This window comes from Sphingobacterium sp. GQ94 (assembly GCF_059758715.1).
In genome coordinates this window covers 173,015-230,685 of the sequence record NZ_JCAXEC010000005.1, presented here as the reverse complement: position 1 = coordinate 230,685, position 57,671 = coordinate 173,015, and the positions used below count along the sequence as shown (strand labels likewise).

The 57,671-nt window shown below is 36.0% G+C and carries 38 protein-coding genes and 1 tRNA gene (1 of these 39 cut by a window edge); 14 read left to right on the top strand and 25 right to left on the bottom strand.

From position 1 onward, the window contains the following. A protein-coding gene (gene priA / locus AC6CHH_RS07295) for a replication restart helicase PriA (RefSeq protein WP_498281302.1) crosses the window boundary here: on the bottom strand, positions 1–2,137 show its 5' portion. 344 nt of this gene lie to the left of the window's left edge; the window shows 2,137 of its 2,481 coding nt (coding positions 1–2,137); the start codon lies at positions 2,135–2,137; its stop codon lies off the left edge, out of view. Positions 2,138–2,297: 160 nt separating this feature from the next. Beyond that, positions 2,298–2,846 carry a DUF423 domain-containing protein gene (locus AC6CHH_RS07290; RefSeq protein ID WP_498281300.1) on the bottom strand — a complete coding sequence of 183 codons (549 nt, stop codon included), beginning with the start codon at positions 2,844–2,846 and terminating at the stop codon, positions 2,298–2,300. On the opposite strand from AC6CHH_RS07290, the gene AC6CHH_RS07285 reads away from it, so the two are divergent. From AC6CHH_RS07285 to AC6CHH_RS07265, 5 genes are all read left to right on the top strand, one after another. Next, positions 2,821–5,466, top strand: a complete 2,646-nt coding sequence (locus AC6CHH_RS07285) for a hypothetical protein (RefSeq protein ID WP_498281298.1) — start codon at positions 2,821–2,823, stop codon at positions 5,464–5,466. The genes AC6CHH_RS07290 and AC6CHH_RS07285 overlap by 26 nt on opposite strands. A gap of 118 nt (positions 5,467–5,584) precedes the next feature. Continuing rightward, the gene (locus AC6CHH_RS07280; RefSeq protein WP_498281296.1) at positions 5,585–6,592 is read left to right on the top strand and encodes a DHH family phosphoesterase; all 1,008 of its coding nucleotides are present in this window, start codon (positions 5,585–5,587) and stop codon (positions 6,590–6,592) included. A gap of 26 nt (positions 6,593–6,618) precedes the next feature. Beyond that, the gene (locus AC6CHH_RS07275; protein WP_498281293.1) at positions 6,619–7,605 is read left to right on the top strand and encodes an FKBP-type peptidyl-prolyl cis-trans isomerase; all 987 of its coding nucleotides are present in this window, start codon (positions 6,619–6,621) and stop codon (positions 7,603–7,605) included. Between the two features lie 109 nt (positions 7,606–7,714). After that, positions 7,715–8,509, top strand: a complete 795-nt coding sequence (locus AC6CHH_RS07270; protein WP_498281291.1) for a TatD family hydrolase — start codon at positions 7,715–7,717, stop codon at positions 8,507–8,509. 3 nt (positions 8,510–8,512) lie between these two features. Beyond that, complete coding sequence (locus AC6CHH_RS07265) at positions 8,513–9,535, top strand: type I asparaginase (RefSeq protein ID WP_498281289.1); 1,023 nt, start codon at positions 8,513–8,515, stop codon at positions 9,533–9,535. On the opposite strand, the gene AC6CHH_RS07260 is transcribed toward AC6CHH_RS07265, so the two are convergent. The 10 genes from AC6CHH_RS07260 to AC6CHH_RS07215 form a co-directional block, all read right to left on the bottom strand. After that, the gene (locus tag AC6CHH_RS07260) at positions 9,522–10,823 is read right to left on the bottom strand and encodes a bifunctional folylpolyglutamate synthase/dihydrofolate synthase (protein ID WP_498281287.1); all 1,302 of its coding nucleotides are present in this window, start codon (positions 10,821–10,823) and stop codon (positions 9,522–9,524) included. The two genes, AC6CHH_RS07265 and AC6CHH_RS07260, sit on opposite strands and share 14 nt — an antisense overlap. Positions 10,824–10,834: 11 nt before the next feature. Continuing rightward, positions 10,835–11,656 carry an energy transducer TonB gene (locus tag AC6CHH_RS07255; RefSeq protein WP_498281285.1) on the bottom strand — a complete coding sequence of 274 codons (822 nt, stop codon included), beginning with the start codon at positions 11,654–11,656 and terminating at the stop codon, positions 10,835–10,837. 58 nt (positions 11,657–11,714) lie between these two features. Then, entirely contained in the window at positions 11,715–12,122 is a 408-nt protein-coding gene (locus AC6CHH_RS07250) for an ExbD/TolR family protein (RefSeq protein WP_498281283.1), read from the bottom strand. Positions 12,123–12,155: 33 nt separating this feature from the next. Continuing rightward, the gene (locus AC6CHH_RS07245) at positions 12,156–12,854 is read right to left on the bottom strand and encodes a MotA/TolQ/ExbB proton channel family protein (RefSeq protein WP_498281281.1); all 699 of its coding nucleotides are present in this window, start codon (positions 12,852–12,854) and stop codon (positions 12,156–12,158) included. A 35-nt stretch (positions 12,855–12,889) separates the two neighbouring features. Then, a complete protein-coding gene (locus AC6CHH_RS07240) occupies positions 12,890–13,924 on the bottom strand; it encodes an HU domain-containing protein (RefSeq protein ID WP_498281279.1) in 1,035 nt (344 codons plus the stop codon). Positions 13,925–13,961: 37 nt separating this feature from the next. Next, the gene (locus AC6CHH_RS07235) at positions 13,962–15,677 is read right to left on the bottom strand and encodes a TonB-dependent receptor (RefSeq protein WP_498281277.1); all 1,716 of its coding nucleotides are present in this window, start codon (positions 15,675–15,677) and stop codon (positions 13,962–13,964) included. An 11-nt stretch (positions 15,678–15,688) separates the two neighbouring features. After that, positions 15,689–18,718, bottom strand: a complete 3,030-nt coding sequence (locus tag AC6CHH_RS07230) for a tetratricopeptide repeat protein (protein ID WP_498281275.1) — start codon at positions 18,716–18,718, stop codon at positions 15,689–15,691. A 345-nt stretch (positions 18,719–19,063) separates the two neighbouring features. Beyond that, the gene (locus AC6CHH_RS07225; RefSeq protein WP_498281273.1) at positions 19,064–19,999 is read right to left on the bottom strand and encodes an aspartate carbamoyltransferase catalytic subunit; all 936 of its coding nucleotides are present in this window, start codon (positions 19,997–19,999) and stop codon (positions 19,064–19,066) included. A 22-nt stretch (positions 20,000–20,021) separates the two neighbouring features. Beyond that, positions 20,022–20,567 (bottom strand): bifunctional pyr operon transcriptional regulator/uracil phosphoribosyltransferase PyrR, encoded by a 546-nt coding sequence (pyrR, locus tag AC6CHH_RS07220; protein ID WP_498281271.1) that lies wholly within the window; start codon positions 20,565–20,567, stop codon positions 20,022–20,024. A gap of 120 nt (positions 20,568–20,687) precedes the next feature. Beyond that, positions 20,688–23,708 carry a glycosyltransferase family 117 protein gene (locus AC6CHH_RS07215; protein ID WP_498281269.1) on the bottom strand — a complete coding sequence of 1,007 codons (3,021 nt, stop codon included), beginning with the start codon at positions 23,706–23,708 and terminating at the stop codon, positions 20,688–20,690. A gap of 260 nt (positions 23,709–23,968) precedes the next feature. Between AC6CHH_RS07215 and AC6CHH_RS07210 the strand changes: the two genes are divergently transcribed. From AC6CHH_RS07210 to pth, 4 genes are all read left to right on the top strand, one after another. Continuing rightward, positions 23,969–24,039: transfer RNA gene (locus tag AC6CHH_RS07210), tRNA-Gln, on the top strand. Positions 24,040–24,389: 350 nt separating this feature from the next. After that, the gene (locus AC6CHH_RS07205; RefSeq protein ID WP_498281267.1) at positions 24,390–25,346 is read left to right on the top strand and encodes a ribose-phosphate pyrophosphokinase; all 957 of its coding nucleotides are present in this window, start codon (positions 24,390–24,392) and stop codon (positions 25,344–25,346) included. Positions 25,347–25,510: 164 nt separating this feature from the next. After that, on the top strand, positions 25,511–26,107 hold the full coding sequence (locus AC6CHH_RS07200; RefSeq protein ID WP_498281265.1) for a 50S ribosomal protein L25/general stress protein Ctc: 597 nt from the start codon (positions 25,511–25,513) through the stop codon (positions 26,105–26,107). Between the two features lie 318 nt (positions 26,108–26,425). Beyond that, entirely contained in the window at positions 26,426–26,989 is a 564-nt protein-coding gene (gene pth, locus AC6CHH_RS07195) for an aminoacyl-tRNA hydrolase (protein WP_498281263.1), read from the top strand. A 96-nt stretch (positions 26,990–27,085) separates the two neighbouring features. Here pth and AC6CHH_RS07190 read toward each other — a convergent pair whose 3' ends face one another. Together AC6CHH_RS07190 and AC6CHH_RS07185 are read right to left on the bottom strand one after the other, a co-directional pair. Continuing rightward, positions 27,086–28,705, bottom strand: coding sequence for a M56 family metallopeptidase (locus AC6CHH_RS07190; RefSeq protein WP_498281261.1), 1,620 nt, complete (start codon positions 28,703–28,705; stop codon positions 27,086–27,088). 5 nt (positions 28,706–28,710) lie between these two features. Further along, entirely contained in the window at positions 28,711–29,070 is a 360-nt protein-coding gene (locus AC6CHH_RS07185; protein ID WP_498281259.1) for a BlaI/MecI/CopY family transcriptional regulator, read from the bottom strand. A gap of 307 nt (positions 29,071–29,377) precedes the next feature. Between AC6CHH_RS07185 and AC6CHH_RS07180 the strand changes: the two genes are divergently transcribed. Then, positions 29,378–30,664 (top strand): citrate synthase, encoded by a 1,287-nt coding sequence (locus tag AC6CHH_RS07180; RefSeq protein WP_498281257.1) that lies wholly within the window; start codon positions 29,378–29,380, stop codon positions 30,662–30,664. A gap of 438 nt (positions 30,665–31,102) precedes the next feature. Here the strand turns inward: AC6CHH_RS07180 and AC6CHH_RS07175 are convergent, their stop codons facing one another. Further along, the gene (locus AC6CHH_RS07175; RefSeq protein ID WP_498281255.1) at positions 31,103–31,564 is read right to left on the bottom strand and encodes a T9SS type A sorting domain-containing protein; all 462 of its coding nucleotides are present in this window, start codon (positions 31,562–31,564) and stop codon (positions 31,103–31,105) included. 201 nt (positions 31,565–31,765) lie between these two features. Between AC6CHH_RS07175 and AC6CHH_RS07170 the strand changes: the two genes are divergently transcribed. Further along, entirely contained in the window at positions 31,766–33,706 is a 1,941-nt protein-coding gene (locus tag AC6CHH_RS07170) for a KUP/HAK/KT family potassium transporter (RefSeq protein WP_498281253.1), read from the top strand. Positions 33,707–33,768: 62 nt separating this feature from the next. On the opposite strand, the gene AC6CHH_RS07165 is transcribed toward AC6CHH_RS07170, so the two are convergent. Both AC6CHH_RS07165 and AC6CHH_RS07160 read right to left on the bottom strand, forming a co-directional pair. Next, entirely contained in the window at positions 33,769–35,457 is a 1,689-nt protein-coding gene (locus AC6CHH_RS07165) for an amino acid permease (RefSeq protein ID WP_498281251.1), read from the bottom strand. Between the two features lie 42 nt (positions 35,458–35,499). Next, positions 35,500–36,222: a hypothetical protein gene (locus AC6CHH_RS07160; RefSeq protein ID WP_498281249.1), complete on the bottom strand. Its 723-nt coding sequence runs from the start codon at positions 36,220–36,222 to the stop codon at positions 35,500–35,502. A gap of 52 nt (positions 36,223–36,274) precedes the next feature. Here AC6CHH_RS07160 and tyrS point away from each other — a divergent pair, with 52 nt between their 5' ends. Next, positions 36,275–37,555, top strand: a complete 1,281-nt coding sequence (tyrS, locus tag AC6CHH_RS07155; protein ID WP_498281247.1) for a tyrosine--tRNA ligase — start codon at positions 36,275–36,277, stop codon at positions 37,553–37,555. A gap of 82 nt (positions 37,556–37,637) precedes the next feature. Here the strand turns inward: tyrS and AC6CHH_RS07150 are convergent, their stop codons facing one another. After that, a complete protein-coding gene (locus AC6CHH_RS07150; RefSeq protein ID WP_498281245.1) occupies positions 37,638–38,357 on the bottom strand; it encodes a DUF4397 domain-containing protein in 720 nt (239 codons plus the stop codon). A 141-nt stretch (positions 38,358–38,498) separates the two neighbouring features. On the opposite strand from AC6CHH_RS07150, the gene AC6CHH_RS07145 reads away from it, so the two are divergent. Then, positions 38,499–41,111 carry an FtsK/SpoIIIE family DNA translocase gene (locus tag AC6CHH_RS07145; protein ID WP_498281243.1) on the top strand — a complete coding sequence of 871 codons (2,613 nt, stop codon included), beginning with the start codon at positions 38,499–38,501 and terminating at the stop codon, positions 41,109–41,111. Positions 41,112–41,113: 2 nt separating this feature from the next. Continuing rightward, entirely contained in the window at positions 41,114–41,755 is a 642-nt protein-coding gene (gene lolA1, locus AC6CHH_RS07140) for an outer membrane lipoprotein periplasmic chaperone LolA1 (RefSeq protein WP_498281241.1), read from the top strand. 86 nt (positions 41,756–41,841) lie between these two features. Here lolA1 and AC6CHH_RS07135 read toward each other — a convergent pair whose 3' ends face one another. The 7 genes from AC6CHH_RS07135 to AC6CHH_RS07105 all read right to left on the bottom strand — a co-directional run bounded on the left by AC6CHH_RS07135 (position 41,842) and on the right by AC6CHH_RS07105 (position 57,466). Next, a complete protein-coding gene (locus tag AC6CHH_RS07135) occupies positions 41,842–43,587 on the bottom strand; it encodes a hypothetical protein (RefSeq protein ID WP_498281239.1) in 1,746 nt (581 codons plus the stop codon). A gap of 89 nt (positions 43,588–43,676) precedes the next feature. Continuing rightward, on the bottom strand, positions 43,677–45,500 hold the full coding sequence (locus AC6CHH_RS07130) for a glycoside hydrolase family 71/99 protein (RefSeq protein WP_498281237.1): 1,824 nt from the start codon (positions 45,498–45,500) through the stop codon (positions 43,677–43,679). Between the two features lie 35 nt (positions 45,501–45,535). Further along, positions 45,536–47,011, bottom strand: coding sequence for a hypothetical protein (locus AC6CHH_RS07125; protein ID WP_498281235.1), 1,476 nt, complete (start codon positions 47,009–47,011; stop codon positions 45,536–45,538). Between the two features lie 93 nt (positions 47,012–47,104). Next, positions 47,105–49,384, bottom strand: coding sequence for a RagB/SusD family nutrient uptake outer membrane protein (locus AC6CHH_RS07120; RefSeq protein ID WP_498281233.1), 2,280 nt, complete (start codon positions 49,382–49,384; stop codon positions 47,105–47,107). Between the two features lie 10 nt (positions 49,385–49,394). Then, the gene (locus AC6CHH_RS07115; RefSeq protein ID WP_498281231.1) at positions 49,395–52,466 is read right to left on the bottom strand and encodes a SusC/RagA family TonB-linked outer membrane protein; all 3,072 of its coding nucleotides are present in this window, start codon (positions 52,464–52,466) and stop codon (positions 49,395–49,397) included. Positions 52,467–52,486: 20 nt separating this feature from the next. Beyond that, positions 52,487–54,310 (bottom strand): RagB/SusD family nutrient uptake outer membrane protein, encoded by a 1,824-nt coding sequence (locus AC6CHH_RS07110; RefSeq protein ID WP_498281228.1) that lies wholly within the window; start codon positions 54,308–54,310, stop codon positions 52,487–52,489. Positions 54,311–54,331: 21 nt separating this feature from the next. Beyond that, positions 54,332–57,466 carry a SusC/RagA family TonB-linked outer membrane protein gene (locus tag AC6CHH_RS07105; RefSeq protein ID WP_498281226.1) on the bottom strand — a complete coding sequence of 1,045 codons (3,135 nt, stop codon included), beginning with the start codon at positions 57,464–57,466 and terminating at the stop codon, positions 54,332–54,334. Positions 57,467–57,671 lie beyond the last annotated feature (205 nt).

Below are 57,671 nucleotides of genomic sequence, written 5' to 3'. Positions count from 1 at the left end.
TATCGTTATAATCATAATTTCTCACCTGTGACAAAATCCTGTGATTCGGCGTATAGGTTTGTATAATAACCTTTCCTTGAGTCTGACGGCGTCCTGCCCTTCCTGAAACCTGAGAAAACAAAGAAAATGCTCTTTCGTATGCTCTAAAATCGGGGTAATTTATCATCCCATCTGCATTGAGTATTCCAATCACACTCACATTTCCAAAGTCCAGTCCTTTTGCAACCATTTGAGTCCCGATTAGAACATCAAATTCATGGTTATCAAAGGCTGAAATCACACGATCAAATCCGTATTTACCTTTGGTAGAATCAAGATCAAGTCTTCCGATACGCAGCTCTGGTAATTGAATTTCCAACTCTTCTTCTACCCTTTCTGTTCCAAATCCTTTACTCTGCATATTAGGCATTCCACAGGCTTGACAGGTTGAAATCATTTCTTCTGAGAAACCACAATAATGACAATGAAGCAAATTACTGGTTTTGTGGTAGGTTAAGCTTACATCACAGTTAATACATTTAGCGACAACCCCGCAAGTCCCACATTGCAAAAATGGAGTATGTCCCCTCCTATTTTGGAATAAAATGACTTGTTCTTTTTTATCTACAGCTTCCTGAATTATTTTCAAAAGAGTTCCGCTGAAATAAGAAAACATATCCTCCTTTCTTGCCGCTTGAGCAATATCGACAATTTGAATATCAGGGAGTTGAGCCTCGCCATATCTTTCAAACAATTCAACCAAGCCATATTTCCCGGCTTTCGCATTAAAATAGCTTTCAACTGATGGGGTTGCAGAACCCAATAATATTTTAGCCTTATATTTATGTCCAAGGTATATGGCAGTATCACGCGCATGATATCGAGGAGCTGGATCATATTGTTTAAATGAGGTTTCATGTTCTTCATCAACGATGATTAAGCCCAATTCATCGAATGGTAAAAACACCGATGATCTAGCGCCTACAACTATTTTGTATTCACCTTTTGCAACCTTTTGCCATACTTCGGCCCTTTCATTATCGTTAAATTTAGAATGATACACTCCGAGCTTATCTCCAAAATGCAATTTTAATCTTTCGGTAATTTGAGCCGTGAGCGCTATTTCGGGTAATAAATATAATGCAGATTTGCCCCTGTCAATTATTTCTTCTATTAGCCGGATGTAAATTTGGGTTTTACCTGAAGAAGTAATGCCATGCAACAAAACAACCTCCTTTTGTTCATAGATAGTGTTTATCTGATCATATGCTATTTTTTGAGCTTTACTTAAGGTAAAATCAGCGGTTATCAAAACATCAGCTCCATCTAATCTACTAATCACCTTTTCTTGTACTTCAAAAACATTTTTCTCTATCAACGATTTAATAGCACTTGAACCACAGCCCGATGCTTCTATAACGTCGAGTTTACTTACATCGGTTTTTACCTTTAATAATTGCATCAATGCTATAAAAGCATCTTGCTGTTTGGGAGCACGATTCAAAGAGTCGAGTAAGATTTTTTTCTCATCTGGTCTATCGTATTCTGGTGATATTTTTAAAAACGCCTTTGTTTTTGGTTTATACCTCTGCTTAATTTCTTCAGAAATTAGAATGAATCCATTATCATATAAGCTCTTCAATAAGGGGAAAACGGATTTTTGTCCTAAAATCTTAATAACATCATTTACCGTTAAGACGCCCACTAAATCTAAAGCCTCAACAACCATATATCCTTTGTCTGAGAGCGTTGATCGATCTAAATTTGGATCTTCCGAAGAAACAATTTTGGTCTCAGAAGCCATTTTTAGAGCAGCGGGTAATGCGGCTTGCATAACTTCACCTAAATAACAAATGTAGTATTCTGAAATCCAGTCCCAAAGATCCAATTGTGATTGATTTACAATCGGATCGGTGTCTACTACATCTAAAATATATTTTGCTTCGTACTTTTGAGGAGATTGAGTGACAATTGATTTAACAATCGCAGAATAAATCTTGTTTTTTCCAAATTGAACGATGACTCTAATGCCTATTGCAATTTTATCGCTTAATTCAAATGGAACTCTATATGTATATAATTTTGCAATAGCTAATGGTAAAACAACTTCCACAAAATAAGTTGAACGACTTGATGGCCGTAATTCTGGTTGAGACATATAATAAAAATAACATTTTGAATTGAGATAGCTAATAACTAGTCAATTTGATCATTAAGTCCATAATAGAAAGTCTAAATCCTATTATTTAAAGTTATCATACAATAATGAATCCACGAAATAAACGGTATCTGTAGATCATTCTAGCCATCTTTTTACATTATGCTCTATGCTTTATCGCAGCTATAAATAATGAAATCCAACCGATGACAAAACAAAACCCACCAATTGGAGTAATTGGGCCAATGATTGATATATTATCAATATCTAATAAATTTCTTATGCTTAGTAAATATAAAGAACCTGAAAACAACAGAATTCCTAAAGTAAATGTAATATAAGAAACCTTAATAGATTGACTTTTTGCTCTCGAGAAGGTCGACAGAAATAATAAACCAAGTGTATGATAAAAATGATACTGATTTGCGGTTTTCCAAGTTTCTAACTGCGAAACAGAAATTTTACCTTCTAAACCGTGAGCACCGAAGGCTCCAAGGATTACAGCTAACAACCCCAAAAATGAAGCAGTTAGGATAATTTGTTTATTCATAAAAATAGCTAAAATAATCGCTCGCGAATTTTCGTTTATAAATGTATAAAATAACTTCCTAAAAAACACCTCAATTTTTACAATTTTGTCTATATTGAGTCTAATTTTCAAATAAAATGATCCTTTTTCAAGAATGAGAAATACCATAATTGTTGCCATTTTTTTATTTATTGCTGTTGTGATAGCATCGGTATTCTATTTTGGTGATCTAAACAAAGAACAACAAGAATCTGTTAGACCCATCAGTCATTTGCCGCAGGATACTTACCTCGTTACCTCCTTCATTAACGATGCAACGACAGACAATATTTTTAAAGATTTCGAGATATTCGAAGCAATAATTGGAAAAGGCAAACAATCAAGTTTTAGTTCCTTAAAGCAAAATATTCTACGCAATAAGAACATTTCACCTTACTTAGCTGGATCAGAAATTTTCATATCCTTTCACCCTAAAAAAAATGGAATAAACACATTAATAAGTATACCAAGTAATGAAAAGATTGAAAGTAATAAACTTACAGAATTACTTTCCAATTTAAAGCAAAAATATCATCTGAAAACTCAAGACACCGCCTCTGTAAAAATATTTAGTTTTACTCAACTGAAATCAGATTCTACCGATGATACACTTGAAGATTCAGTTTTTCATGTCATGTATAAATCAAATATTTTCTTCGCGAGTTATTCAAAGGAAATATTATTGAAAATAGCAGACAAAAACACAAAAAAACTTCAACATGATCAAATTGAATTTTTCAACAAACACAACAAAAAAAATACACCATTCACAGTTTATCTTCCTCATCAAAATCTCTCAAGCATCGTTTCAGAATTTAAAAGAAATAAGGCCGGAGATTTTCTGAAACAATTCGTTAATTTAAAGGGACAGACAGCTTGGAATATTAATTTTAAGCAGGATGCATTAATACTCTCAGGTGAGAGTGAGTTATCCGAAAATAACGAGCAGTTCATCAGTCTATTTGCAAATCAAAACAAAACGAACCAGCGATTATACAATTACTTTCCTTCAAATACTATGATGTTCATTGAATATTCCTTTAGTGACAAAAACCAATGGTATCAAGATCTTGAGAAATGGCAATCAACAAAAATTGAAAACAACCAGTTTCAGAAACTTAAAGAACAAATTAACACCGATCGCAAAGGTTTATTTGAAGAAATTAAATCTACCTTTGGAGGAAATTTTGCTGTAATTGAACAGAATAATTCTAATTACTTAGGATTTATTGAGATCTCAGATAGTACACTATTTAGTAAGATCATTCATGCAATTGCTGAAACTTCCACAGATAGTATATACCGTTTCAGATACAACAATATTCCATCACTTTATTTTGGTGAGGGGATGGAAGCATTTTCACGACCTTATTTTGTCAAAGTAGATGACTTGATAATTCTGGCAAACCATCAGTCCACAATTCAAACCTATCTAAACAATTGGAAATCTAGACAACTTTTGATTGGGACAGTAGGTTTTAAAAATTACGAACAAATTCAGGGCAATGAAGCAAATGTCACCTTCTTTATTAACACCAAAAACGCAAATAATTTTATAAATAACTCTATTCAAAGAAAGTATAGAGAAAATTTTAGGAATAAAGAAGATTACGGTTACCAAGATTTTTATTCTTGGTCTTTACAACTCTCTGGCAATAGTGGTAATTTTATAAGCAGATTATATGCTATTTATAAAAGCAAAAACAGATTAGGAGTCACCCCACAGTGGACTTATTCGATGAATAGTCGACTAATCAATGGTCCATATGTCTTTGAACAAAGTGACACTTCGCAACTAGTATTAGTTCAAGAACAAGATCATACCTTACATGCCATACATCCGAATGGAGCTAAATTATGGAGTGCATTACTTTCCGGTAGAATTGTAGGAAATATTCAACAATTACATGATCGATCATTAATTTTAGTAACCGACAGGAGGAGATTGTATCGGTTTGATACCAGTGGAAAAACATTAAAAGGGTTTTCAACCTCCATATCCAATGAACCTACGGCAGCACCAAGTATTGGTTTATGGAAAACTCATGAGATAATCTTTGTCCCAAGTAAAAACAAAATTTTAGCTTACGGTATGGAGGGAGGGCCACAAATGGGATGGGATGATATTCTAGTCGATGGTGAAATTCTAGGGCCTATCCAAATCGTTGATAGTCAAATAATCGTCTCAACGGATTCAGGAAAAATATACTTTTTTGACTTTCAAGGCAACAAAACAAGTGAAATTGATGTGCTCAGGGAAGGGAAACTGGTTGGACCTTTAGGTATTATCAAACTAGAAAATGAATCTGTAATCTATTGCACAGATGATGGTGGGAATGTATACCAAATCAAAGAAAATGGAAGCAGTAAAGTAGTATTTGAAGGTAATTGGAACGATAAATTCACCTCGAATTACTCTAATATTCATGGGACTAGTCTCCCTGAACTTATCATAACTGACGACTCAAATTTGCAAGTGTATCAACTAGGTGATTCCTTAAACATGATCTATGACTACACCTTTACGCATAATATCAGTAATGATCCTAGTTTTTTTAAAATAGGAGCTGATAAAAATCAAATGGGAATAGCAACAAAAGGGACAAATTTGATATACTTGTTTAAGGAGAATGGCTCGCTTGTAGATGGTTTCCCTGTTGAGTCATTGCCCTTATTTTATTATGGTAAAATCAATTACAATTCAGGCAATTATCTGATCACTTCAAAACGTGATTTTAAAATCTACAGTTATCCACATTAAGAAGTTAGTACTCAATACTTTTCAAGCATTTAAAAAATACTAAAAAGTTTAATATTCTCAATCGAAAAAGTTTTATTTGCCAACTTTTTTTCATTAGGTTTGCAGTCACAAAAAATGTATGTTACAAGGAGAAGAATACTTAGTAAAACTAACTAAACCTAAAAAGATTGTCATTACAACTCATCACAAACCAGATGGTGATGCGTTAGGTTCATCATTAGGTCTATACCATTGGCTTCAAAAAAAAGGACATAATGTTCATGTCGTCTTATCCTCAGACTTCCCTTCTTTTTTAGATTGGATGCCTGGTTTTGAAACGCTTGTGTACTATCCAAATGAACCGGATTATGCAAAAAGGTTAATTGATGAGGCAGAGATTATATTTTGTTTAGATTATAGTTCGTTATCTAGAACAAACATTTTAGAACCTATTATTCGAAAAGCGAGTGCTCAAAAATGGATGATTGATCACCATTTAGATCCGGAAGAGTTCGCAGATGTCGTTTATTGGGATTCAAATACTGCCGCTACTGCGCAATTAGTTTACACGTTTATTGCTGATCTATTTGAGGGCAAAGTTGAAATTGATGCAACCATAGCAACTTGTTTGTATACAGGCATCATGACAGATACAGGATCTTTTCGATTTAGATCCACCACCTCAGCAGTACACCATATTATTGCAAACTTGATTGATGCAGGTGCTAGAAATTGGGAAATTCATGAAAATATATACAATAGCTCTACCGAAAACAGATTGAAATTTTTGGGCTATAGTTTATTAAATCGTCTTGAGGTAATTCCAGAATATAATACCGCTTTCTTTTCCTTGACAAAAGAAGACCTGAAATTGTTTAATGTAAGCACAGGTGATACCGAAGGTCTAGTGAATTACGCGTTATCGATTAAAGGCATACGATTAGCGGGCCTATTTGTTGATAGAACTGAAATAATTAAATTATCTTTACGTTCTATTGGTGACATTCCATGCAATATAATATGTAAAACTTATTTTAATGGTGGAGGACACTTAAATGCTTCAGGAGGAAATTCTACCGAAGAATTAGAAAAAGTAGTGGAGAAATTCAAATCAATTTTACCAGTTTACAAAAATTATTTAACATAAAAAATCAAAACATTATAAATAGAAAAATGAAAAAATCGATTTTAGTATTAACAGCATTAACGGGCCTATTGTTTGCCTCATGCCAAAATTTCAAAAAAGGAGAAGGTGGTCTTGAATATAAGTTCTTTAAAGACAACGGTGGAGAAAAAGCGGTTGGAGGCGATGTTCTAGCAATGGATATTGTTGTTAAAACGGACCGTGACTCAATATTATTGAGTACTTACGACTTAGGATTACCACAAATCGCACCTATCATGCCAGATTCAATGATGCAAGGTGGATACCCTGGAGACAACAATACTATTTTAAAAATGTTGGGTGAAGGGGATAGTGCTACGTTCAAATTAGATCTTGATACCATGGCTGCTAAGACTGGTCAACCAAAACCTGAATTTGCTGATAAGTATATCCAATTTACAATTAAGGTTAAAAAGCTTTTCAAAAAGGGTAATTTAACTGACTCCGTTTTATTTGATCAAGTAAATCAATATTACCTTGCACAAATGGAAGGTTTGAAAAAATCAGAAGAAGGAAAAATTGCTTCTTATGTTGAGAAAAATAAATTACAACCTAAAAAAACAGCTTCAGGATTACAGTATGTAATCAATACAGAAGGTACTGGGGCTAATCCAGTGGTAGGTGATACGGTTGTTTTAAACTATACAGGAGCATTAACCAACGATAAGGTTTTTGACACGAACAATCCTGAATCTGCTAAGAAAAATGATATTTTTAATCCAATGAGACCATATGAACCATTACGTGTTCGTGTTGGACATACACCTGTAATCACGGGGTGGACTGAAGGTCTTCAATTACTAAAAAAAGGTAGTAAAGCTACTTTTATCATCCCTTCCGCTTTAGGGTATGGCGAACGTCAACAGAACAATTCTATTCCTCCATACGCACCATTAGTATTTGAGGTAGAAGTATTAGATATTATAGCTGGACCTAAAGGAGAAACTCCACAGGTTACCCCAGGAGTGGAACCAAACGTTCCTCCCGCTAAATAAATCAAGAGTTATTTTAAATAATCATAAAAAAACGCAGCTTTTATTAAAAAAGTTGCGTTTTTTTATTGCCTAGATATAGATTACCTAACAATATGTTAACTTTAACGCCATGGAAGAGAATTTCACGTTGAAAAGTTACCCGTTGACAGATACTCATACTCATATTTATTATCACGTAGGAACTCCAAACTTACGTGAACAAATGAACCTTTGTTTTGATCAAGGGATTACAAGACTATTTCTACCTAATGTAGATATATCCTCTATTGTACAAGTTATGCAAACTGCTCAGCAGTACCCACAGAACTGCTTTCCTATGTTAGGCCTACATCCGTGTAGTGTCAGCCAAAATTACAAAGAAGATTTACAGCAAATTAGAGCTCACATTGAAGGTTCAAAAATATATGCAATTGGAGAAATCGGAATCGATTTATATTGGGAAAAATCAAACCTTTCTTCGCAACAAGATGCTTTTAGAATTCAAATTCAATGGGCAAAAGATCTAAATCTTCCTATCGTAATACATTGCAGGGAGGCATTTGAAGAAACTTTCGAGATATTAGAAGAAATGAAAGACGAAAAATTATTTGGCATCTTTCATTGTTTTACTGGAAATCTGGAGCAAGCCAATAGAGCTATAAAACTTGGCTTCAAACTGGGTATTGGCGGAGTGGTTACATTTAAGAAAGCTGGACTCGACCATGTCGTAAAGGAAATTTCACTTGAACATATTGTGTTGGAAACGGATTCTCCTTTTTTGGCCCCAAGTCCATTCAGAGGAAAGGAAAATCAAAGTAGCTATCTTATTTATATTGCACAAAAGGTAGCAGATTTACATGAAGTTCCCCTTGAGAAAATCGCGGAAATAACCACTAAAAATTCAGAAAAAATATTTAAGATCTAACCAATGTATAATATTTTTATTATTTACACAGGCGGTACCATAGGCATGGTCAAAAATCCTGAAACCGGCACATTTATACCGTTCGATTTTGAATTAATTGAAAAAAACTTACCAGATCTGAGTAGGCTAAATTATAAGCTAACGGTTCATTCGTTTAAACCCATAATTGATTCATCTAATATGAATCCGACAATTTGGTTGAAAATGGCAGACATTATCAAACAGAATTACGATTTATATGACGGATTTGTTATCCTACATGGATCGGATACTATGGCTTTTTCAGCCTCAATTTTAAGTTTCCTATTAGAAGGGTTAAAAAAACCAGTCATTCTTTCAGGGTCGCAATTACCAATTGGAGAAATTCGAACAGATGCTCGCGAGAATCTCATGACCGCACTTGAAATCGCCTCAGCCAAGAGAAACTCTCGTTCGATCGTTCAAGAAGTTTGTATATTATTTGACAACAAATTATTTAGAGGTAATCGATCGTTCAAGTACAATTCTGATAAGTTTGAAGCATTTCGTTCGCCGAACTATCCCGTTCTTGCAGAGGCAGGTATTCATATACGATATAATGAAGATGTGTTGTTAGACAATACGGATAGTGAATTTATTTGTCACCATCAATTGGACAATCGCGTGGGTGTGTTAAAGCTATTCCCTGGGATCAGTAGTGAAACTATAGGAGCAGTACTAAATTCCAATGTGAGAAGTATAGTGATGGAAACATTTGGCAGTGGGAATACTATGACTGATCAATGGTTCTTAACACTTTTAAAAAACGCTATTGAAAAGGGTAAAAATATATTAGATATCTCCCAATGTAAGGTCGGATCGGTTGAACTTGGACGATATGAAACATCCCAATCTCTTAAAGAGATTGGAGTACTAAATGGTTATGACATGACATTTGAGACAGCGGTAACCAAACTAATGTATCTACAAGGAGAATTAAAGAGTCAATCTGAAGTAGCCTATTGGGTTCAACAGAGTATACGAGGAGAGTTAACTAAAAATGATTAGTCAACAACTCTGCAACGACAAATGTGCTTCCCCCTACAAAGATTAGATCACCCTTATCGTATTCGATTAGGGAAGATTTGAATGCGAAAGAGACGCTTTGATATGCTATGCCATGCAGATCGAATTGTTCAGCTAATTTCTTAAGGTCATCTGCTGGCATTGCTCTGGGCATCTTAGGTGCTACAAAATAGTATTTTGCATCTTTCGGCAACAAAGGTAATATATGAGATAAATCCTTATCTCGCATCGCTCCTATTATTATATGAAGTTTCTCATACTCCAAGGTGTCTAAATTTTGCACGATTGATTTAATCCCATCTTCGTTGTGTCCTGTATCGCATATAACCCATGGATCAAGCTGCAGGGTTTGCCACCTTCCCCGTAATCCAGTTGCGCTTTGGACGTGAGATAAGCCATAGTGGATATCTTCTTGAGTTATAGTATAACCTATTTCCTTTAACTTATCAATACATGTTAATACACCCAATACATTCTTTTGCTGATACGAACCCACTAAATCAACTTTCAAGGTAAATTCAGAGTGATTAACATGCTTAGTAATTTGCATATAAAGACCATCAGATTTTCTTTCTGCTTTTAGTACTTCATACTTATCAGCCGCAAATATTAATTCAGCATTCATTTGCTGAGCCTTATTTTGAAAAACAGAAACTAGCCCCTCTTGTTTTTCAGAAATCACAATTGGAATGCCTTCTTTTATTATGCCCGCCTTCTCTACTGCTATTTTTTCCAGAGTATCACCTAAAATATCCATATGATCAAATCCAATATTACTGATTAAGGAAAGTTCCGGACTGATAATGTTTGTACTATCTAAACGTCCCCCCAGTCCTACTTCAATAACAGCAATATCAACTTTTTCTTGGGCAAAATAATCAAATGCCATTGCGACCGTTACTTCAAAAAAAGAGGGTTGCAACGATTCAATCAGATCTAAGTTGTCATTAACAAAATGGATAACATGCTGTTCGGGAATCATTTGTCCATCTATTCGAATACGCTCTCGAAAATCAACCAAATGAGGGGAAGTATAAAGTGCAGTTTTAAGACCAGATGCAGCCAAAACAGAAGCTAACATATGTGATGATGAGCCTTTACCGTTTGTTCCCGCAATATGAATTGATTTGAATTTGTTTTGGGGATTTCCCAACGATTCACAAAGGATTAGGGCCTTATTTTGGTCAAATTGAATGGCCCGTGCGCCATCGCGAGTAAACATTGGTAATCGAGCAAATAAATACTCGATTACCTCTGCATAAGTTTTCATACGTTTAAAAATTATCTCACACTAAACCTAAAGGTAATCAATCCTGTTTGGGTGTTAGGAGCGTTTGTAAGTGCGTTCAATCGAGCTTTTTCTACTGCTCTAATGCATTTCTCAATCAATCTATAGTCAGCAATTGTTGTTCCTTTAGCTTGTCTAGCACGAACAATATTTCCCAGTTTGTCAACTGTAAATTCAATTTTAACAATACCAGTTTGTTGACCATTATCATCTATTTTTGGGGGTACTGTGAAACGCCGGTTATCTAAAGATAACATTGTATTTCCCGTTCCAGAACCACCTTCACCATAATTACTTGCTAGTGGATCTCCTAAATTGGATCCTTGATTTCCTGCCGTAGAACCCGTACCATCTCCTGTTCCTTTGGCATTATTCTTTTTCCCTTTATAAAGTGCGTTCGGATTAACAGCAGGGGTCGCGTCCTTTTTCTCTGCAGTAGATTGATCGGCGTTCGCTTTCACAGGTTTTTCGTTTTTAGGCACAACAGGGGCATCTTCAAGGTCCTGCGTTGCTACAACTTTATCAGCGACTTGTTGAGAAGGGGTAGGTACTGGAGTTGAGTTTGGATCTATTTTATCTGGTCTGACATTATTTGCGTTTTCATCCATTGAAGGTTCATCCACGCTCATATAATCCTCACCCATTCCTTCAGGCGAAGTACCATAATTCACGATAATTCCACCCATTCCGTATTCAGGAATATTCTGTCCAAAAACAATAAAAAAGCCAATGGCTACCAATACTGCCATAACGATAGATGAAATACCTAAAGCTTTGGGTAGATTGTTCTCTTCTTGATATTGATGATAATACATATTGTATATTCTTCTATTTAGACGGTTCGTTTATTAAAGGTTTAACCGATCTTAAATTTTAATCCTTTTTAGGCTCAGTTGCCAGGACAAGCTTAACTTTCAATCTATTGGCCACATCCATTACTGAAATCACATTTTGAATCGGCACTGTACTATCCGCATATAACATGATAGTAAGTTCTTCTCCTGTTGCCATATTAGATTGGATAAATGGCTCAAGGCCCTCAAGCGCAACAGGCTGTTTATCCACATGATAAACAAGATCACTTGTGATTGAAATCGTCATTGTCTTTTTTGCCACCGACTGTTCCCCAGCGCTTGATTTTGGCAAAAGCAGTTTTACAACCTGCGGGTTAGATACTGCAGATGCCAACAGGAAAAATAACATCAAAAAGAACATGATATCATTCAACGCAGCTGTATGTACTTCTGCAGCGGGTCTGTTTCTTCTATTGCGTAAATTCATTTTAAATTTCTATTCCAATTTATAGATTCAACTCTATAAACTTGGCTCATCCAATAAGTCTATAAATTCAATTGCATCTGTTTCAATACGTAAGATTAAACGCTCTACCATCATATTCAAAATATGATATCCAATATAAGCTAAAATACCTATGGTTAATCCCGAAGCAGAAGTAATCATTTTTACATAAAGCCCACCTGACACACTGCCAATGTCAATACCTCCAGCAATTTCAACCTCTCTAAAGATTTGAATTACACCAAAAATAGTTCCTACAAAGCCAAGCATTGGGGCAATACCAGCAATAATTCCAAGTATATTAATGTTTTTTTCAAGGCGAGACACCTCAAGTTTCCCTTGATTCTCAATAGCACCCTCAATATCCTTAATTGGTCGCCCAACGCGTGTTAAGCCCTTTTGCAACATTCTGGATAGCGCTGAATTGCTAGACCGACATACCGCTAAAGCGGAATCCAATTTACCTGAAAGGACGTTGCTTTTGACTTGGGATAATAATCCACCCTCTGCCTTACCTGCTTTGCGTATAGTAATATAGCGCTCAACAAAAATGACTAATCCTAAAAAGAATAAAAGTAAAATAGGAACCATTATCCAACCACCCTTCATCAGTAATTGTATAAGATTAAGATCTTCCTGAGGAGCTAAAGCTATCGCTTGTTCTTGAATTTGGTTCAATGTATCAACTACTGTTGGGTTCTGTACTAATGACATAATAAATTTTAATATTTTATGCTGTTTTAATTGAATTACTTATTCACTTTTTGATGCCAAGCATCTGAAACATAATGTTTCCTTACATATTTTAAAGCAGAGTCTGCCTCTGCTTTAGTTGTATATGAGTCCCAAATCACCTTCTTCTTGTTATTAGCAAGATTACTGGGTATTACTCTAACGGATTGCAAGCCTGCTTTATTAAAAGATTCCGCTTGCTCATAGGCTTGAGCCAATGTAGCATGTGTTCCAATGACAATTTGATAGGTATGATTCAATGGGATTAATGGACTATATACTTTTTTACCTATTGTATCAGAATTTCCAACCAATTCAATTTGTTTTTCCAAACTATCAGGTTTCAATGAATCAATAACCTCTTCTTGAATGACAACAGGTTTAGAAGTAGTGTCAAGCTCCGATGTCAATTCGATATTTCTCGACCGATTATAATAAAACAAACTTGCAATTATTACAATCGCCACTAAAGCAGCCCAAATATACCAAGAATTTTTGCCTGAAGATCGATCAGGATATTCTGTTTCAATTTGTTCAATAGCAACGGAATCAACATCTAAATCTTGTTCAGTATCTTGATTTTTTAGAGTTTCTCCACTGCTTGTTTGAATGGCGGCGTCATTTTCTTCATTAATATCCTTCCTGGATTCTTGTTCAAGACTTGTCATACGCTGAACTGGACCCATATTAAATCCACTAATATCCTCAGCTTTAAAGACCAAAGAATTTCCGTGCTTAATGAACTGCCCGAGATGATTCAAACTAACAGAACCCGTCTCCCTTATGGAGTCAAACAAAAAGGCTACTTCTTGTCCAACTAAAGCTTCAGCTTCTGCCCTATCTAGTTGATCGGTCTGTTGAACATAATCTAGAAAATCAAAACCTTCAACGGCTTTATTGTCAAATTCCAGATAGGTTAAAGGAGGAAGATAGATACCCTTATCATCATCATATACTGAAGAAGTATGAATACGTTTGAAAACACCTAGACCCGCTACGTATACTTCTTTCCTATTCTTTAATAGTTGATGAATATATTTTCCTAAATCCATTTATTCCTTTACAATTGCAAAGTTAAAGTTTGTAAGTTTAAAACGAGAAATTTATACCACCTAAAATATTAAATCCTAATTTAGGATAATATAAATAGCGTTGATACTCTGTATTAAACATATTATTTGCTTTTACAAAAATACCCAATTGCTTGGTTGCTTTATATTCAGCACCCGCACTTAAATCAAAAAAAGATGGAATTGTTTCTTTCGTATAATCATTAATAATAGTCGTTGGGTTTTCATATTGGTAGTCTCGAGCAAAAGTGTTTCCATGAAATAATGCTTCTGCATCAATGTATAATTTTTCAGAAATATTAAACCTTGCATTTGCCGTCAATCTCATTTTCGGCATATGCCATGCTTCATCTTGATTAACCATGGTATACTGATCAATATTTAATCGTCCACCCAAATTAACTAGGGCAGATAAACGCACATTAATTTCACCTTCCAAACCAATATGTTTTACAGCATCATCTCCAGAGCCATCATAAATAAGATCAAAATTAAAAGGGGTTAACTGATTATTGACAAACAGTGGCATTCCTTCTAATTTCTTATAAAATCCTTTTACTTTATAACCAAAAGTAGCGCCTGCATTTCCTTTAATACCACCATAAATATTCATTCGTTCAACAGTATTTTGAATGGTAGCATTTGGTCCTAAATACGGATTTAAACGTGTAAAATCTCTAAAAGATCCCTTTTCAACACCACCTGTCACTCCTCCAAAAATATAAAAATATTCTGGCACGATCGAAAAATCAATTTCTGCCTCAGGAAATATATTGAATCTTGAGCTATCACCAAATTCAGAAACTATATTAGCTCCTAAAGTAATGTTGTAGTTATTCCCTTTAAAGCGAATATATGGATTAACACGAGCAATAGAATTATTAAGCTTCCCATCTAGTGTGTTTACCCCAGCTAAAGCATTGTAATCCAAATCAACATTCGCTCCAATATTAAAAGCACTCATTCTTTTATTCAGGTAACCTGCTAATGAAATTGAACTTTCCTTTGCATCAAATTTATCTTTATAAGTGTAGGCATCAGCTTTAACGGAATAACTGAAAGCTTTATCGTCCTGAGGGTCATAATTACTCGTTAACTCCCCTGAAAAGTAAATATCATTAAACCGTTGTCCTTCCCTGGTTGGATTCAATGGTGAATTATCTAATGCCATTGGATTCCCATAGAAATTAGTTCCATACCCGTTATATCCAATCAGACCGTTGACCGTAAATAATGGTAATATCCTACGTCCAAATATTCCAACTTCTTGTCTTGAAAATTTTTGATCTTCTAAGTTACCTTTTTGACTTAAATGTTTAACAAAACCACCAAAACGAATATTTTCGTATTCTTCAACTGCAAAATACCCTTCCCCTAGTATGGTATTGAAATTTCCTACACCCAATTTTACATAATTGCTCCTATGATCTACAATTCTAGAGAACGGCGTTTCCATCACTTGTAATTCACTCAATCCTGTATTGATATCCAATTTCTTATCAGGAACATTACCATAGTTTAATTTTGGCATATATTCTCTTTTATTAGACATATCAGGGCTTCGACGAATTTTTACCGCGTCAGCAAGAATAGGTCTATAATCTCGAACTATATCAAAGGAATCCAATGTTACTGGACGATCTACAGTATCAATTCGTTGAGCATTAACACCTGTGCCCAGTCCCAATAACAAGGTTAATATGGTAGATTGTTTTATTATAGTATTCAACTTCATTTTTCCTATTCTTATTTTAATTTTTCCAATAGTTCTTTAGCCTCTTTCAAAATGCCATCGTCATTATTTTCATAATTTTCAATAACACTTTCTAATGTTGATTTGGCTTGGAATTTATCATCTTTTGCATTATATGAATTTGCAACGAGTATAAATCCTTTAGCAACCCAATAATCATAAGAAGAGAATGAATCGGATATGTCAAAGGCGGATTTTATTGCCCCATCATAATTTTTATTTTTAAATTGTTGTTCTGCAACTAAATATCTAGCCTCAGCACCCGTTTCAATTTTCGATTTCAACGCCGCCAAGTTCAATTCTTTCATTGCCTCAGAACCTTTACTTGTTTGTAGATAAGCTTTGGCTGCATATAAATGTGCTTTAGCAATATCTTCTTCCGAGGATTTCTCATATTTCTTCACAATATTGGCATAATTCAAGGTTTCAGCATAATCCCCAATATTGAAATATGAGACTAACAAATTATTGACTGCCCAACCATAATTAACTTTATATTCCGATGTTAATTCTAATTTTTTTAGAACTTGAACTGCTTCGTTATAAGCTTGATTACGTAAGTGCAACTTTGAAACGGATATGAGAGTACGTTCTGTATAAGCAGATGTCCAATCGTTCATAATGATATTGAAATCATGTAAAGCTTGTTCATCGTTCCCTAAATTTGCGTTGCTCTCCGCACGTATAAAACGGGCATGTTTTTCCTGAATTGGTTTAGGGAATTTATCGAAATAAGCGTTCACCGCCTCAACAGAACCTTGCCAATTACCACGATCAAACAAAGTACGTGCTACAGAAAAAGTATGAGCATCCTGTTCAGCGGTACTCAAATCCCCAATATTCGTACTAGTTGCATAACGAATATACCCCGTGGCATCTCCACGATCAAGGAATATGTTTTCAGTAGAAGCTAGAGCCTGTTTTGCCTCATCAGTTGTAGGATATTGATCCACAACTCTTTGGAATGTCGCCAGAGCAGCGTCGCTATCGTCCTTATTATATTGAACTAAACCAATTGTTACCAATGCTCGAGGAACATAAGAACTTCTAGGATACTTATCGACCATCTGCTGCAGACCAAGGATGGCCTCTTCATGTTGTCCCATTAAGAAATAAGTATAAGGCACCTCAAAAGCGACATCATCCGCATAATTTGATTTAGGGTATTTCTCCATCACGGAATGCAATGTTGAAATTTTACCTTGATTATTTCCTTGAAGCCCTAATAATATCCCTTTTTGGAAAAGCGCATAATCCTGACTTTGTGCTCCGATAGAAATTAAACGATCATAATACGAGGCTGCTTTAGCATAATTTTTGATTGCTAAATATGAGTCTGCTGCGCGAGCATAAGCATCATTACGCGTATTCTGATCAATTCCTTCCTTAGATCCTCCTGAAAGAAATCTCTCAAAATAATTCGCAGAAGTACTGTACTTATCTGATCTAAAAGCAGCATAAGCCAAAGCGTAATTTGCATAATGATAAACATCGGTATTCCGTGCGGCTGGCAATTGTAAAAATTTATTAAATGCCGCAACGGCTTCCTTGTATTTCCGAACTTCATACATTGCCTCTGCTTTCCAATAAGTCGCTAAGGCATATATTTGCTCATCATAACGATTTGCCTCAGAACGCATAAACATAGATATTCCATTTTCAAATGCACGTTCATTGTAATATTCTAAACCACGATAAAAGGTAACTTTTTGATAAGCTGCATTTGCTTCTTTACCTCTATTTTTCAAATCCTCTAACACATCGACTGCGGCCCTGTAGTTTTTAGTGCTCAATAAAACCTCAGCCAATAGCGTTTTAGCTTCTTCGTTGCGTTTAGAACGAGGGTACGTTTTGATATATTCTTGTACAGATTCTAATGCCACTTGGTGGAATTCTAAATCGTAAGATAATTTCGCGTAATTAAATAACCCTTCTTCTTTTAATTGAGGATCGAAGTCCAATTTAGATGCTCTAAAAAATGCATTCCTTGCACTTTGTTTATTACCCGTTTTCAAAAAGGCATCTCCCAGAGTAATCATGGCACTTTGAAAATAGGCATCAGGTTCTTCCAATTTTTCTAATTCAGAAATAGCCTTTTGATATTCACCTAACTTATAATTGATATAACCTATTTGGTAACTATCCTGATTATTTTGCGTTTTTTGTTGATCCTGCGATTGAAACCGGTCATAATAATCTTTAGATTTAGCTAAATCACCCTTGATAAAGTAGGTCGCAGCAATAATTCGAAGCATTTCTGTCTCACTTTCTTGTTGGGTGGATTCAAGTTTAGGAAGTGCATATGTAAGCACATCATCATAACGTTTATCAAGAAAATACAGCGCCGTTATATAATAGGGATAGCTATTCTCATACGTTTTTGAACCTTCCAAACGTTCGAATTCATTCAAAGCCGTTTTATATTCTTGATCCAAATAACTTAAATAGGCGTAATAATAAATAGATGCTTCTTGGAAGGGTCCCTTTTGATCTTTAAGGTCAGTGAACACGGGCTTAGAAGATGCATAATCTTTAGCCATAAACTTAGAATAAGCAAGTTTAAACCTATATTCTGTGTTTTCTGCACCAGCAAGATTCTTACTGTCTATTTTTTCAAACCATTCGATTGCTTTAGGATAATCTTTTTTTGCATAATAGGACTTACCGATTTGGAAATAAGCCGCTTTTGAATTTGCACTTGCAGGATAATCTCGAATATATTCTAAAAACCTACTTTCGGCATCAACTTCACCAAGTTCTAAAGCACAAACTGCCTGATAAAACCGAACATTTTCTTTCAACAAACTTAGTTCTTGTGTCTCATCTAATTGTAATGTAGACTTTGCTCTTAACTCTTCAACCTTATCAAATTGCGTTGAAGCAGAACTGAACTTTCCCCTTTCAAACAATTCTAGGCCATTTTTATAAGCTTTATTTACCTCTTGCCAAGCTGAATGTTGTGCCAATACCGGTGTACTTAATAAGCTTAAGGCTATACCTACTTGGTAAATTTTTTTATACATACGATCGAATACTCCTTTAAAATAAATCACTTTCAAAATACTGAATTTGTCATAAGAGTCTAGTCTTATAACACAATCCTCTTCAACTTACGAAATTAAGCCATTAGTTCAATGTTTTCCTCAAAAGTTGTCAACAACTGTTAATAACCATAGTACTTTAACTTATTTTAACATAATTCTTTTGACAACCATTTTCGCGAATAATTCCGCTGAACAAACATTATTAGTTCTGGCCAGAAGGGAACGAAAATCAGACTAATAATTTATTATATGAATAAAAAATAGCAATAAAAAAGTTCGACAAAATCATGTCGAACCCCATTGCAGTAAACTGATCCTTTGTAATTAACCTCGTTGACCAGCTAATAAGTAAAGAACTGCCATTCTAACGGCAACCCCATTTTCCACTTGGTCCAAAATTATAGCATGTTTGCTATCCGCTACATCCGAAGTTATTTCAACCCCTCGGTTAATAGGACCTGGATGCATAATGACAATTTCTTTATCTAAGGAATCCAAAATCTTTTTATTTAATCCATATAGCATAGAGTACTCTCTGAGCGAAGGAAAATAAGATATCTCTTGACGTTCTAGTTGTATCCTCAACATGTTGGCAACATCACACCAGTTTAATGCCTTTTTTAAGTCATGTTCCACAAGAACCCCCAATGAACTAATGTATTTAGGAATCAAAGTTGTGGGGCCACAAACCATTACCTGGGCTCCTTGTTTTTGAAGACATAAGATATTTGAAAGTGCTACACGTGAGTGAAGAATATCACCGATGATGGCCACCTTCTTACCCGCCACATCTCCTAATCTTTCACGTATGGAAAAAGAATCCAGTAAAGCCTGCGTTGGGTGCTCATGTGCTCCATCTCCTGCGTTAATAATCTGTGTATTCACATGTCGGCTTAAAAAAACTCCTGCCCCAGCATATGGATGTCGCATGACAATCATGTCCACTTTCATAGCTAGAATATTATTCACAGTGTCAATTAAAGTTTCTCCCTTACTCACAGAAGATGATGAAGCAGCAAAATTAATGGTGTCCGCTGAAAGTCTTTTTTCTGCCAATTCAAAAGACAAGCGTGTGCGTGTAGAATTCTCAAAGAAAACATTCGCTATGGTAATATCTCTTAACGAAGGGACCTTCTTTATTGGTCGGTTCAAAACCTCTTTAAAGTTAGCCGCAGTATCAAGGATAAGCTGAATATCGTTATTATTTAAATCCTTTATACCTAATAAGTGGCGAGTACTAAGTTTCTCTGATGCTGACATTTGTTAAACAATAAAACTATTCCTATTTTTTTTCGGTAATTAATACGATGCTATCATTATCATCTGCTTCCTTCCAGCTAACAATAACTTTCTGTGAATCAATAGAATCTACCTGGATACCGATGTAATCTGGTTGAATTGGAATCTGCCTTGAAAATCTTCTATCTACTAAAACCAATAACTCAATTCGATTTGCTCGACCAAATGCTTGTACGGCATCCATGGCAGACCGAATTGTTCTTCCAGTCCACAATACATCATCAACCAAGATGACATCTTTTCCTTCAACAATAAAATCTATCTCAGTACTATTGGCCAACAAAGGACTAGAACCCTTCATCCGAAAATCATCCCGATAAAAAGTAATATCTAACATGCCGTTAGGTACCTCTACTCCAATTAGTTCTTTAATTTCTTTAACTAACCTATTTGCTAAAAAGGTTCCCCTTGGTTGAATTCCAATGATTACTGCCTGACTAAAATCACCGTGATTTTCAATTAATTGTTGAGACAATCGCTTGAGCGTAATCTGAAACTTTGGTCCATCTAATAATTTCGATTGTTTCATTTATGGAGTTATTTAGGCAAACTTAAGGCATTTTTTTTAAAAATCGTAATGCATGTTTCTTTTCAAAGCATACAACGAACATAAAAAAAGCAGCTTTTTAAATAAGCTGCTTTTTTTCAATTAATTACTCCCTTGGAATAAACCTTGGTAGGTTCCATAAATTTTATTTACCTCATCGAGCAACTCCTTCTGATTAGAAGAAGTTAGTATTTGTTGATAATTTTGAATTGCTGCTAATCCAAATCTCATATTCCTAATTTCCAGATTGGGTTTTGATTCGGCTATAGCCATATAATAGGCCATATTCTCCCTTAAAAATTTTAAATTACGTTTCGTAATTTCGTTTGCTTTTTCGGTTTCGCCCACTTTATACATGGCATCAATTAAGCCTGTATAGCTAAATACTTCTGACATTAGATAGGCTTTTTTAGGTAAGTTTTCATAGGCATTATTCACTAAAATCTTGGCCTCTGCAGTTTTTCCCATTGTTAATAAATTTTGCGCAGTTTCTCCAAAAATTGTCCCAGCGTACATGCTGATATATCTATAAGAGTCCGGATCCAAATATTCAGAATGAGCTATATTCCCCCAGCTGAATTTAGTTATTATGTTATTAAAAGTGCCCTCAACATCCGTAATTGGTGCAGAAGTTTCTCCTTCAGAAGGTATTGCCACAGGCATTAAGCGCATTGTAAATCCCTCACCAACTAAATACTTATCCAGTCCAATAAAGTTTTCTTCGGGCGTTGTTGTCGTGAAATATACAGGTCGTTTCCAATTGTTATTCGCCAAAATAGCCAATATAGAAAGATCGGCACGGCTCACAATGTTACTGCTATATGTCCATTGCATTGTATCTACAATTGCATCTTCCCATTCTTTAGGAACAACCTTGTTTGCTAGAACGGCCTGCTTATCCACTACATATTGCATATTTTTGGTTGGTAAAACATTCGCCCAATCTCCGCTTTGTAATTGAACCTTATTTTGAGGATCATCTGATAACATGATCTCCATAAGATCCTGTATATCTACAAAACCAGGTACTTTGTAATCATTATAATAAATCACATCTCGAACACCATCCTTAATTTTTTCAGGATCAATATTTATAGGCAGGGCATCTGCATCATTAACTTTATGCATCATTTGTTTCATATACCAATCTGCACTTAATAAACTTAAGTTTACAACACGTACATCCGTACGGAACCCTTCAACCTCTTGTATGTACCATAAAGGATAAGTATCATTATCTCCATAACTAAAAAGTATAGCATTTGGTGCACAAGATTCTAAATAATTCCTAGCCATGTCTTTTGCTAAGAATTTTTCAGATCGATCATGGTCATCCCAGTTTTGACTCGCAAGCAATACTGGTCCGGAAAGAATAGAAAGTGTAGTGGCACCAATTGCTGCTGATTTAGCATTTATTTTTTTAGTTAATAAATCGCTTATCCAAATTACCCCAAGTCCAACCCAAATACAAAAGGCATAAAAAGATCCTGCAAATGCATAATCTCGTTCTCTAGGCTGCATTGGAGTTTGGTTGAGATATAAAACAATGGCCAAGCCTGTGAAAAAGAACAGAAGTGCAACGACGGATGCTTCTCTTTGTTGCTTTTTGAATTGCCATAAAGCCCCCAATATTCCTAGAATCAATGGTAAAAAGAAATAGGTATTCCTTGCTGGATTCTCAAGCTCTGAGCTAGGAAGATTGTTTTGTCCTCCCAAACGGATATTATCAATTGGTTTAATTCCCGAAATCCAATTGCCTTCAGTAAAGGAACCATGCCCTTGCTGATCGTTTTGTCTACCCACAAAGTTCCACATAAAATACCTACTGTACATGTGGCCAATTTGATAGCCGAAGAAAAATTTAATATTATCAACCATTGTCGGTTGATCGGCTGGTCCTAGATTTAAGAAATCGCGGTAAAAAGTTTCATGTTTGTCCGAATAAATCCGAGGAAACAATGTTGAACGGCTCCATTGATAATCGAATTTTTTCTTTGCTACAACATATTTATCAGCGTCTTTACGGTAAATATTTCCTGTTTCAAAGATATCGGTTGGTTTTGCATCAAAATACCGTCCTTTAAAAAGTGGTTCGTCTCCGTATTGTTCTCTATTCAAATAACTTAAAAATGAAAAAGCATTATCCGGATCACTATTATTTAAGGTTGGATTAGCTTTAGAACGAATTGAAATCATAGTAAAGGAACTGTATCCAAAAATAATAAAACACAGGCTTAAAAGGGCGATGTTTAGAATCGGTTTTAATTTTTTTCCAGAATACCAAATACCATAAACTAATGAGCCAATTAATAATACACCAAATACAGCTACACCCGTACCGAAGCCCATTCCAAGTGTATTCACGAAGAATAAATCAAAATATGCAGCGAATTTAACGATATATTGAATCACTCCCCAAAGAACTACCCCTAAAATCGCAACCCCAATTAATAAAGTTTTAATAACTCCTTTTGAGGTAACTTTAGGACTCCTTTTAAAATAAATAACCAATGCAATAGCGGGGATTACCAATAAGTTCAATAAATGCACACCTATAGAAAGTCCCATTACATATGCAATCAGTATTAGCCATCGATCAGCACCCGGTTCATCAGCCCTTATCTCCCATTTTAAGATTGCCCAAAATACAACAGCTGTACATAATGAAGACATAGCGTATACCTCAGATTCAACCGCTGAAAACCAAAAAGTATCCGAAAATGTATAAGCCAAAGCCCCAACAAGTCCAGCGCCAAAGATGTTTATCATTGCTGTTTTTGGGATTTCAATACCGTTTGAAACCTTTGCATATGTTTTGCGGGCTAAAGCAGTTATTGTCCAGAACAAAAATGTAATGGTTAATCCACTACAAACCGCGGAGCCAACATTCATCCAATAGGCTATTCGAGAATTATCACCGAATGCAAAATTTGAAAACAAATTTTGGATCATTAAAAATAAGGGAGCTCCTGGCTGATGCACAATTTGCATCTTATAAGCTGAAGCGATAAATTCACCAGTATCCCACCAGCTGGTCGTTTTCTCTAAGGTCAATATGTAAGTCAAGGTGGCGATAATTCCACACACCCAACCTAACAGATTATTGATTTTGTTATAGTTCATACTTAATAATAGAAAGTTTTCTAAAAATCTGCTTCGAAAATAAGGATTCCGATTTATAAATAAACAAATTGTTTCCATTAAATAAGAAAAACATCGCTCAATTCACTTAATGGTACTAAACACAATTTAAACGAAAAAAAATATTCAATTGAAAATCAGTATATTTAATAAATTTCCTAAATATTTATTTGTAGATAAGAAAAACCGGTGTATATTTGCATCGTCAAAAGGGAATAACCTTGACGACAATCATAAAAGATTGCCCAATAGTATAATGGTAGTACGACAGTTTTTGGTGCTGTTTGTCTTGGTTCGAATCCAGGTTGGGCAACTTCAAAAAAAAGAAAAGACTGAGTTATTCAGTCTTTTCTTTTTTTTGAATTAGTCGTCCCAATATCTTAAGATGAATCACTTTAGGGGGAAAAAAAAGGAAAGTTTTAAACAATGAAATTACCATAAAATCTTAATTAACAAGATTTTACAAATCACCAAGTAATATCAGATCAACATCCCTTATAAATGTGAATATTAAATACCTACCTATCAATGTATCTAATTTTAAAATCTGAAACATTTATCTAACTTTGCCCTAACTTAAAATTTATACGCCTTGAGGAAGGGATTAAGAATGATTAGTCAACGAAATTTCTATATAAAATTCCATAACAAAAACATCTCACCATGCCTTTGCAATTTAATACCGTAAAATTATTTGCTGGTTCAGGAACCCTAGAATTAGCAGAGAAGATTTCAAAATCATACGGAAAACCACTAGGAGACATGACATTGTCAAAGTTCTCGGACGGCGAAATTCAACCATTCTACAACGAATCAGTACGTGGTAGCGATGTTTTCCTGATTCAATCGACCAATCAACCAACCGATAACTTATTAGAGTTATTGTTAATGATTGATGCGGCAAAACGCGCATCTGCTCATTACATTACCGTTGTTGTCCCGTATTTTGGCTATGCACGTCAAGATCGCAAGGACAAACCGCGTGTTGCTATTGGTGCAAAAATGATTGCTAATCTGATTACAGCTGCTGGCGCACACCGTATCATGACCATGGATCTACATGCTGCACAGATTCAAGGTTTTTTTGATATTCCGGTCGATCATTTAGATGGTGCAATTATCTTCGTACCCTACATTAAATCACTGAATCTTGAAAACTTAGTAATTGCATCCCCAGATATGGGTGGTTCTTACAGAGCTCGTACTTTCGCAAAATACTTCAATGCTGAGGTGATCATTTGTGATAAACGCAGAAAGCGCGCAAACGAAATTGAATCAATGTCAATTATTGGTGATGTTACAGGTATGGACGTAGTATTAATTGATGATATCTGTGACACAGCAGGAACGCTGTCTAAAGCGGCTGCATTAATTATGGAAAGCGGAGCTAGATCTGTACGCGCTGTGTGTACTCACGCTGTTCTCTCTGGCAAAGCCTATGAAACGATAGAAAACTCTGTTCTTTCAGAAATGATTGTTACAGACACAATTCAATTAAACCCGGAAAAAGTATCTCAAAACACAAAGATTAAACTTCTTTCTACAGCAAATCTTTTTGCTGGTGCTATCAAAAATATCAACGAACACAGTTCAATTTCTGACCTGTTTGATGTAAAATAGTTATTTGTTTGAACAATCAACTTTTTGATATAAAGCGGCAATCATTAGAGATTGCCGCTTTATTTTTAATAAACCATCAGATTAAGAGGGTATTTTCGAGCGATAGTTTGTTTATTCAAACAAATTAAATATCTTTGCACCTCAAATTTCTAATAAATAAAAATATGAAATCAATTGCTATTAGCGGTTCTGTTAGACAGAACGTAGGGAAAAGAGATGCAAAAGAGACGCGTTATGAAGGAAACGTTCCTGCGGTTCTTTATGGTGGTAAAGAACAAACACACCTTTCTGTATCCGCAGCTGATTTGAAAGCAGTTCTTTACACTCCTGAAGTGATTTTTGTAGAGTTGGATGTCAACGGCAAAAAAACAAGAGCGATCGTTCAAGAAGCTCAATTTCACCCATTAACAGACCTTATCACCCATGTTGACTTTCTAGAGTTATTTGATGATAAAGAAGTCTCTGTGAACATTCCTATCAAATTAACTGGAACATCTCCAGGTGTTAAAATGGGGGGTAAACTAGTTCAAAAATTAAGAAGCCTTCGTATTAAAGCTTTACCTAATAACTTACCTCAAGAAATAGAAGTACCTATGGAAGCTCTTGAAGTAGGTAAATCTGTTCGCGTTGATCAGATTAAATTATCCGATGCTAAAGTTTTGAACAATGGTGATGATACAATCGTTTCAGTTATTATGTCTCGTGCATTGCGTCAAGCCGAACAAGAGGCAGCAAAAACAGCTGGAAAACCTAAAAAATAATCTTCTTAAAGCCTTAGGCTAAAAAGACAAAAAGGGCATTCTAAATAGATTGCCCTTTTCTGTTATAAAAGAATTTAATTTCTTAAACTTTAAACCAATAACCCTACTATCGAAACCTCTTAGTACAAAATATGCTTTTTAGTAAAATCGATGATGTGATTTTAAACTTGGAGATCAAATCAAATAATTTACACAGATAATTCCCATATTTTATATGATTAAAAGGACGACCTAAATATTTTTTTAAGCAGGTTCATAAAACTGTTTCAACATTTTTATGATTCAAAATATTCCCATAAAAATCTCTATTTTTGCTGCATGAATTTTTTAGTTGTAGGCTTAGGAAATATAGGAAAGGAATATGCTGATACCAGACATAATATTGGCTTTATGGTCGCCGATGATCTCGTTAAACAAGCAGGTTGTACTTGGTCTGCCTTACGGCATGCCTATTATACGGAGTTCAAGCAACGCGGACATAATGTACATGTGATTAAACCAACAACCTTCATGAATCTAAGCGGCAAGGCTGTAAACTACTGGATGAATGAGCTTAAGGTACCTGTTCATAACATCTTAGTTATTGTCGATGATTTAGCGATTCCTTTTACATCTTTAAGAATTAAACCTAAAGGGTCAGCTGCCGGACATAATGGATTAAAATCAATTGAAGCCTCGATAGGAAGACAAGATTATCCTAGGTTAAGATTTGGAATTGGTGATAATTACGCGAAAGGAAGACAGATTGATTATGTCTTAGGACCTTTCGATAAAGAAGAACAAATGGAACTTCCCTCCTTGATTGAACAATCCGTTAAAATGATCAATAGTTTTATAAATATTGGTATTGAACTCACCATGACAAATTTCAACACCAAATAATAGAATACATCAATTAAGCTCCCAAAAAAGTGAGCTTAATTGATGTATGATAAAAATTAGATAAACGGATTTAAGAATGCCTTATTCCGATATCCCCTATTTTGGTTCCTTCTCTTCTTTATTTTTTTCGGTTTTTTGCTCACTGTCGAGTTTTTGTATTGCTTTATTCACTTGTTTTTTTGTTCTAATTTTCACGACACCATACTTCTCTTTTCCATAAGGAATATCTGTTTCGGTTTTATTTTTTATGACGGAAATATCTTCAATTAAGTTTGGATCTAGCTGATCGACAACCTCCTTGTCGACTTGTTTATCGTCTATAAAGTATGTGGCATTTTTTAAAATTTCATCATCAACTTGTTGTAAACCATCCCTAATTTCGAGTTTTTTCCCCTTTGAGGAAGAAGCAAATGCCTTCGTTTGTATTATAATGACTCCGTCCTTGGCATCATCTCCATATAATTCAACAGCGGTCGTTTTATCTTTGATTATTCTCATCGATTCTATTTGGTTAGGATCAATATCTGACATGTTATAATCCTTAGGCATCGTTTGATCGTCTAAAACCACCGAAGGCTTAAGATCTCCCAAACTTTTCCTAGTTTTAACGGTATCTCGGCTCCTTATATTCTCCGGTTTATTGGCTGATATTTTCACTGACCGAACCTCGGATTTATTCCCATTTTCAATAACTTTAGCACTGTCCAACGCGAGGTTTTCACGAATTAAAACCTGGTTGATTTGGTTTCCATCAGCTTGAGATTTCTTGGATTGGATATCCTTTTGTTCAACTGACAGTTTGATCACTTGGTTCAAATCCGTCTCACTCATGTTGATCGTTACCTGCGCGATTTTTGCCTCAGCATGGTTTGCGGTAAAAGTAATTCCAGTCAGAATCAATGCAGGGAGCAAAACCCCATATTTACCGAGCTCAAATTTAGAAGATCGTTTTTTATTCATCATCATAATGCGTTTTTTTAAGGTTTTAAAATTAAACTGATTGCCCAGACCAAGGACTTCTCCTTGAGATGAAACATTCAATAGTGAATATTGATAGGCTTGTTTATTTATCCCCATCTCCAATACCTTTTGATCAGTAAAGTATTCTAAATTTTGAGATACCGCTCTGCGCATGAACCATATCAGAGGGTTAAACCAACAGCTTATCGTAATTATTTCAAACAATAATTTATCCAATGTGTGAAGGCCTTTCACATGAATATTCTCATGCTTGAAAATATCTTGAAGTTCAAATTCATGATGCTTATTTATATGCAAATAAATAGTTTTGAAAAAGGAAAATGGAGCGATTGAAAAGGCTACATTCCTAAAGAGGTAATTATTCCACATCCCCGGAGTAGAATTCCGATGAATACGTACTAAACTAAAAAATTGAAGAATAAATTTTAACAAAAACAATACAGAGCCTATTGAGAGTATTAAAATAAAAAAATCTTGAACTGAAAATATAGTATACTGTTTCAAATCGTCAAGAGGCAAATAAGATAACACCAGTCCCTGTGGAATTTCAAGGGTTGAAGAAAATAAATTTTTAAGGTCGATAAAAGGATAAAAAAAGGAATATAAACTGCCAAATATAAAATAAACTCTGTTCAGTCTATAAAAAGTTAGTTTCTTCAATAATAGGAAATAGCCTAAATACAATAAGCTAAGCAAAAGATTAACTTGAATAATATATGTCAATATAGATTCCATTTTTTCTATTTATTTTGCTTAATCATTTCCATCAATTCTTGCAATTCTTCTTTACTCAATTTCTCTTGTTTAATAAAAAAAGAAACCATTTCCTTATAAGAATTCTTAAAATAATCACCGACAAAAGAGCTCATAAATTTCTCCTTATACTGCTCGGCACTAATAAGAGGTTCATACCGCTTTGCATTGGCATATTTCACAGCTTTAACATACCCCTTGCGTTCTAAATTCCTAATGGTGGAAGCTAGTGTGGTATAGGGCATGCTTGCGTCATCTAAATTACCCAGAATATCTCGAACGAACCCTCCGTTTAATTTCCAAATCGATAGCATTGCTTCCTCTTCTTGAATCGTTAATTTTTCCATTGTCTCTACTTAATATTCACTAATATACGATTTTTTCGTAGACAACCAAGAAACTTTAGTTTTTTTTTAAAATCAGCAATAATATAAAAGCAAAATATATCATCATCAACCCTCAAGCTAGTTCTAATGCCCTCCAACCAAGAATTCCCGATAACTCAAAACACAAATAATAAAAAACACAATATGTCCCAAAATGACGATTAGCTGTCAATTTTATTCGAATTAACCGTTCATAAATAGAAATCAATTTTATACATTTGTAGGAACACGATTTATGTAATAAACAAATAATACAAGAAATTTGATTATGTCTGAAACTGCATCTATAACCTTAAATGAGTCTACTTTCGAAATGCCAGTAATCACCGGTACTCAGAATGAAAAGGCTCTGGATATTTCAAAATTAAGAGACCAATCAGGGTACATTACGTTGGATCCAGGCTTTAAAAACACAGGATCAACTAAAAGTGCAATTACCTTTTTAGATGGTGAACAAGGGGTCCTTCAATACAGGGGATATGCCATTGAAGACTTAGCAGAAAAATCAACGTTCTTAGAAGTAGCCTATCTATTAATTTTTGGCGATTTACCAACCAGAGAGGTTTTAGAGAAATTTCGTAAAGATATTCGTGCCCAAATGCTTATCCATGAAGATATGAAAAATTTCTTCACTGGATTTCCGTCAAAATCCCACCCGATGGGACAGCTTTCCTGTTTAGTCGGTGTCCTTTCTTCATTCTATCCAGAATCCCTTAATCCGAATCAAAGTGAAGAAGAGGAAAACAAAACAATCATTAATTTATTGGCTAAAATGCCTACGATAGTGTCTTGGATCCAGAAAAAATCATTGGGGCACCCTGTGGTATACCCAAAGAATAATTTAGGATATATCGAGAACTTTTTGAATATGATTTTTGGTGAATCAAACCAAGATAAAACGTTTGATCCACTTATAATTGATGCTATGCATAAGTTATTAATCTTACACGCTGACCATGAACAAAATTGTTCTACATCTACAGTACGCATGGTAGGATCTTCGAATGCCAATCTATATGCCTCCATTTCCGCTGGTATCAATGCTCTTTGGGGCCCTTTACATGGTGGAGCAAACCAAGCTGTTATAGAAATGTTAGAGGCTATAAAAGAAGATGGTGGTGATGCTGATAAATACTTAGCTAAAGCAAAAGACAAAAATGACCCTTTCCGTTTAATGGGATTTGGACATCGAGTATATAAAAACTTCGATCCTCGTGCAAAAATCATAAAAAAAGCATGTGATGATGTACTCGAAAAATTAGGTGTAAATGATCCGATATTAGCTATAGCGAAACGTCTTGAAGAAGCCGCCCTTAGTGACCAATACTTCATTGACCGTAAATTATATCCAAACGTTGATTTTTATTCAGGAATAATCTACCGCGCACTAGGATTTAATTCAGATATGTTTACTGTATTATTTGCTTTAGGCAGACTTCCAGGATGGATCGCCCAATGGAAAGAAATGCGTGATAATAAAGAACCAATTGGACGTCCTAGACAAGTGTATATTGGAGAAACTGTTCGTCCTTATGTAGAGATTGAAAAAAGATAAATAAATATTATCGTGAAGGAAAGGCTAAGCTTAATTGCTTGGCCTTTTTGCTTTAGTTTCCAAGGTGCTTTTTAAGACGATGAACAGGAAATTCAGATCCTAGCCCACCCAGGTGTTAATAAGATCCACAACATTACATCAAAGAAAATTAAACATCTACTAAATACATTATTGAGCGATTAACTAAAATGACTTAAATCCAACTACAAAATGTTTTAATTCGTAAACTAGCCACACACGCTTAGCGATGAGTCAGTTTCCGCAGCATTTTTATGAAACCTCCAAAATGGAAAACAATTAATTATCTCTTTGCTGTAATGAGGAAATACATGACTGCTTGACGTAACTTACATTCTTTATAATGCTGAAAAAGCATTCATCTTATTTAATTCAGAAAAATTAAATTACAGTGTAAAAGAGAAGAATAGTGTATGGCAATTAACGAACAGAAATTCGTTTAACAATTGTTTCGGAACCGCAAGATACACGAACAAAATAAAAACCTTCAGAAAGTTTTTGTTGAGAGTCAAAGTTAAGATTTTGCAAACCAGGATCTAGACTTCCATTGTGAAGGCTTAAAACTTCATTTCCTAATGCATCCATCACTTTAATAAAAACAGTGTTCGTCTTGCTTAATTTAAATGTTACAGAAATCTGTTCGGAAATAGGATTGTAAAATACTTTTACGTTTGTAATAAGCTTATCATTTTCAACATCAATCGATTTAATCTTTTTTACATTTCGATTAATGGTGGAAACTAACGCTAAAGTATTTTCAGAATATTTTGTTGTATCAGAAGAAATTAGTGAAGTATTAGCATGAGCATATCCCACCACAGCCCATAAAAGGAGTATTTTATAGATTGCAATTCGATGTATTTTTCTCAATTCTAATTTCATGATAAATTTAGATGCTTAACGAAAGGTTTGGTTTAATCAAAAATAACAATTAAATCCTTAATTCCTAACACAAAAGTAATTATTTCATATGTTTATTCATGAATTTCTTAAGTCCTTTAACAATTTTTAACAGGAGTTAACGTTGTGGATTAAAAATTGTAATTTCGCAGCAGATTTTCAAGAGACTAAATAGAATTAGTTATGGCAATGGATCATAAACAAAAACTTCAACGCTTAAGTTGGTCAGGTTTATTAATTAGTTTGGGTATCATCTTTGGCGATATCGGAACCTCTCCCCTATATGTATTCAAAGCTATTTTCAACAAAGGAGAAATTACCGAAATGGTTATTTTTGGGGGCCTCTCTTGCATATTCTGGACACTAACTCTGCAAACTACCATTAAATACGTCTTAATAACCCTGAACGCTGATAATAAGGGTGAGGGAGGGATACTATCTTTATTTTCTTTAGTAAGAAAGCGCGCCAAATGGCTTGTGATTCCTGCCATTATCGGTGGTAGTACCCTACTTGCAGACGGAATGATAACGCCGGCAATCACCATCTCTTCAGCTGTAGAAGGTTTAGCAATCAAAGTTCCACATTTCCCAACTATTCCAGTTGTAGTCATTATTATTTCAACATTATTTCTAATTCAACGTTTTGGAACCAATATAGTTGGGCGTGTCTTCGGACCATTAATGTTCATCTGGTTCTCAACGATTGGGATCTTAGGAATTTCTTATTTAGGACATACTCCTGAAATCTGGAAATCAATTAATCCCTATTACGCTTACCAATTGTTAGCGAATTATCCCAACGCATGGTTTATCGTCGGGGCAATATTTTTATGTACAACAGGAGCTGAGGCCCTTTATTCAGATATGGGACATTGCGGAAAATCCAACATCCGTGTAAGTTGGATTTTCGTCAAGTTAACCTTAATTATAAATTACTTTGGCCAAGGTGCATGGCTTTTGGACCACAAAGGTACTGTGTTAGGCGAGATAAATCCATTCTATGCAATTATGCCCGACTGGTTTGTCATATGGGGTGTTGCCATAGCAACTATTGCCGCAATTATTGCCAGTCAGGCTATGATTTCAGGATCTTTCACCTTGATTTCAGAGGCTGTACGTCTCAATATTTGGCCAAAAGTTGCCATTAGATATCCTAGTGACCATAAAGGCCAAATTTATGTCCCTTCAATCAATTTGATTTTATACCTGGGTTGTATGTTGATTATTCTAATTTTCCGTGAATCCAGCAACATGGAAGCAGCCTATGGTTTAGCGATAAATTTAACCTTTATCACAACGACTATTCTGATGATTTTTTTCATGATAAGGAAACGCATACATCCAATTTTGGTTGGTCTATTTACTGTGGTTTACCTTAGCATTGAATTCATCTTTTTGTTGGGTAATATAAGTAAGATAACCCATGGAGGATGGTTAACCCTATTACTCGCATTAACTTTGTTTATAATTATGTACAGCTGGCACGGAGCTAGAAAGATAAAAAATAGCTTTGTTAAATTCGTTGACATAAAGGAGTATTTCCCTATTTTATCTGAATTAAGTGAAGATCAGTCTGTCCCCTATTTTTCATCGCACTTGGTCTATTTGACAAGTGCAAATAATATTCATGAGGTTGAATCAAAAATCACCTATTCAATTATAAATAAGAAACCAAAGAGAGCTGACGTTTACTGGTTGGCACACGTAGATGTTGTCGATAATCCCCATACTAAAGAATACCGGGTGACTCAACTCATCCCTGGAAAACTAATACGCATCGATTTTCATTTAGGATTTCGCGAAGAGCAAAAGATTAGTTTATTGTTCCGCAAAGTAGTAGAGGACATGGTAAAGAATAACGAGATTAACATTACCAGTAACTATAACACGTTAAAAAAACACAACATACCTGGAGATTTCAACTTCGTAGTTTTAGAAAAAGTGATCTCTAAAACTCATTTTCTAAAATGGAATGATAAGATCATTCTAGAAATTTATAAGATTTTGAAGAAATTTAGCTTATCTGAAGAAAAAGGATTTGGATTAGATAGCAGTTTTGTAACACTGGAACGCGTTCCCTTAACCATTCCCAATACCGAGGAGGTTAAACTCAAACGGCTTTAAAAAAAACACACTAGGAAGAATCACGATTCTTCCTAGTGTGTTTTTATCTCAACTACCCCTCCCTATTCGTTTATATCTCTTAATTTCGAATGCTTATAACCGTAACCGAAATAAATTACCAATCCAATCAGTAGCCATATGATAAAGATTATCCAATTACTTGCTCCAAGTTCAGACATCAGATAAAGGTTTATCAACACACCAGTAACGGGTAATAAAGAAAAATTAAATTTGAAACTGAGAATACTCATAATAAGCCATACTAACCAAAAAACAATGAGTAATGACTTATGAATTAATAGTTTCATCGAACCCATAGTAGTCCATTCGGATAAGGATTCTGAACCAAATTTATAGGTTAAGATGATCCCTACAATAAATCCCAGTCCTACTATATATTTCCCATTAATATAAGGTACTTTAAATTTAGACTTTTTAGATATTCCAGAATGGTCCATATACAATACACCACAACAAACTAAAATAAAGGCAAAAAAAGTTCCAACAGACGTTAAATCTACAAAAAAGTCCATTTTAAAGAACAACGCAGGAACCGCCACTACTATACCTGTTACAATGGTTGCAAAAGAAGGTGTTTTATATTTAGGATGAATTACTGCAAACCTTTTCCATAAGAGGCCATCTCTACTCATGGTCATCCAGATTCTAGGTTGAGCTAATTGAAACACCAATAAGGCACTGGTAATTGCGATTACAGATGTCACCGAGATAACTCCTGCCATGTGATCAAATCCTACATATTCAAAAACATAGGCCAATGGATCTTTTACATTTAATTCCTTATAGTTAACCATGCCTGTCAAAACAATGGTGATAGCGACATACAAAATTGCACAGATAATTAAACAATAAATCATTGCTTTAGGTAGATCCCTCTGGGGATTCTTACATTCCTCTGCGGTTGTTGAAATTGAATCAAAACCAATGAACGCAAAGAAAACAGCAGCAACTCCACTCATTACGCCAGAAAATCCATTTGGTGCAAATGGTGTCCAATTCTCAGGCTTTACAAAGAAAATTCCTCCAAAAATTACCGCTAGGATAATTCCGATTTTGATGATAACCATTATATTACTTGCCCTTCTGGATTCCTTAATTCCTATGTAAACCAACCAGGTAACCAAAAAGGTGATTAATCCCGCGGGTATATCTAGAATTATAGGAATATCAAGAATACGAGGTGCAGATTGGTAAGCTTGCAGCGCAATCTTATCAATGCTTTCCATCTTATCTAGACCTATATCCAAAAATTTGTGATGTGCATCTATGGCATACCCAGGCGCCATTGTTAACCACTTGGGTAGATGGATTCCAAATCCCTCGAGCATAGAGACAAAATATTGAGACCATGAAATTGCGACTACCATATTAGAAACAGCATACTCTAGAACCAGAGCCCACCCAATAATCCATGCGAAAAGTTCACCGAAGGCCACATAAGCATAGGTATATGCACTCCCAGAAACAGGAACTGTACTGGCAAACTGAGCGTAAGATAAAGCTGTAAAAACACAGGCAAAAGCAACGAACACAAACAGTAGGGAAACCGCAGGCCCCCCATTGTAGCTGGCCAAACCAATGGTACTGAATATTCCAGCACCTACAATAGCGGCAATACCTAAGGATATTAAATCTCGAACACCTAAAATCTTAGCAAGCCCGGAGCCACCTTTCTCGGCATCAGAAAGAATTTGGTCTACGCTTTTCTTGCGGAAAAGTCTATTTGACATATTAAGTTAATTTATTGGATAAAGTCACAAAAGTGAACAAAATTATGACAAATATGTCATTTTATCCTGAATATAAATGTACACTTCTTTAAAATTAAGCAAATGGACCGCTGTGTATTCCTTTAATATTTCTGCTAAAGCCAGTTCCTTTTCAGATGAAACTTGAAAATTCCAAATTCGTTTTGAGATACCAAATAAAGGTTTTGAGAGTTGATCAATGCTTTTGTATTCGTAAATATACTTCCAGGAAAGAAATTTTTCATAGAAATCCATAAATCCAACTGTGTCGTGAACCCCAATGGTTTGAAGATACCCTTTTAGGATGGGCCTATTGATATTTTCAAGATTTTCATAAAGTCTGGATACTTGAACAAGTTCTTGGCTAATCAAAAGATGATCCAACAGAAGTTCAATTGCAATGTGAGACATAAAAGTGCCTCGAATTGGCGTATTTTTTAAAACAGGCTCTAATTTTGGACGTAATGCATGGCAGTGTGTCAAAAAAAAGGAACTTCCATGAAAGAGTTTATCCACTTCGATATGCCTATACCAACCTTCTGAAATCTCCATACTCAAGGGATGACTCATTAATTGATCTTCAAATTTTTGGGGATGAAAAACATAGGATTTATCTACATTTTTTAAAAGATCTGGCAATAAACTTCCCAATACACGTTCTGGCTGGGTGGCATACCTTTCGAAATAAAAGTGAGAAAGAAAGTTCATATTTATGCTGTATCCAAATAAATTATCTGTAAGATACATTATAATCTCTTATCTTTGCAATCTTAAACAAAAAATCTTAAGGGTTATAATTATGAACTTTGTAGAAGAACTACGCTGGAGAGGTATGCTTCAAGATATCATGCCAGGAACAGAAGAATTATTAAACAAAGAACAGGTCGCGGGCTATATAGGCTTCGATCCTACCGGCGATTCTCTTCATGTCGGTCATCTGACACAAATCATGACATTGATACACTTTCAACATGCAGGTCATAAACCTGTAGCATTGGTTGGCGGTGCAACAGGAATGATTGGCGACCCCTCGTTCAAATCTGCAGAGCGAAACTTATTGGATGAACAAACTCTACTTCATAATGTCAACGCCCTAAAAACTCAGTTAACCAAATTTTTACAGTTTGGAGATGGAGTTAGCGATGCCAAAATGGTAAACAATTTCGATTGGTTTAAGAATTTTGGATTCTTAGATTTTATCCGCGATGTAGGCAAGCTCATTACTGTAAATTATATGATGGCAAAGGATTCTGTAAAAAAACGTTTAGAAGGCGAAAACGGGTTATCTTTTACCGAATTTTCTTATCAACTGATTCAAGGGTATGATTTTTATTATTTATGGAAAAATCATAACTGTAAAATTCAGATGGGTGGTTCAGATCAATGGGGCAATATATTGACAGGCAGCGAAATAGTTCGTCGCCAAGATCATGGAACAGTTTATGGACTGACAACTCAATTGATCAAAAAATCTGATGGGCAGAAATTTGGTAAAACTGAATCAGGTGCTGTCTGGCTTGATCCAAAAAAGACTAGTCCTTATAAATTCTACCAATTCTGGATGAATGCAACTGATGATGATTGTAAACAATGGATTAAGATATTCACTTTAAAAACGCAGAAAGAAATTGATGAAATTCTTTCTGATCATGATGCAGCACCGCATTTGAGAATTGTTCAAAAAGCTTTGGCGAAAGATATCACAATCAGAACACATTCTGAACAAGATTACCAAACCGCGGTTAAAACATCCGAATTCCTTTTTGGGAATGGGGATTTAGAATTCCTTTCAAATATGGACCATGATGCTGTTTTAGAGGTTTTTGATGGTGTTCCACAGTACAATCTCACAAAAGAAAAATTGGTAGGAATTAATATTCTTGATCTACTAGCAATCGAAACACAAGTTTTCCCATCAAAAGGAGAGGCAAAAAAAATGTTAACAGGTGGAGGAGTTTCCTTAAATCGTCAGAAATTAACAGATGTAGAAGTGCTCATCAATTCGGATCAATTCATCAACAATAAATATTTGATCATTCAACGGGGAAAGAAAAATTATTTTTTGATTACAGTTGAATAACTAGGAAAAAAATGGATAAAAAAAGAATGCCGTAACTTATTAAATAGGATGCGGCATTCTTTTTAGATATCTACTTATTAGCCTAATATTTAATTATACTGTATTTTAATTCTTTCTTGCCTGATACGCTATTGATTTGAGAATAAAAGACCAAGGTGTAGACCCCTTTATTAACTGGAGTAAACTCAAAAACAATTGGCTCATAAGAAATTGTTGACAGATTCAATGCGTCTGCCCTGAGTTCCATTTGTTGAACTTTGACTTCTGTATAAGCGGTAATTTGATTCTTTAAATTTAATTTGATAGCCCGCGCATTATTTTGAAAATTAATTGAGACATCACTGTCAGAAACCAAATTCACAAAACGCACCTTGGCATTCCCATTGCCTGGAACCAATAAACTATCAGTCGTTAAAAGATATTTTATACCTGTTTGCTCATCTGTTCTGCCATAAAAGAAAATTGAATAAAATTTACTAGCCTGAAAATCAAAGTTTCCACTAAACACCTGTGCTTTTTTTGATTCTGAGATTAACTCAATCAGTCTTTTCCCTGGAAAAACAGTACGATAGCTAAGATAACCTGCCGTAGAAAATGATTCATTATCCTTATTCAAGGTTTTGTGATCAACCTGAAAATCGACATTTTTTAGCTCCTCTATCCCATTAAAAGCAGCCAAACCAGCAAATGTACTCAAGGAACCATTAGATTCCAGAATTGAATCCTCTGTTTTACAGCTACCTAGAAGTGTAAAAAGACTCAACATTAAACAAATAGCAACATCACGTTTGATGATAAACATATTATCTTTATTAATTATATTTCCTTATCTACTACGAGTTTGGACAGCTTATTGCTACAAGTTCATATAATTCAAATCAATTGAGCCTTACATTCTCTCATTTTTTTTTAAGTTTGTAAGAAAGAAAATAGCGTCATTTACATGGCTAAACTAAATACATTTAAAAACGGCAGTGGGATTTCAAGGTCAAAAAAGGCAAAAAACACCACTATTTCATATCAATCCAGGAGAAAGACGAAGTCTTTTGATCAGTTTAATTTTTCAGAAGGTCAACGAAAGGCTCTGAAAATATTAGGTTTGTTTTTACTCCTATTAGCTGGTTTATTTACGGTAGCGTTTGTTTCCTACCTCTTCACTTGGAAATCGGATCAAAGCTATATTGCAATGAGTAATGGGGGCTGGGGTACCCTGCTACAGACTTCACAAGAACTTAATCAGGAATCCACCGATATTCCTATAGTTCAGAACAAACTTGGAAAATTCGGTGCCCTATTAGCAAACCAATTTATATATGAGTGGTTTGGAGTCGCCTCCTTCTTATTCATAATTTTATTGTTTGTAACAGGATATAAATTTTTATACAAAAGATCAATTTTACCGGTCTGGAAAACAGCAATATATACTTCTGTTTCCATTGTTTTACTTTCCATTACGTTCGGTTTTATTCAAGACTTCATCTCCAACACTCCGCATATTTTAGAGGGAAAATTTGGCTTTTGGACCAATAAAATCTTGAATTCTCAAATTGGAACATTCGGAACAGCTGGGTTATTAATTTTCATTATCCTCACCGCCCTTGTGTTAATTTATAACTTGGATTTACGTTTTTCATTTGGTGCAAATAAAGAGGAAGAATTCCAAGAAGACCTATTGGAGGAAGAGGAAGATTTGAGTACAAACCAGCAAAGTAACCGAATCAATACGAATAAAAATGACGTTGTTTCTCATAGTTATCCAGCTTATGGAAATAAAGAGGTAAAAGAAGAATCAGGTTTTAAGAATATTGAATTCGATAGCAATCAGGAAAATACTGTTTCACTCCCAATATCAACCAATAACCTGAAATCAAATACATCCTTTGACCCTCAAAGGGAGGGAAAAGAAATTGAATTTAGTATTGAAGAGCCAGTGCAAACCGAATCAACCGTTCAGGAAATTATTACCCCTAATTTGGTTGTGGAAAAAGTTATTGAAGAAAAATCTATTTCTTCCAATGATTTGGTCGAAAAATTTGGAGAATATGACCCGAAATTAGATTTATCAGGATATCAATACCCAGGATTAGATTTATTAAAAGATTATGGTACAGGAAAAATAACCATAAACCAACAAGAACTCGAAGGAAACAAAAATAGGATTGTAGAAACCCTGCGAAACTACAATATAGAAATTGAGCATATTAAAGCAACTATAGGGCCTACTGTTACCCTATATGAGATTATTCCAAAACCAGGTGTGCGGATTTCAAAAATCAAAAACCTGGAAGATGACATCGCCTTAAGTCTTGCAGCCTTAGGTATACGTATTATCGCCCCTATGCCAGGAAAGGGAACCATTGGAATTGAAGTACCTAGCAGTACCCCAGAAATGGTTTCTATGCGTTCTATTTTGGCCACTGAAAAATATCAAAAGACGGATATGGATCTACCTATTGCATTAGGAAAGACCATCTCCAATGAAGTCTATATTGCTGATTTAGCAAAAATGCCTCACTTATTGGTAGCTGGGGCTACGGGACAGGGTAAATCAGTTGGTATCAATGCTATTTTAACCTCTCTTCTATTCAAAAAGCATCCTGCTGAATTAAAATTTGTACTGGTCGATCCAAAAAAAGTTGAACTCTCTCTATTCAAAAAAATTGAAAGACACTTTTTGGCTAAACTTCCGAATGATGATGATGCTATAATCACGGATACCAAAAAGGTAATCAACACATTAAATTCACTTTGTATTGAAATGGATCAACGTTATGATCTGTTGAAAAATGCTCAGGTGCGTAATTTAAAAGAATATAATGTAAAATTTATCAATCGACGATTAAACCCTGAGGAGGGTCATCGATTCTTACCCTTTATTGTTCTTATAATTGATGAGTTTGCCGACTTGATGATGACAGCTGGTAAAGAAGTAGAAACTCCGATCGCCCGATTAGCACAGTTGGCCCGTGCCGTTGGTATTCACTTGGTCATTGCAACACAAAGGCCATCTGTAAATATTATAACAGGTACTATCAAAGCCAACTTTCCAGCACGTTTGGCCTTCCGGGTTTTATCTAAAGTGGATTCTAGAACCATATTAGATAGTGGAGGTGCCGATCAACTGATTGGCCGTGGAGACATGCTTCTATCAACCGGAAGTGATCTGATCCGTATACAATGTGCCTTTGTAGACACACCTGAAGTAGATCAGATTTCAGACTTTATCGGATCCCAGCGTGGATATCCTTCCGCACATCTTCTACCAGAATATGTAGATCAGAATGGGGAAGGTAGTGAAGGATTAAGTTTTGATTTAGCAGATAGGGATCAGCTTTTTGAGGATGCTGCTCGGCTAATCGTTATGCATCAACAAGGCTCAACATCTTTAATACAGCGAAAGTTAAAATTAGGCTATAACCGCGCTGGAAGAATAATCGATCAATTGGAATCAGCAGGAATTGTTGGAGCCTTTGAAGGTAGCAAAGCCCGTGAGGTACTTTACCCAGACGAATATTCCTTAGAACAATATTTGGAAACATTAAGAAAAGAGAATTAAAGATGATTAAATTTTTATATGTATTAATGAGTTTGTCTTGGGCTGGAATAGTTCTTGGACAAGACAAAGAAGCAAAAAATCTGTTGGACCAAGTCTCTAACAAGTATGATGGGTATCAGACATTGCAATCTACCTTTACTTTTAAAGTAGTACCTGTAGATGGTGAGGCTTATAGTGATCAAGGACAATTATTTCTAAATAAATCTTCTTCTCAATATAAAATAACTTTACCTACTCAAGATCTTATTTCAGATGGGAAGTCGGTTTGGTCGGTGTTAAAACAGGACAAAGAAGTTCAGGTATCTGAGGCAGAAAACAATGCACAAAACATTGGTCCAAATAATATATTTACTTTTTATAAAAGTGGATATAATTTCATAAATCTGGCCAGTGAAAGCAGCAAAACTGGTGAAAAAGTAAGTGTTATTGAGCTCACCCCAATCAAAGAAAACAGCAATTACAGCAAGATTAAATTACGTATAAATAAGAACTTGCATATCCAGGATGTAACCATCCAAGATAAATCCGGAGCTAGATATACCTACCAAATCGATGCCTTGTATGTCAACCACAAGATACCAAGTTCAACTTTTAAATTTCAACAGAATAAGTATCCAGCATTCGAAATTGTTGACTTAAGGTAACTTTTTAAACTGAACTCAAAATGATTTTAGTGGATGAACACACGGTGACCGAAAATCATTAAAGTATGCAATTAGAGCAACTTTTATTACTCAACGGAAACCGTTAAGTTCATTCGGCCACCAGGTGCGGCATCTCCATTAACATACCAATCCAAAGGATCGTCTTTGAGCATATTGTCAGACCATTTAAATTCAATCTTGTAGTTCTTATTAGGTAAATTCACCATACTCAATGGAACTCGGATTAATAATGCGTTCTCCGACAGTTCAAAATCTAACGTATGTACATCTAGCCAAGCCCCGTTTTGGAAGCGTTGAAAACGATTTCCTTGAATTATGCGCACATCATAGCCATGCCAACCTGATGAATAGTTTTCATCCACGTTTAACCAAAGTGTCATCCAGTTCTCTTTCGATCGAGGTGAAAGAGGATTAGCAGTTTGCGCGAAAAAACCCAATTCAGTCTCCCCAGCAATCAATTTAATTTTTGTCAAATCGTTCCTGCCGGATTGGTTAAGATACACAACTGAAGGTTCAGATTGCGCACCAGGATGATTCCGATCTAATATATCACCTATGTAGTCTATATAAATAGGTTGTACATTCTCCCAAGAGTTAAGAACAGGAACCTGTTTTTGCTTTTTCAAAACGGTGTTTTTTTCACTCCCTTTGTACCTTAGAATATTAGATACCATTTGTAAGTAATAATTATCCTTTAGTCCAGCCGTAAAAGTCGGTTCAAGGTCACGACTATATTCCGCGTTTGCCTGGTCAACAAAGTGAGCATGATCTTTTTGCTCATCTGTGCGACTCCATTTACCGGCAATCCATTCATTCCAACCAGTTATAAATACAAATGGGACATTTTGACTAAGCGCAAAATCCCACTGCTCCTGAATATTATAACCATAATAAATATCTTTTTCAGGATTTCCAGGAGAGCCTTTCCTGTAGCTTCTACCCCAATTGCCCGCCTTGCCGTAAAAGGCGGAACCGCCCATAGATGCATCTAAATTTGGGTGTTGGGAAGCAGAAACATTTACAATTTCGCGTTGCCCTTTATGATTTTTATACACTTTTTGAGGTCTTTGAAATTCAATCCAAGGCCAACCATTGATTTTCTCAGGTTCATTGGGCCATTGGGATTCACGAATAGTAAAAAACTTCTCATAATTTCTGCCTTTGGCATCTTTTGATATGCCTATGATGAGAGGCTTGCCTTCTAGGTAGAACCAATTTTCTTTAATCTGTGAGTCTAAATTAGGAGCATAAAATTGATCATAGATTTCCTGCATTGCATCTGCTGAGGAGGAGTTTGTATAGAAAACTATTTTAGGTGCTGCTTTCCCTTGTTTACGGACCTGATCCATAGCCTTTAGTAGCACATTTACCTGGGTTGCATAAGTCAAACGATTTGTCGCATCAATAATAAGAAAATCAACTTGTGCGTCTGTCAGCAATTGAATATTTTTCAGATGAACCCAATAGTCATCTCCACGATAATATCCGTAAATTGATTCGCCCCAAAAATAATACTTTCCGGCTCCTTTAGAACCACCACCCCAATTTGGGTGATAAAAATCATGAAATACTTCAGGATAATACTGATAAATTTTACTTAAGTCCCAATTCACTTCCGAAGTAGGAGAACCAGAATCTCCTTGCCATAAGAAATAAAATATGCCCACTTGTTTATTTAGTTTCTTACTTCCCACTTCTTCAAACTGTGGTACAATCCTGCCAATATCATCCACTGCAGAGAAGGGCTGTCCATGAAGGGTTGTCCAGAAAAAAATAATTCCTACAAAAAAAATACAACTAAAATATTTCATAAGCGAATACGTGATCTTGAGTATAAATGCAGAGGATGTTATTCTCATGTCCTTAAGGAACATCCCTGTATGTTTTATTGGTAAAAAAACTAATTGGTTTGATAAACAAAATTAAATCTAGCCCCAGGAGCGGTGTCACCGTTGACATAAAAATCCATTATATTACCGTTTTCTTGCATGTTGTCATTCCATTTGAATTCAAAATTTATTTTGTCCTTTTCAAAACCGAAAATCTCCTGGGAAATACCTAGGGCTAGTTTATTGTTATGAATCTTCATTTGACCATGACCTGCCACTTCCCACTCCCACCTGCCTCCAATATTTTTCTCGATTAGAATTTTATTCTTATTTGGACTTTTTCGATTGATAATATAGTCATACCCATTCCAGCCGGTTTGTTTATTCCGATCCACATCTATAAATAACATCATCCAATTTCGATCGCTTGAAGGGCTTAACTTCTGAAAAGTCTCAACAAAGAAAAAGATATCCTGGTCATCTCGAGCGACCTTAGCTCCCACAATATCGTTCCTACCGGTTTCATTTACATAAAATTCACTATATCGACCTTCATGATTTCTATGTAGAGTGTTCCCTTTATAATGCTGAAAATAAGGCAATACCTCATCCCATAGCGATATATTGTCTAAGTTTATCGATTGGGGACCAGACACTTTTTCTTTAGTATCCATACCTTTGAACTTACGAACATTATCGATTAATTGTAGGTAATATACATCCCCTTTATCTCCCCATCCTTTATTTGGTTCAATGTCACGGCTATGTTCCCAATCATATTGATCAACAAATGAAAATGGATCACCAGTCCAGCTGTGCTCTGGTAACCATTGTCCTGCAATATATTCGTTCCAACCAGTCACAAATACCAATTCAGGATCCAATTCGAAAGCACGATCCCATTGTTCTTGAAAATTCCAGCCGTATAGATAACCGTCTACACGCGGATCAAATCCATTTTTATAGCTGAAACTGCGGCCATAGGTGCCTGGTAGATTAAAGGCACTACAATGTCCATTGGTAGAAGGTCCCGCATTTTGAGCTACACCAACGGTAACCTGCTCGAAGTTTCCTTTGTTATTGGGTATATATCCATGTTGTGGATAATTCTCCAACCATCCCCATTGATCCTTTCTTTTGGGTCCATCTACATAGTCCGGTTGACCAGGTCGAAAAGTAAAAAATGAGGCAATCTCAGCATCTATACCTGTTTTCTCCAAATTATCTGGATAGGCCATGATACAAGGTTTTCCTTTCCAATTAAACCAAAGGTTCTCGTAGCGCGCAGGTTCATAAATATCCTTATAGAGTTTTCGTAATGAAACCGCAGAATGAGGAACGGGACCAAAGGGAAGCATGAACGCTATTTTAGGTACATTGACACCATCTTTTTGTGCTTGATCCCAAACTTTTAAAAGTACTTCATAGGATTCCTCCCAGGTCAGGCTACCGTTGGTGCAATCAAAGAACACCACGTCAATATTGGCATCAGCGAGCATTTCGGCATGTTTTCGTAACACCCAGGGATCCGTTGTCTTATAATATCCAAATAAGGGTTGCTCCCAAAAAAAGAACCCAGGTTTTTTATTTCCCCATGCTGGATGATTATAATCTTTCATCGCCATTGGGTTATCTCGTAAAATTTCAGTAATGTTTTTAATCTGGTAAGACTTATCATCATTACCCTGATGCCAAGTCCAATAAAACATGGCAACTACTTTATCCTTCTTCTTGGATCCTGCTTGCTCAATGGCTGCAGCCTTTCTTCCCAATGCATCCGTAAATGCCCATTGATCACTACTAACAAAAGGTACCTTTTGTCCAAAAGTTAATTGGGCGAAGAATCCGGAAAAGAAGACAAATAGTAAACAAGCATTTTTCATAATTGGGGTCATTTTTGGATTTGTAAAAGGGTTTGATTTTTTGAATCTTATTTCGCTAATTTTATATGTGAAACCTTTGCCTTTCCAGGGTCAGAAAATATTATTTTCATATTCTTCATCGCACCATTATATTGCGAATTTTCATCAAGATCAATTCTAATCTTTCGATTTTTCCCATCCGCAAGAATCTTCTTTCTTATGGTGAGTATCTCCTTTTTGGGATATTGGTCTGCCTTTTTTTCCTGCTCTACTTTTACATCAAATTTACCTTCAGACCAGTTTAGCCAATCCGTAAAATCCGAGAAACCTACAGGTTGTATCTCTACGCGCAACTCTATGGCATTACTTTCCGAAAAGAAGGATCCTTCAATTTCCAAATATGGGTTGTCTTCAGCCTTCCAAAAAGTAACTGGGCCGGCTAAGGCACCCCCTTTATTGAAATCGATATCCAATACACCTTTCCACGGAAATCCCGAATCTTTCATTTCATTAATAAAATACCAATCACTACGGTCATGCGAAAATTTCCACTCAGGATTTACCTTTACTTGCCAATTGTCTTTTGCATAACCTCGAATATCCTCTAAGGATCCTAAAATCAACGCTGTCTGATAAGTCCACTGGATATTATGATCAAGAATTTGTTTGCCAACAGGAGCTATATGTCCAGTTTGGACATCCTTCTCTGCTCCAAATCCCTTATGCGCTTTATTGGGATGAAATCCACCATTAAAGGTCATCACTCGAGGTTGAAACACACCTATCCCGTAGCCTTGATCATCCATTAAGGCAACCCAGTTCTCAGGAGTATAAAAATTAACCCAAGGCCAACCTTTTTCATCATTTTTATCAACAATAATCGTTGTTGGCTGGTCCTTGAAAGGTTGATCTCCTAAATAGGATACCAATTTATACCACGGTCCATTTGTATAAACTGCAGGCATTTCCTGCATACAGGCCATATATTGCGTAGTGTCTGAGCGCTTATTAACAATGGTAGACTCCATGGTAATTACGTTATTTTTCAACGTGTAAAGCGTGTGAAACTCACATTCACCCGCAACGCCAGTTTTATGAGGCCATTGCATGGGAATACTCCTAACCAAGACTGCATTCTTACCTATCTTCTTATAAGATATAACTTTAGCACGATGTCCACCTGCATCTCCAGATTGAATGGGATTCCATCCTAGAGCAGACCATTCAGGTGTAGGCGTTTCACCATTGGGTCCAATATATGGCCACGGACCGCTATAGAAAGACATCTGAATTTGTCTTCCCCAATCATAACTATTGATCATATTCTCACCGCCATTTTGTTGGTCGGACAAATACGTAATCGCTCCCCCCAGATTTAAGTCTATTCCAAGTTTTATTCTATCATTTTCAATAAACAACATCGATGTATCCGAGCCTAAAGAATTCAGAGACAAAAAACCATTGTTCAATCGAGCGTCTGAATGAGCGTTAGACACTATTACAAAGAAATAAAAGAATAACAAAAAATACTGATTCTTAATCATGTAGATCTATTTTTTAGTTGAATTATAATCGAATTGCCGATACTCAAGGAAAGGCCTATGTCGATCTATCCATCTAATGCAATTAAAATTAATTTACCAACCTGGATTCTGCCAAATCTGACCGGTTAATGCCTCCATTTTCGAAGCTTCAACCTCACTCAAAGGAAATAACAAGTATTTCAAGGCATCAGTGCCTCGTTCTTTAAGTTTAATTCGTGAATATGTATACCCATCCCCTGTTTTGGTGATTTTCATTCCAGTAACAAACTTATCGGTTTGAGCCAAAATTTTCCAACGTCGAACATCGAAAAAGCGATGCTCTTCAAAAGCCAATTCAACTTGCCTTTCATTTCGATACCTATTTTGGAAATTTTCTTTTGATAAACCTGTAGGAAGCAATGGCATTTCAGCTCTAGCTCGAATTGCATTTACCGCATCCCTAGCAGAAAGTGCTGAACCTCCACTAGCTTTACTCGGTACCGAAACATCGGGGCCAAATGCTTGATAGGCAGCTTCTGCAAAATTTAAGTACAATTCTCCTAGCCTAAAAATTTTCATCAAACCATCTCCATCTACATTTACATTTGATTTGTAGTTATTGAATTTCCTTAAATAATATCCTGTACGAGTAAATTTAGTTTCTGTGATATTACTTGAAATACCGCTGTTTCCGCCGACGAAAGTTTCAACTGGGGTTTGCGCTGGTGGTGGTGTGAAACTTTCAATCTGGAAATTCTTGATGGTAATAGAATATCCAGCACCTGAAGTTAAATCAAAACGTAAAAAATGTTCCTCAGCAGGTTGACCACCATTTGAATTGACACCAAAACCCCAATTCGTGATTGCTGTAGAAAGGTCATATTCAAATCTCTTCCAATCATCAGCCTGTTCAATCGTAATGTTTTCTCCGCTTGAGACCCCTCCGGCAGGTCCGCCTGCAACGCAGTAAAAAAATTCTGCATTACTCACTTTTTGATTACTCTTGTATTCGAAACTAATCACTCTTTTTTCACCAGGAGCCAGTGTTTTTCCCAATTTACTACTAAATATCCAAGGATCACTTGAGGTTGTTGTTAATGTCGTTTGAGCACCATCAGACGATACTGAGACATTGTTTAATGTGGAAGTAAAACCAAGTGGATATAAATTTTTTTCAATATTGCCCGAAGTCAAAGAACGTGGAGCATTATTGTAATAAATTGAGGCATAAAAACGAGGGTCGCGTCCCTGGTAGGGATTGGTAGGGTCATAGCCTGAATTTGAATTAATGATTGGTTGCAAATGCGAAGGATCTGTGTATCCTAAAATTGGCATCTCCCCTGTGGCTTTCATACCATAAGCATCCACTAATTCTTGTGATGGCCCGGCTCCTGCTTTTTCAGCACCTTCAGTGATGGGTGTACCTGCGAATTTCCAAACGTTGGTCCGATTAGATGTGGTTTCATAAATGGTTTCCTTATCAACGGAGCGACTTGGATCTGAGCGAAGAATAAAATAAAATGCATATGCATTTTGAGCGACATCTTCCGCAGGTTTAGTATCGAATAATTCAAAACCATGTGCTAGACATTGATCTAAAGCTTCTTTTGTGATCTCTGCTGTTTTCTCCCAAGTATATTTACTCTCGGGTGTGAACCATAATGGACTAGAAGCATACAATGCTGCTTGAGATTTAATCGCATAGGCGAAGGCACGGGTCAGACGTCCTCTTTCATTATCGCTAATATTCCAGCGAAATCCAACCGTTGAAACACCACTCTCAGGAAGCGCTAAAGCTGCGTCACAATCCTCTAAAATAAAATCAATACACTCCTCAAAAGTAGCACGCTTATCCTGAGTGAAATCATGAGTAACCTCATAAGGCGTCTTGATGATTGGTACGCCTCCGTACCGCTTAATTAATTGCAAATATAAATAAGCGCGAACAACGTAGATTTCACCAATCCAACCATTTTTCTCTTGTTCGTCAATATGAGCAGTTGCAATATTAGGGTCTTGTATACTGGTTAAAAACGTATTGCACTTGCGGATTCCTTGGAAATAATGACTCCATTCATAATTTCCATTTGTAGGGTTATTGGTCGATGAGGTCCTATTGTTATACCAATCATTCACATTTCCTGAAACCCCATCACTAGCATCATGTGCTTCATCACTAAAAGAAGCCAGTGGTGTTTTTCCGTTCTGATAGGTAAAACCTACTTGTGGAATATAATTTAGACAGGATTGAAAATAATTCCTTGTTCTTTGATAATTGCTAAACATATCATTAACAGTCATCCTTCCATCTGAAGGTAGATCCAAATCTGCACAACTTTCTAGAGAAAAAAGGGCAATGATTATGACAAATATTCTTAAAGTATTTTTCTTCATGATCTTCATATTAAAAATTTGCACTTAAACCAAGATTAAAAACTCGGAATGGTTGAAAAGTTGTCAGGCTTCCAATTTCTGGGTCAACATAATCAGATTGCATGTGATGAATCGTGAATAAATTCTGAATATTGAGTGCCAAACGAATTCTATCAGAATTTATCTTTTGAGAAATTTTTTGAGGGAAAATATAGGCCAAGCCAACATTCCGCAAACGTAAATAGGAACGGTTGTTTAAGAAAAAATCACTATTAAGATGGTTGGAAGAAGGAGAAAGCGATAACGCAGGGTAACTAATCTGCTCCCCAGAGGCGTAGCGTTCAGGTGTCCAAGCCGCTAAATGAATATCATTAAAAATACCCCGACTTCCATTTTCATAAGCTCCAACACCGCTCAAAAATTGAGAAGTACGACTCACACCGTGAATCAGGAATGAAAACTCCCAATTCTTCAGATTAAATCCACCAGAGATACTGTATTCTTGTTCGGGTAATCTAGCATATCCCAAGGGTGATTCATCCTTTACATCAATAATACCGTCTTTATTTAAATCTTTATAAATCAAATCACCAACACGAGGAGAACCAAAGGAATAGGTTAAGCCTGAATTATCAAGCTCATCTTGAGAATTAAACATCCCATTTCCATTACTGCGATCAACTTGATATCCCCATAATTGATTTAAAGAATAACCTTGTTTACGGTAAGCATAAGCATAATCATCTCCTAAATTTGCCTCATTGATATTGATTATTTTATTTTTGGCCTGCATGAAATTTGCCCCCAAAAACATGGAAAAATCCTTTGAAAAATGCTTATTGTAACTTATTGCAATCTCCATACCCTTATTTTCCATTCTTCCTTCATTAAGTTTTGGATAGTAATTCAGAGGAATACCCTGATATTCAGGAAGTTTAGCGCTACTATTGATCAACATATTATCCACTTTATTCGAAAAATAATCAACGTTTAAAGTAAATGAATTCAAAAAACCAACATCCAATCCCAAGTTGGTCTTTTTAATTCTTTCTGCTGCTAACGCAGGATTTCCGCGTTCAAGTTCCGAACCATCAGAACGAATATTATCCAAATAAAGAAATCTAGAATCCCCCAATTGGTCGCTACCATTAATCCCATAAGAAGCTCTCAATTTTAACAAGCTGATCAAGTCGGTCGAAAAGAAATCCTCCTTTGATAGTATCCAAGCTCCAGAAATTGCTGGATTAATGGTAAATCTGTTGTCAGGATGAAACTGTTCAGAGCCAGAATATGCTATATCTCCTTTCAGAAAATAACGATCTTTGTAACCGTATAAAGTTGTGAATCCAAAATTCTGACGTAGATAAGGTAATACCAAATTGGACGTTCCCAAACCTTCTTTCTCTTGTTTAAGATAATAGGTATGTAGGGTTGCATCGATCGAATGATCACCAAAGTGTCGCTTGTAATCCAAACTACCAAATAAATTCAGGTAATAGAAAAACACAGAACTTTTGTTGTACGATAAATTCGTATTTTCAAATGTTTTATATTGTGAGAACTCATCAAGCTTTGAGAGATCGCTGCCTCTTAAGACCCTCATATAGTTTTGATTAGTTCCGGTTTCATTTCTTACATAGGTTTGGTAAGCCATACCGCCACTCGCCGATAAGCCTTTGGTTAAAAATGACATATCCAATTTCAAGCCTGTCTGCGCGATAACATTCGTTTCAATAACCGTACGATATCCTGATCTGTTTAGCATTCCATAGGGAGAATTATCGATTCCATCCAAGGTGATAACTTGGTTACTCAACTCAGGGTGTCCCTCGATTGTAGGGGATAATGGTCCATACATGCTTGAGGGATGTTTGAATATCTCACTATAAACGTTCCATCCTATGTTTCCTCCTGCTAATACTTCCCTTTTCAAATTACCCGTTAACCGCATATATCCTGACAGATAATCATTGAATTTGACATCCATATTGGTACGAAAGTTCCCCATATTTACCTTTGGTGTAGGGTCATATTTACGGTCTGGTTCATCAGTCACAATCAAGGGTTCCTGTTGATTAATGAAACTTAAATTGGAAAAATATCGAAATTTATCCGATCCTCCAGAAACATTCACACCCAGACGCTGTCTATTGACAAGATCCTTCACATACTGATCAAACCAATTATTATTTGGATATCCTGGATCTTGACCTGATCTGAACAAATCAATTTGTTCCTGGGAATATTGAGAAAAATCTCCTAGCCCATCTCTACTACCCGCTTGGTTTCTTAATTCAGCATACTGAGTGGAATTAATAAACAATGGTCTTCGTGTCATTTGTTGTATAGAATAATCAGCATACCCTTCAACATTCAATTTTCCATTATGTCCACGTTTTGTCGTAATATTGATTACCCCTGAGGAGCCTTGTATGCCATATGCTGCAGTAGCAGATGCATCCTTTAACACTGAAACACTCTGAATTTCCTTTGGAGATATAAATTCAATATACTGAGTTGGAGCAAGGACTCCATCAATAATAATTAAAGGAGAGCTACCATTCACCGAGGAGCTCCCTCGAATTGTTTTGCTGGTATTTCCGTATCCAAAGAAGGTAAGTTCGGCAATATTGGATACCACCGTTAAACCGGAAAGACGACCTTGAAGTGTTTCCGAGAGTACATTAGAGGGTGAGTTATTTAGCTCCTCTCCAGAGACTGAAGAGACAGCGCCAGTGATAGATTCTCTAGAGTAAGTCTTATATCCAAAATTCACTGATCCCCCCATATGGTGCGGATCAAAAGCCAATGTAATTATTTTCTTGTTTAACAAATCCTTTTCGGAGATCCGGGAATTTAAATACCCTGGTGCTGAAATGATTATGAATTTACCTTTAAATTCTTCTGAGATTTCAAACAAGCCGTCTTCGGCGGTTTGACGATGAAATTGTCCATCTAGCGTTTCAACCAAAGCTCCTTTTATGGGTTGATTATAGATATTAACAATCTTCTTTTGTGAATTAAGTGTGTCTTGAGCGAACAAGGGTACTGATATTATAAAACTTATAATACTCAACACAATACAATTTATATTTATCTTCATGATATACATAGCTTATGAAATTACCAACCTGGGTTCTGCCATTTAACACCTGTAACAGATTCAAGCGTTGAGGCTTCGTTTAAAGGAAGAGGTAATAAAAGATCTCTGGTTTGCCATCCCCCTCTTGGATTCGCTGATATGTTCCGCCTTTTATAGGTTAAACTTCCATCTCCATTTTTGGTAATCATCATGGCCGTAAAGAATTTACTGGTTGAACTTAGATCTCCTGTTGGTTCTTGCCATCGTCTAAGATCAAAATAACGTTGTTCCTCCCAAGCCAATTCAACTCTTCTTTCATTGCGAATACGAAGTATTAAGTCTTCTTTTGAGAGAGACGAAGGAAATCCAGGCATACCCGAACGTGCACGCACCTCATTTGCAGCAGCCCTTGCCTGTTCCAGATGTCCTGCTTCGGCTGCTGCCTCTGCTAAATCAAGAAGGGTTTCACCCAATCTATAATATTTCCAATTTGAATTGTTAATACCATTATTTCCACTCGCTCCCGGAGTGGTCATTTTGCATTGATAATAACCAGTCCTTGAGGATACGCGATTCGTAATATCAAAGCTAGGTTCGTGCTTCCCGCCTTGAAAAGTTTCAATTTCAACGGTTTTATTATCAAATAATATCTTGCTGCCATTATGCAAGACCGTCTGAGCGAATCGTGGATCCCGGTTAGCGTATGGATCATTGGGGTCATAAAGCGTATTATTTGGGTTATAATTCGGCTGCAAATGGTTTTCATCTAAATATGGCTTCTTCAAATCCAAGATAGGCGTCCCATCAATGGTCTCAAATGCATCCACTAACTCTTGCGTCGGAGAAGTCCCATTTTTATAAGTGTTTGCCATATTACTCCCTATATAGCCAATATGCCAAATAAAGACTGCACCAGATCTCACTTGAAAAATTGTTTCTTTATCCCTCGGAGAACCTGAATAATCTGCATCTTGACAAACGAGTTGGCGAAGTGCTGCTCCAGGATCATTACCAAACACATTCGGTTGAGTAGTTTTTGTAAATAATGTATAACCGTTTGCTTTTAGTTTCGAGACAGCGTCCGACGCAATTTTATAAGCTTCCTCCCAATTATTTTTACCCTCATTATGCAAAGGACTTGCAGCAAAAAGCATCGCTTTGGTTTTTAATGCTAAGGCCAATGCTTTGGTCATCCGCATTGCATCTCCAGGATTATCAATACGCCAAGGAAGATTTGGTTCAGCCAATGCGGCATCGCACTCAGCTTCAATAAATTTTGCAACATCATATACAGAAGAACGCGTTAATGTCGCAAAATCTGAATCAAAAGGAACGGTTGCATCAAGAATTGGAACTTTACCAAACCATTTAATCAATTCCATATAGAAGAAAGCACGTAACACACGAGCCTCTGCTTTAAATCTACCACGGTTGGATTCGGTATGAACTGCAGCCTTATCAATTAACTCAATAAATTGAGAGCACAATCTAATTTGTTTCCAAGAACGGGTCCAATAATCTGTGTTTGCAGAATTAGCATGTCCTTCGGCAGCATCCCTGATACTATGATTAGCTGCAGAATTATTATCCTGGTAAACGCCAGTGCTTGGAACTCCCTGTCCCTCATCTGAGGTATAGCCATCATCGCTGGCAGCAATAAGTAGAGATTCAAAAAACCAGTAGGTATAACCCTTTTGTGGTATATTATTATAGCAGGTATTCAGAAGAGCCTCAACTTTGTCAGGATCTGCCAAGACCTCATCCATTTGCATATTACCATCAGGTGCCATATCAAGGACATCAGAACAGCTGCTTAATAACAGCATTAAAGACAATATGATGAATGTTAAATGTCTATTTTTCATATCATGCGTTTGTTAATTGGTTTAAAAAGTAATATTAACGCCAAAATTGAACATCTTTGTCAGTGGATAAACCAATGATTGGTTTTGTTCAGGGTCAACGGTTTCAACGGGCATATTTTTCCAAGTAAATAAATTATTCCCGTTCAGATAAGCTCTTATTTGATCAACCCCTAAAGAATTTAAGAGTCTCTTAGGGATCCGATAACCAACCTCTAGAGATTTCAATCGTAAAAATGACCGGTCCATAATGAATACATTGTTGGGAACTTGACTAACTCCACTAGACATGCCTAATGCCGGATATAAAATCTCTTCTCCATTTTCGTATCGTTCAGCAGTCCAAGCCTGTTTATGCCAACCACTGTAAAAGCCCACAAGAGCAAATTCAGTTGTACCCCAACCAGATGTATATCTACTAGTTTGTCCCACCCCGGCAAATAGAAATGACAAATCAATATTCTTGTAGTTTAAGGTTCCCCCTAGGCCATAAGAAACCCTGGGAACCCCTGGATTACCAATAGGTACTAAATCGCGGTCATTTACAACACCATCTCCAGTTACGTCTACATATTTATAATCACCCAAGCCAGGGATACCGCCCATTTGGTATTCGGGAAGATTCGTTAATTCTTCTTCAGTATTGATATATCCATTACCATTATCATAATCAATTTGATAGCCAAAAGATTGACCTATACTGAAACCTGTAACACGATTTCTATACGCATAATCATCTCCATATTTCACCTCATCAAAGAATTTTACAATATTCTTATTGTAGGCATAATTTGCCCGGGCCAGAAAGGAGAAGTCTTGAGTAAAAGTCTTTTTGTAAACCACCTCAGCTTCAAACCCTTTATTCTCCACCTCACCTATATTCACTCGAGGAATGTTACCAAGCTCAATTCCTTGTAATTCAGGAATAGTTTTTCTGGAAATTAAAATCTTATCTCTATTTTCGTTAAAGAAATCAAAAGTAAACGTCAAAGATTTCATCAATTCTAAATCAATACCCAAGTTCTTCTTTTCGGCCTTCTCCCATTGCAACATCTCATTCCCCATTCGTCCTTGGTTAACCCCATTTCCAAGACCCAAACTTGGAATAGGTCCACCTCCCATATTGATAAAGCTTTGGTAGAGAAATCTATCATTTCCTAATTTATCATTTCCGGTTAGCCCATATGAAGCTCTAATTTTCAAATTAGTAATCAATTGATTATCCTTTAAAAATCCTTCGTTACTGGCCACCCAGCCAATTGAAAAAGCTGGAAATGAACCAAATCTATTGTTGGGAGCAAATTGTTCAGAACCGTTATAACCAAAGTTAATCTCAGCTAAATAGCGATTATCATAGTTATAGGTTGCCCTTGCGACTAACCCTAAAATATTGTAGGGCAAATCAGCTTGGTATAAATCCCAGTTATCTCGTTGAAAAAGAAACATCCCGGTCACGTTATGCTTTTGGAATGAGCGTGCATAATTTAAGGACGCTTGATAATTTGTATAATATCGAGTAGAGGCTCCTTTGGATAAACGTATCGCCTGATCTTGATTATTACGGATAGGAGAATAACCACTGGTTTGCTCCGCGTTTCGTGCTACAGTAAAAGCATAGGTATCCAAAGAACGGACACCTTGGATGACCGTGCTGGCCTGGCTATCGAATGCAATCATGCCTCGTGCAGATAGTCCTTTGGTAATAAAGTCCAGACCCCAATCTAAAGCAAATGAAGAATTCAAGTTATTGGTAGTCTCCTGCCTATATCCTCTACGGTTGATCTCTCCATAAGTATTTCTATCCTGACCTGACTGTGCTATTATTTCATTTTCAGGAACGCCGTACCCTAAGACGGTTACAGGGCCTGGATCAGTTGGAGGTGTTGCCCAAGTATAAGCAATCATATTTTCAACCATACCTGCCATGCTTCCCCCAAACAAATCTGCAGTTTGCGGACTGTTCATTCTTTCTAAATAAGTGGCAATATTTAAGGAAGCCTTTAGGTTTTTCGCAATGGAGTAGTCTATGTTACCCCGAAAGTTATATCGATTCATTTTATAACTAGGATCATACCCCAAAGAACTTTCTGGTTCTGTACGAAAATTTCCGCCTTGACCAATGTATCCTGCATTTAAGAAATATGTAAATCGATCTCCACCGCCATTGAAATTGGCATTAGCCCTAGTTTGTGGAGCCCAGTCTCTAAAATAATCATGGTAAACATCGCGATCAGGATAAAATACAGGATCCTCCCCACTACGGTATTTATCAATCATGTATTGTGTGAATGGCATCTGGTCTTCTGTGGCATTGGGTTGATCGTTTAAGAAGGCCTGGTTACGCAATTCTGCAAATTCCCAAGAATGCAATCGTTCTGCTTGGGAAAGAAATTTTTGATAACTCTGATCAACAGAAACACTTAATTCAGATTTACCAGGTTGTCCACGACGGGTAGTGATTAGAATAACACCATTTGCCCCTCGTACGCCAAAAACGGCAGTAGCAGAGGCATCTTTAAGTATACTGACCGATTCCACTTCATTGGGATCAAGTTTACTTATGTTTGAGCGTGGTACTCCATCAATAAGAATCAAGGGAGAGGCGTCGTTCACCGTCCCCAAGCCACGCAAGTATAAATTAACCACATCATTACCAGGTTGGCCTGAGCTCTGCATAGCAGTCAGACCTGGCAAACGACCAGCTAATGCTGCTGAAAGATTAGCAGCAGAACTTTGTTTCAAGTCTTTTGTTCCAATAGTGGAAATAGCCGCGGTAACAGAAACTTTCTTTTGCTGACCATAGGCCACAACCACCACCTCATCGATATCGTTGCCTTGTTTAATCAATTCAATAGGATACGTTTTTGAGGAGCTGACTTGTATTTCTTGATTTTGGTAACCGATCATACTAATTGAAATTTTCCCATTAGCCGGAATCTCAAGTTTGAAATAACCATCCTCGTCGCTTGAGGTAGCAATACTGCTATTAGAAAAACGCACGGTTGCCCCCGCCAGGGGTTCTTTTGACTGTGAATCGCGAATTGTTCCATCTATTTTCACCCCATTTTGAGCAAACAGGGCTGATCCTGCAAGCATTAGGAATAAAAGAATAAACAATGCAGGGAATCTCGAATGCTCTCGAAAAATTTGTCCTTTCATTTTATTTAGGTTAGTCAGATTAAAGATCAAGCTATTGTTGAATTTATTCAGGATTCAAGGATATCATCACTGTTCAGTATTTGATCTGTCTATAGAAATTTTTGAGCATTAAATAGTCAGAAAAATCTAAAACACAGCTCACATCTCTTATAAAGAATCTTAAAGTAAAAAACACAAACAACTAAAATCAGGAATATAATGGTTT

Coding starts and splice junctions, on each gene's coding strand:
- AC6CHH_RS07285 (WP_498281298.1), top strand. CDS start 2,821: ATGAGAAATACCATAATTGTTGCCATTTTTTTATTTATTGCTGTTGTG.
- AC6CHH_RS07290 (WP_498281300.1), bottom strand. CDS start 2,846: ATGGCAACAATTATGGTATTTCTCATTCTTGAAAAAGGATCATTTTAT.
- AC6CHH_RS07280 (WP_498281296.1), top strand. CDS start 5,585: ATGTTACAAGGAGAAGAATACTTAGTAAAACTAACTAAACCTAAAAAG.
- AC6CHH_RS07275 (WP_498281293.1), top strand. CDS start 6,619: ATGAAAAAATCGATTTTAGTATTAACAGCATTAACGGGCCTATTGTTT.
- AC6CHH_RS07270 (WP_498281291.1), top strand. CDS start 7,715: ATGGAAGAGAATTTCACGTTGAAAAGTTACCCGTTGACAGATACTCAT.
- AC6CHH_RS07265 (WP_498281289.1), top strand. CDS start 8,513: ATGTATAATATTTTTATTATTTACACAGGCGGTACCATAGGCATGGTC.
- AC6CHH_RS07260 (WP_498281287.1), bottom strand. CDS start 10,823: ATGAAAACTTATGCAGAGGTAATCGAGTATTTATTTGCTCGATTACCA.
- AC6CHH_RS07255 (WP_498281285.1), bottom strand. CDS start 11,656: ATGTATTATCATCAATATCAAGAAGAGAACAATCTACCCAAAGCTTTA.
- AC6CHH_RS07250 (WP_498281283.1), bottom strand. CDS start 12,122: ATGAATTTACGCAATAGAAGAAACAGACCCGCTGCAGAAGTACATACA.
- AC6CHH_RS07245 (WP_498281281.1), bottom strand. CDS start 12,854: ATGTCATTAGTACAGAACCCAACAGTAGTTGATACATTGAACCAAATT.
- AC6CHH_RS07240 (WP_498281279.1), bottom strand. CDS start 13,924: ATGGATTTAGGAAAATATATTCATCAACTATTAAAGAATAGGAAAGAA.
- AC6CHH_RS07235 (WP_498281277.1), bottom strand. CDS start 15,677: ATGAAGTTGAATACTATAATAAAACAATCTACCATATTAACCTTGTTA.
- AC6CHH_RS07230 (WP_498281275.1), bottom strand. CDS start 18,718: ATGTATAAAAAAATTTACCAAGTAGGTATAGCCTTAAGCTTATTAAGT.
- AC6CHH_RS07225 (WP_498281273.1), bottom strand. CDS start 19,999: ATGTCAGCATCAGAGAAACTTAGTACTCGCCACTTATTAGGTATAAAG.
- pyrR (WP_498281271.1), bottom strand. CDS start 20,567: ATGAAACAATCGAAATTATTAGATGGACCAAAGTTTCAGATTACGCTC.
- AC6CHH_RS07215 (WP_498281269.1), bottom strand. CDS start 23,708: ATGAACTATAACAAAATCAATAATCTGTTAGGTTGGGTGTGTGGAATT.
- AC6CHH_RS07205 (WP_498281267.1), top strand. CDS start 24,390: ATGCCTTTGCAATTTAATACCGTAAAATTATTTGCTGGTTCAGGAACC.
- AC6CHH_RS07200 (WP_498281265.1), top strand. CDS start 25,511: ATGAAATCAATTGCTATTAGCGGTTCTGTTAGACAGAACGTAGGGAAA.
- pth (WP_498281263.1), top strand. CDS start 26,426: ATGAATTTTTTAGTTGTAGGCTTAGGAAATATAGGAAAGGAATATGCT.
- AC6CHH_RS07190 (WP_498281261.1), bottom strand. CDS start 28,705: ATGGAATCTATATTGACATATATTATTCAAGTTAATCTTTTGCTTAGC.
- AC6CHH_RS07185 (WP_498281259.1), bottom strand. CDS start 29,070: ATGGAAAAATTAACGATTCAAGAAGAGGAAGCAATGCTATCGATTTGG.
- AC6CHH_RS07180 (WP_498281257.1), top strand. CDS start 29,378: ATGTCTGAAACTGCATCTATAACCTTAAATGAGTCTACTTTCGAAATG.
- AC6CHH_RS07175 (WP_498281255.1), bottom strand. CDS start 31,564: ATGAAATTAGAATTGAGAAAAATACATCGAATTGCAATCTATAAAATA.
- AC6CHH_RS07170 (WP_498281253.1), top strand. CDS start 31,766: ATGGCAATGGATCATAAACAAAAACTTCAACGCTTAAGTTGGTCAGGT.
- AC6CHH_RS07165 (WP_498281251.1), bottom strand. CDS start 35,457: ATGTCAAATAGACTTTTCCGCAAGAAAAGCGTAGACCAAATTCTTTCT.
- AC6CHH_RS07160 (WP_498281249.1), bottom strand. CDS start 36,222: ATGTATCTTACAGATAATTTATTTGGATACAGCATAAATATGAACTTT.
- tyrS (WP_498281247.1), top strand. CDS start 36,275: ATGAACTTTGTAGAAGAACTACGCTGGAGAGGTATGCTTCAAGATATC.
- AC6CHH_RS07150 (WP_498281245.1), bottom strand. CDS start 38,357: ATGTTTATCATCAAACGTGATGTTGCTATTTGTTTAATGTTGAGTCTT.
- AC6CHH_RS07145 (WP_498281243.1), top strand. CDS start 38,499: ATGGCTAAACTAAATACATTTAAAAACGGCAGTGGGATTTCAAGGTCA.
- lolA1 (WP_498281241.1), top strand. CDS start 41,114: ATGATTAAATTTTTATATGTATTAATGAGTTTGTCTTGGGCTGGAATA.
- AC6CHH_RS07135 (WP_498281239.1), bottom strand. CDS start 43,587: ATGAAATATTTTAGTTGTATTTTTTTTGTAGGAATTATTTTTTTCTGG.
- AC6CHH_RS07130 (WP_498281237.1), bottom strand. CDS start 45,500: ATGACCCCAATTATGAAAAATGCTTGTTTACTATTTGTCTTCTTTTCC.
- AC6CHH_RS07125 (WP_498281235.1), bottom strand. CDS start 47,011: ATGATTAAGAATCAGTATTTTTTGTTATTCTTTTATTTCTTTGTAATA.
- AC6CHH_RS07120 (WP_498281233.1), bottom strand. CDS start 49,384: ATGAAGAAAAATACTTTAAGAATATTTGTCATAATCATTGCCCTTTTT.
- AC6CHH_RS07115 (WP_498281231.1), bottom strand. CDS start 52,466: ATGAAGATAAATATAAATTGTATTGTGTTGAGTATTATAAGTTTTATA.
- AC6CHH_RS07110 (WP_498281228.1), bottom strand. CDS start 54,310: ATGAAAAATAGACATTTAACATTCATCATATTGTCTTTAATGCTGTTA.
- AC6CHH_RS07105 (WP_498281226.1), bottom strand. CDS start 57,466: ATGAAAGGACAAATTTTTCGAGAGCATTCGAGATTCCCTGCATTGTTT.